A 43,675-nucleotide genomic window follows, 5' to 3' on the forward strand; every position below is an offset into this window, starting at 1 on the left:
CACTCCCGCTGAATGTTCCCTGCTCGTCGAGTCCCAACGACCCAAGCAAAGGCCAGGCTGACATGCCCTGTTCTGGAATCGGCTCTTCTCGCGAGCGCCGCCGCATACCCGATGGTGGCAGGACTGTGGCGCTGGCGATCGCGACGCTGGCCGCCGGCGCACTGGCTGTGGGGTGCAGCAGCCAGACGAAGGCTGCACCGTCGAGCAGTCAGCGCCCCACGGCGACTGCCTCCACCCCGGAGCCTTCGGCGTCTGCACCGGAAGGCAATTCCCCGGCCACGTCACCGGCCGCACCCGTTACCCGTGCGCCCAGCCCAGGGAACGCCGAGGACTGGGATGCTGTCGCGCGAGCTGCTGCCGAGCGGGCAGCCAGTGCCCCCAGTGGTGATCCCGTGCATCCGAAGGCGACTCATTCGGGGGCAGATGACAAGAACTTCCAGCAGCGCGCCGTCGTCAAGGGGGATGTGACGGTCTACGCCCCCGTTCGTAAGGGTGCGGGGCTGACTGTTCCTGTGGAGATCAAGAACAGCGGCTCCCGACGGGCGTTCTACCAGGTGGACATCCGGGTGCAGGGGCCAGGCGGTTTTGACGCGACGGTGCACGTCGACACCGACGTTGTCGGGGTCTATCCGGGTGGGTCGTGGCCGGTAGAGCCCACCGCCAGCGACCCAGGTAAGTCGGTTCCCGAGCACCCCCAGGTCACCATCGAGCGCGTCTCGCGACGGGAAATGCGCACCTGACATCTCGCATCCCGTCCGCTTCCGCTTCCGCAGGATCGACACCGAGCCACCGTCATGAGCTTGGCATTGCGGCGTGAGCGCTGACGGGATCCATGCCAAGGTCCGCCTTGTCCAGGCCAATGCGAAAGATCTGGTTAACAACACGAGCAAGCGCAAGCAGGATTAAGAGGCACTGGAAGGGACAAACTTGTTAAGAATTCCCAGACCTGCCCGCCAGGCCAGCGCCGTGGTGGCGGGCCTGGCGGCCACGGCGGTCCTGACCGGGCTCATACAAGCCCCGCCCGCAACTGCCAAACCCAACCCGGCACCCAGTCCCTCCGAGACCGTCCCCACCGGCGGCGTGAAGAACCCGGACAAGTCTCTCGGCCCCGGCTGGAAGAGCAGCCAGGACCGGGCCGTGGCCGGCGCCGCCGAAACCGACGGATACAAGATCCTCGTCGCCGACAGCAGCAAGGCGTACGACTGGACCACCGCCGCCACTCTCGCGGAACCCGGCATGCAGACCGACTTGTGGATCGGCAACCAGTGCACCATGGACGCCGATCACGTCGCAGCCGTGTACGCACCCCGCACGTTCACCAACAAGCCGGACCTGATGCAGGGCGGCGCCTTCGCCGCCATCGTCAACTTAAAAATCGGCGCGGTGACCAAGCTGCCGTTCACGGGCTCGCTCGCCTACTTCGACCCCACCTGCAACCCTGCCACCCACACCGCCGCCTTCACCGCATTCCGCGGCATGAACGACATCAAGGGCATGGAGACGCGGGTGGTCACGGTCAGCACCGCCGGACGCACGACCGGCGACGTGACAACAGGCGGCGAGGTGACGTCTGCCGTTCCCGTGCCCGACGGCACCGTCGCTGCCCGCGGCAATCGTCTCATCCACCTCGACCGCATCGGCAAGGTGAACGCCCTCACCACAGCCCGCGGCATCCCCTTCGACATCCGCCCGACCCAGGGCGCAGGTCTGGCGTTCATCGAACGCGATGGGGACAAGACAGCACACGCAAAGGTGTGGAAGGGCAACGGAGAGCCGGCCACGGTCGCCACCGGTCACCTCGGCGACCTCGCTCTCGCCCAAGGCGCTTCCCGCGTGTTCCTCACCGGACACCCGACGGGCAGGGCGAGCACAGCAGGTACCGGCATCACACGCCTCAACGCTCCCGCCACCTCCGACATCTCCTCGCAGGGGCGCCTGGCCACCACCCCCGTCCTGTCCCCGAGCGTCAAAGCCGGCCTGGACCGGATCGCCGACGCCGGCAAGGGATTCACCAAGGAGAGCGCCGCGAAGCTCAAGGCGCACGCAGGCGACAAGCCCGAGAGCCGGCCCCTGACGGTTACCTCGACAGCCACCACGACCGGCACCATCGTCACCCAGGTCGTCACCCAGCAGGCGCCGACCGCATCCGCCTCCCGCCCCTCTCCGGCCCTGGCCGCCACGGGCAAGAAGCCGCGCTCCCTCGCCGCAGCTGGTGTCTCCCACGACCCCACCGACCCGGACCGCCACTGCGCGATCTCCCGCAACGACGTCCACGCTCAGGCGCTCCAGCCCACCCCGAACCAGGTGGAATGGGCGGTCGACATGGCGGTGCGCGGTGAACTGCATGCCGGCTACCTCACCCAGGTCGGCTACCGCGACCAGGCGGATCTGGGCAGGATCGATCCGCAGGGCCTGTTCCCGGCACCGACCCTGAAGGGCGGCGGACGGGTTCCCGCGAACGTCCTCCTCGGCATTCTTGCGCAGGAATCCAACCTGTGGCAGGCCGAATCCGGCTCCATCCCGGGCCAGATGGGCAGCCCGCTCGCCGCCATGGACGGCTACTACGGCCGCAAGGCGGTCGAAGGCGACCCGAACGCCTACTGGAAGATCCACTGGGACAACTCCGACTGCGGATACGGCGTCGGGCAGGTAACCGACGGCATGCGCCTCAACGGATTCGAGAAGACAGATCCGTCCGGGAACAAGATCCCCAACCTGCCGCCGGAAAAGCAGAAGGCCGTGGCCGTCGACTACGCCACGAACGTCGCCGCAGCCGTCCAGATCCTCGCCGGCAAGTGGAACGAGGTCCACGACGACGGCCAGAAGGTCACCGTGAACAACGACGACCCCTCCAAGGTCGAGAACTGGTTCACCGCCATCTGGAACTACAACCTCGGCTTCAACGCTCCCGCCGACGCAGGCGCCAACAACGGACACTGGGGCCTTGGCTGGTACAACAACCCCGCCAACCCTGTGTACGCCAAAGGCTGGGGCCACCCCTTCATGGACACCGACGTGGACGGCCCCGACGCCAACAAGGACGCCGCACACCCCCAGGACTGGCCCTATGAGGAGAAGGTGATGGGCTGGTCCGCCTGGTCCATCGACACCGGCTTCTCCTACGCCACCTCCGGCCGTCAGGACTGGCCCGGCGACAACGGCTACGCCACCGCCGGCTTTTACCCCGCCTGGTGGACCACCACCGCTGCCCGCAGCGCCGTCTCACCGCCCCTGAGCACCTTCTGCAACAGCAACAACAACTGCGACACCGCCACCCCGCCGGACTGCCCCAACAAGAAGTGCTACCAGCAGTACTGGTGGCACCAGCCGAACGCCACATGGAAGTCGGACTGCGCCACCGCCTGCGGAAACGAGCACATCAAGTACGAGAAGCTCATCACCGAGCCCGGCCGCGGCTACCGCCTCCAGTACGGACAGCCCATCTGCGCCGGCGCCCCATCAGGCTCCCATGTGGTCGCCTCCGTCCCCGACACCACCAAAACGTGGAGTGACTGCGGACAGATCGCCTCATCAGGCAGCTTCCAGTTCACCTTCTACCCCGACAGCGCCAACAACTACGAAGCAAAGGAAGACCTCCACCAGATCGGCGGCGGCTACGGCGGCCACTTCTGGTACGCCCGCACTCGCGATAAAGACCACCTCGGTGGCGAGGGCGGCCCCATGACCATCGACGGGACCTGGACCGATCCCGAAGCCCTCGGATGGGCCCGCGTCCTGGTCCACCTCCCCGACACCGGCGCCCAGACCCGCCAGGCGAAATACACCATCCTCAACACCGATGTAAACGACAACACCGCAAAAGCCGACCCTCAACGCGTCGTCGAACAGCGCGCCGGCCGCTGGGTCAGCCTCGGCGTCTTCCACTTCACTGGAACCCCCAAGGTCAAGCTGTCCAACAACACCGCGGACGGAACCGCCGACGAAGACATCGCGTGGGGAGCCGTCGCCTTCCAGCCGCTGTCCGGCAAGCCGAAGAACATGATCGTCGCCATGGGCGACTCCTACTCCTCCGGCGAAGGCGTCTCCGAAGGGAACCGCGACTACTACCCCGAAACCAACTACCGCAACAAGAACACCGACAAGACCCGCGACGCCTGCCACCGCTCCCACTACGCCTGGTCACGTCAGGCCACGCTGCCCGGTGAATCCCAGTCGATCGGCTACCTCGACGACAACTCCGACTCCGACATGGACTACCACCTCATCGCCTGCTCCGGAGCCCGCACCTACAACGTCCTGCGCGAAGTCCAGAGCAACGGCGGTGAACTCCCGCAGATCGAACAGGGATACCTCGACAAGAACACCACCCTGGTCACCATCTCCATCGGCGGCAACGACGCCCGATTCGCCGACACCATCCAAAAGTGCCTGCTCTCCTTCGGAAGGAGCAACTGCAAGGACAAGGCGTTCGACAAGCCGGACGCCTCCGTCGGCGGCCGGGATCAGAAATTCGTCGGCCAGCCGCTGGAGACCGCCACCACCGGCATCATCAACGAAATCGTCCGACCCGACATCACCCAGACCCTCTACCAGATCCACGCCCTCGCCCCGCACGCAAAGATCGCCCTCATGGGCTACCCACCCCTGATCTCCAACAAAGGCTCCTGCCTCAACCTCGGCGTCATCGGCCTGTCCGAAGACTCCGCCGCCTGGCTCAACAGCACCGCCGACACCCTCGCCACCGCCATGCAGGGCGCAGCCGACGACGCCAAGCAGCAGGGCGTACCCGTCTGGTTCTCCAACCCCAAGAACGACTTCGTGAATCAGGCCGTATGCGGTGACCCCGAACAGGTCCACGGGATCGTGAAGACCCTCACCACATCCGACAACCCGGCCGTGGACTTCCCGCTCCTCGACAAGTACGGCCTCTCGGCCCAGTCGTTCCACCCCAAGATCGGGGGCGCGCGCCTCTACGCGAACTCCCTGGAACGCACCATGGCCGGAATGGGCCTGTAACCGCACCCACCCACGATCAGCGGGGGCACCCCACACGGGGTGCCCCCGCACCCGCAGGAGATGAGTACTGGGATGGATAGACGCCACAGACTGCATTGCCACAATGGCCGCATGACCACGAAGCAGACCAAGAACGCCGCAACCGCCTTACGCAACACAGGCAAACGTCTCTTCGGACTGCTCTCCGTCCTCCTCATCTTCGCCGTGACCGCCTGCTCCTCCCAAAACCGCGCCACCAGCCCCAAAGAGGTACGCAGACTCGCAGGAAGCACACAGGCCGAAGAATCTCGGAAAAAGGCCGAGCAGCGTCTGCGGGCCATCGCGGACGCCTACGACAAGAAGACTCCACTCACCCTCGCCCTGGTCACTGTGGGCGACATCTGCACAGGCGGAACAGCCAAAGAATGGCTTTACCAGAACGGCGCTGACCAGTACAAAATCCGCTGCGCCATGCACCTCACTGCCTACTACGGCGCCGACCCCCACCACATCGGAGACGTTCTGGACGGCATCTTCACCGCCGGCGACCACCACTCCGCCAACGGCGCCCCCAAGGACGCCATCCCGTTCAACCACGACGACTACCGCACGCGCCTCGTCACCTACTACCGGAGTCACGGCCCGAACCCGACAGGCCCGAACCTGCCTGAACTGGCCCAGGTATCCAACCCCTCACAGACCCTGTCATGGGACACCGTACGCAGCAGCCAAAGGAAGCTGGTGCAAGAGCCCGACCCGTGCATGAAGAGCGATCCGCCGGTCACGCGATGCCTGCGCGAACCGATGCAGAAGACGGTCGCCGACATACGCAAACAGTATGGAATGGTGTTTAAGCTGGAGTTACCGGTGACTTACTACTATGAGGTGTCCAAAACGGGCAAAGTGCTTCAAGGTTAGAGAACCGTTCACGCATACGTTGCCCTAGCAGTTCGGTCGCCGGCTGCCCACCTTGCCTCTCCGCCGCGCTGTCACCGGCTCCGAGTTGTGCTCACCCACACCGCCCGCCACATACGCTTGGCCTAGTCGGCGGCCTGGCGCTTGCGTCGCCTGCGGCGTACGGCGACGGAGGCGAGTGCCACGAGGGCGACGGCGGCTCCGCCCCCGATCAGCCAGGGCAGGCGGCTGTGCGGGACGGGTGGGCCGGCTACGGTCACCTGCCGGGTGGTGGTCTCCTGCCCGTGGTGGCTGACGACCGTCATCGGGTACCTGCCCGCCGGTATGTCGTCCCGTACGACCGTGTGCCCTCCAAAGAGCGTGCTCCCGTCGTCGCACTTGCAGCCGGGATCGTCCTCGCCTTCCCTGAGCGTCAACGGGCCATCGAAGAGCGGGGACTTGACCGTCAGTGACGTCTCGCCCGCAGCGGGCTGCCGATCGGTCAGGACCACGATGACGTCGCTACCCGGACGCACGGCGCCGGGGTCCCCGTCACCCGGCAAAGGGCGCTTCGCGTCACCGACGACGAACCGGCCTATCACCGCCGACCCCTCGGCGACGACTGCTATCCGAGCCGTGGCGACAGTGCGGCCGTGACTGGTCGCGGTAACGGGGTACGTGCCCGGCGCGATGTCACCGCGGATGCGGTGCCGGGTTCCCGGCGCGTCGGTCTGGACGAACTGAACGGACCCTTTTCCCAGCGGGGTAAGCGGAATAGGTTCGACGAGGGTCGGCGAAGTGACCGTCACCTCGTCCGTTCCGGCAGGCATCCCGGCGACGTTGAACGCGACCGGCCCGTTCACCTCGATCCTGACCCCGGGCCCAGCGCCGGTATACGACAGGTGAGGACCTCTGGCCGCGGCTGCTCCCGGCGCCGCCGACAGGAGGAGCGCACCGGCCGCGGCCAGGCCCGGGGCCCACCGGCGCAGGGACGGGGGAGGGAACACGGCGGGCTCCTTGCGGGGTCGGGTCTCCAACCGGCGGTGACGGCGCGGCACGCGCCTCGTGCCGGTGGCGAACACGTTGACGCATGTCATCGTCGATGACGTTCGACCGCCCGCAAGGGTTGCCCGGCACCGCTCTGGTCCAGCGGACACCACACCTGGCTGGGACCTGTCCGGTGAGTCTTCGTGGATTCAACCGACGCCGACATGTCCAGCCACGGCTGGCTGACGGAGCCTCGGGCGCGGCCCGCCCGCATCAGACACGAGTGCCCACCCGGACGATTTGCCGGGCGCCTGCGGAGTAGTAAATTCCAGAAAGGAGGCGGAGCTTCCTACGCGGCGTGCGGTAGATGTGTGTCGTTCGTGCGGGACTACGCCAGTTGCAGCTCACCCCGCATCACCGGCGTGTACGTATGGTTCNGCGGCGTGCGGTAGATGTGTGTCGTTCGTGCGGGACTACGCCAGTTGCAGCTCACCCCGCATCACCGGCGTGTACGTAAGGTTCAACTCGGTCCTCGGACACCACAAGGCAATCAGGGCCCCAGATCTTCCAGTCTGGGGTCTTTTGTCGTTTCCGGTGCTTCGCCGTGGCAGGTTCCGATCGCTCGGCGGTTCTGAGGATCCGGCCGGGAACCCCGTGCGGCCGCCGGCCCCCGTTGTGGCGCCGATCACGGCGGCCGCCCGCTCCGGCCTCCTCCGGCACGCAGGCCCCGACGTGCACTGCAAGGATTCGTCCAGCCCCTGGCAAGTCTTTCGTCCGGCGCACGGGGCACGTCACGGTGGACAGACCCGAACATGACGACTGGGGGAACATGTCTACCGTCATCGGGCCCACGGGGGCCTTGCGGAGGGACCCCGGCCAGTGGTTGACGCTGCCCGGGTGCAAGAAGATCCTGTTCATCGTTCACACCGAGGTGTACGGGAAGCGGCTGTGCGATCTGCTGCCGCTGCTGGAATCCGATCTGCGGGTGCAGGTGGCGTTCACCCTCGCCCCGCACGCGTTCAACAGCGGAGCGGACCGACTGCTGAGGTCTCTTGGGGCAACCGTGCTGCCCTGGGAAGAAGCGGTGCGCACCGAGTTCGATCTCGCGCTGGCCGCCGGCTCCCAGGGAACCGAGCAGGTGCGCGCGCCGCTGATCCGCCTGCCGCACGGCGCCGGACACACGAAGCTGTCCCGTGTGGCGGACGACCTGACGGGGAGTCCGCGGAGCGTGGGCGGCCTGGGGCGCAAGTATCTGATGTGGGACGACAAGGTCGTGCCGACGGCGTTCGGGCTGGCGCACCGGGACGAGCTGACGCAACTGGAACGTTCGTGTCCCGAAGCCCTGCCGGTCGCGGAGGTGGTGGGCGATGGCTGCTACGACCGGATCGCGGCGAGCCTGTCGCTTCGGGAGCGGTACCGCAACGCCCTTGGGCTGCGGGACGGTCAGAAGCTGGTGCTCATCACCTCGACCTGGGGGCCGGGCTCGTCCTTCAACCGGCTCGATGCGCTGCTCCCCCGGCTGGTGGCCGAGTTGCCGCGCCACCTGTACCGCACGGCGATTCTGGTGCACCCGAACGTATGGGCGGGGCACGGCGGCTGGCAGGTGCGGGCCTGGCTGGCCGCGTGCCGGCGCTTCGGCATCACGGTGCTTCCGCAGGAGGTGGACTGGCGTCCGCCGCTGATCGCATCGGACTGCGTGATCGGTGACCACGGTTCGGTCACGCTGTACGCCACGATGACCAAGGCAGCGATCCTGCTCGCCAGGTTCCCCGAGCGCGACGTCAACCCGGAATCGCCCGGAGCCTCGCTGGCGCTCGCTGCCCCCGCGCTGTCGCCGGCACATCCCCTCACGGAGCAACTCGCCTACGCGGCCGCCGAGTACCCGGCGCAGGAGTACGCGCGGATCGCCGCACGCATCTCCTCGGAACCGGGCCGTTTCAACCGGAACATGCGGCGGCTCATGTACCGGCTCCTCGGCATCGGCCAGCCCGCGTACCACCCGGTCACCGAAGTGCTCCCGCCACCGGGCCCACTCGTCGGAGCGCGGGGTGGGCGCGCGCTGAGCCGGAGGGGCAACGGCCGTCATCGCAAGGGTCACAGGGGGTGCGGGCGTGCTCGCGGTGAGGGGTGAGGCAGGCCCGGCGAGCGGTCTGTTGATCGTCGGCTGCCGCACGGCGGTGATCGTCCCGAGCCACGACTGTCTCGGGGTCGATCTGGACACCTGTGCCGACGAGACGGCCCGGCAATGCGCCGATGTGCTGTACGGCAGTGGGGGCGCCGAGCGGGCGAGGTGGCTGCTGCGCCGCTACCCGGGCTGTCTGTTCGTGCTGCTGCGTGCCGGCGGTTCGCGGTGCGTCGCGGTCGCCCGGACCGGCGTCCGCGCCGTGACGGCGGTCGGCGACGGCCGGACGGCTCACGGGTGGGATCCCGTGCTGCTCGCTTCGCTGCTCCACATGTGGGTGGTGGCGTTGCTGCCGCTGGAGATGCTGGCGTCCGCGGTGTTCGTGTGCGCGGGAAGGACGTATCGGTTCACGGCCTCGTCAACCGGGATCCGTGCCGGGGGCGGGTAATCGTGCCCGCAGTCGCCGGGCGTCGCCCTCGCTGACGGGCTCGTAGAGGGCCAGGGACTGCTGGTAGCAGTCCCCTGCCCGGGAGGCGTCTCCGCGTTCCTCGGCGGTCTGCCCGAGAAACTCCCATACCCGGGCCTGCCAGTGGACCGAACCGGTCGTGGTGAACTCGCCGAGTGCCTGGTCGAGCAGTTTCGCTGCGCGGTCGTGGTCACCGGATGCCTGGGCGTGGGCACGGCCGAGCAGGGCGAGCGCCCGCGCCGCGTCGTAGGGGTCGCGCAGGGCGAGGAGTTCCTCGCGGGCGCGGGTCAGCGGGTCGATCGCCGCTGCCGGGCGGCCCGCGGCCAGTGCCAGATCGCCGAGGGAGAGGCGGGTGAGCGCGGCTCCGCGGTGCTGTCCGATCTCCTCGCGCAGGGCGAGTGCGCGGGTGAAATGGGAGGCTGCGGGCTCCCATCGGCCGGCGAGCAGGTGCGACTGCCCCAGTCCGTGCAGCGCCTGGGCCTGCGCGCGGCGGTCACCGTCCTGTTGTGCGCCGCGGAGTGCCTGGGCGAACCACTCCGCGGCGGTGTCGTGGTGTCCGGCTCCCCGAAGTCCGACCCCGCCCGAGGTGAGCATCCGGCTCTCGCCCTCCCGGTCACCGTCCCGGCGTGCCGCGGCCAGCCCGATCTCGTGTGCCTCGATCCACAGGTCGTACGGCCGCAGCCGCAGGAACAAGGGGAACATCGCGTCGACCAGTTGCCAGGCGGTCGCGTGCCAACCCGCCTTCGCCGCGATGCGCACCATGGCCATGAGGTGCGAGCGTTCGGAGTCCAGCCAGTCCAACGCCGCGCCGTCGTCGACGAACGCGGGCGACGGCTTCGGTTCGTAGGCGTACGTACGGCGGAGTCTGCGGTGGCTCGGGGTCAGCAGCGCCTCGGCTGCCGTCGCCCTGGCCAGGTAGAGGTCGGTGATCCGGCGTACGACGGCTTGCCGGTCGCCCGGCGGGTCCTCGCGGGCGGCGGTCTCGTTCGCGTGGGCGCGGACCAGGTCGTGCAGGCGGAACCGTTCGGCGCCGTCGATGCGGTCCGGCGGCAGGTCCTCGACGAGGTTGGTCTCGATCAACTCGTCGAGGAGCAGCCCGATTTCCCCGGGCGGGAGTCCGCAGGCAACCGCGGCGACGCTCTTGTCGAACGTGCCGACCGGCGCCGGCCCCAGGCATCGATAGGCCCGCGCGGCATCGGGAGGCAGGGACCGGTAGGACTCGTCCAGTACGGTGTGCACCGCCCGTTCTCCTTCGGCGCGCAGCGCCGCCAGGGCTCCTCCGTCCTCGCCGAGGACCCCGACCATCGCCGCCAGGGACTGCTGGGGACGGGCGGCCAACCGGGCGCCGGCCAGGCACAGGGCGAGCGGCAGTCCGGCGCACAGGGTCGCCACTTCGCGAGCCTCGGCCCGTTCCCTGTCGACCCGGTGGGCGCCGATTCTTCGGGCCAGCAGTTCCACGGCGGAGGGCCCCGCCAGCAGGCCGAGCTGGTGGAAGGCGGCGCCGTCGACGCCGAGGCTGGTCAGCCGCCGCCGGCTGGTGACCACGACCAGGCTGCCGGCCGCGCCGGTGAGCAGGGGACGCACCTGGGCGGCGCTCAGCGCGTTGTCCAGCATGACAGCGACCCGGAGTCCAGCGGTGGCGGAGCGCCACAGCGCCGCTTGTTCGGCCAGCTCGGCCGGGATCCGGTCGATCCCATAGGCGCGCAGGAACTGGCCCAGCACTTCGCCCGGCCGCGCGGGGTGGTCCTGCGAGTGTCCGCGGAGGTCCACGTACAACTGCCCGTCGGGGAACGCGCCGGACGCGCTGAGGCCGCCCAGCCACCGGGATGTCAGCGCGGTCTTCCCGATTCCCGCGGAGCCGCTCACCACCACGACGAGCGGGGTGCCGGCCCGGCGCTTCTCCGTCAACAACGCGTCCAGTGCCGCGAGATCGTCCTCCCTCCCCGTGAAGTGCGGTGGTCCGGGCAGGAGTTGACGGGGGACCGGTAATCGGCCCGCTGCGGGCGGCGCGGTGAGCTGATGGAAGTGGACCCCGCCGTGCACCTCACGTGATTGCAGGGTGGGTCCGGTGAGCTGTGCGGATCCGCCGATGGTGTTCACGGCGTCGAAGGATACGGACGCTCGGGTCCGCGCAAGCCACGCTCGAAGATCCCGAGCGAGCGGCGCACGGGACCATGATTCCTCCGCCAGGCGCTGGGCGAGAGCGTGGATGCGGTCAGGGTCGCCGGGGGCCGCCCGCGCCACCGCAACCAAGCGGGACAGCGCGTCGGGGCCGTCCGGTACGGGGCCTGCGGGCGCGGGGCGCGGCCCCGACGCGCGGACCAGCTCGGCCAGTTCCTGCCATGTCCGATCCCCGGCGGCAACGGTCATCGCGGAATACAGCTCCTGAACGGTCACCGGGTCCACGTCGGCCGCCTTCCTCCCGTCCGCGCGGCGGAGCGCCGGGGCTCGCCCGCTCACTCGGTCAGGTGAGGCGTACCCGTATCGCGTTCGATTTAGGCCGGTCCGTGCACGAGGCGGAGCGCCGGGACGATTACCCGCCAACGCCTGAGGCGGCCTGGCGGCCCAGGTGACACCGTGTCATTCTTTGGTGCACAGCGAGCGGGGAGCGACCGGCGATTGGGGGGCGCTGGTGGACTTCGACATCCTCATTCTGGGCTCGGTGGAACTGCGATCGGACGGGTGCCGTGACCCGCTCGGCTCCACGAAGGAACGGCTGGTCCTCGCCGCCCTGGCGATCGACGCGGGTCAGCCGGTCACGCTCGACGCGCTCATCCACCGCTTATGGGACGACAACCCGCCGGCCAAGCCGCGCGTCAGTCTCCATGCCTACGCCGCCCGGATCCGCCGAAGGCTGCGCGGTCCGGACGGTCAGGACCACCTCGTACAGCACACGCACACCTACACGCTCGACGTGGAGCCGGAACGCGTCGACTACCACCGCTTCCAGCACCTCGCCGGCCAGGCCCGAGCGCTGACCGACAGCGGCGACGACGAGCAGGCACTGGCCCTGTTGAAGGAGGCGGACGCGACCTGGCGGGGGGAGGCACTCGCCGGGCTGACGGGCTGGTGGGTGGAGAACACGCGGGCGGCGCTCGGCGAGCAGCACCTCGCGGCGACCCTGAACCGCGTCGACATCGAGATGCGCCGGGGCCACTTCGCCGAACTCGTCGCCGAACTGACCATCCTGGTCGAGCGGCACCCGACCGACGAGACCCTCGTCGGCCATCTGATGGTGGCCAGTTACGGTTGCGGGCGTCAGGCCGATGCGCTGCGCGTCTACGAGGCCGCGCGGCGCCGGCTCCGTAACGAGCTGGGCACGGACCCGGGTGAGGGCCTGGCGCGCCTCTACCAGCTCATTCTGCGCCGGACGCCCGTGGACGGCCTCTTCACCGGAAAGCGGCCGGTGGCTGCCCGGCCGGTGCCCAACAACCTCCCCAGTCACGCCGAACTCGTCGGCCGCGAGGCCGAGATGGGGCTCCTTCACCTGCCCTCGTCCGAGGGAGGTGTGATCGCGTTACAGGCGATCAGCGGGATGGGGGGCGTCGGCAAGTCCCTGCTGGCCCTGCATGCGGCCCACCGACTCGGCAAGCGGTTCCCCGACGCCCAGCTGATGCTCGACCTGCGGGCGCACTCACCCGGCGCGGCACCGCTCACCCCCGAGGCGGCACTGAACGCGCTGCTGCGCATCCTGGGCGTGCCGGCCTCCGGCATCCCGCAGGAGTTGGAGGAGCTCAGCTCGCTGTGGCGCACCATGCTGAGCACCCGCCGCGCCCTGATCATTCTGGACGACGCCGCCGGCCCGGAACAGCTCCGCCCGCTGCTGCCGGGCAGTTCGCCCTCGTTGATCATCATCACCAGCCGCCGCCGGCTCGCCGGACTGCCCGGCATCCGCTCCATCGTCCTCGACGTGCTCCCCGTCGACGACGCAACCGAGCTGTTCGTCCGGCTGGTCGGAGCGGAGCGCGCCGGCGACCCTCACGATGTCGCGACCATCGTGCGGCTGTGCGGGCAGCTTCCGCTCGCCCTCGAACTGGCCGCCGGACGCCTGGCCTCCCGGCCGTCGTGGACGACCGCTCACCTGATCCAGCGGCTGTCGCGCGGAGAGGGCAGGCTCGGTGAGTTCCGCGACTCCTACGAAGAGATCGCCCGGACCTTCGAGATGTCCTACGTCGCGCTCACCGTCGAGCAGCAGTCGGCCTTCCGCGCGCTCAGCCTCCATCTCGGCCAGGAGTTCGGCCTGCACGCCGCCACCGCGCTCACCGGACTGCCACTGCACGCATCCGAACGCGTCCTGGAAGCACTGCTCGACTCGCACCTCCTCCAGGAACCGGCGCCTGACCGGTTCCGTTTCCACGACCTGCTCGGCGAGTACGCGCTCACGCTCGCCCGCGCCGAGGACACCTCGGACCAGCGCGACCGCTGCGTCGCCCGACTCGTCGACTTCTACCTCCACGCGGCGGACCGGGCCGACCAGCTCATCTACCCCCGTCGCCATCGCCTCGGCATCCGGCATGCCGCCGATCCGTTCCCGCTCCCTCCCTGGTCCGGCGCCCAGGAGGCCAAGAGCTGGCTGGCGGCCGAGCGCACCGCCCTGTTCACCGCCGAGCACCATGCGCGTACCCATGGCCGCCCGCGCACGGCCGCCCGGCTCGCCCACGCACTGGCGGGGTTCCTCGACAGCGAGGGCTACTGGGCCGAAGCGGAGCGCATGCACCGGCACTCCGTCGCGTACTGGCGGACATCCGGCGAATCCCGGCCGGAGGCCCGTGCGTTGATCGACCTGGGCTCCACACTGGCCCACTCCGGGCGGTATCCGGAGGCCGTCGAACGCGCGCAACAGGCCATGGCGTTGGCCCGCGGCGCGGGAGACACCACGGCGGAGGTCGAGGCGATCCATCTGCTCGGCGTGATCCACTGGCATCAGGGGCAGTTCGAAGCGGCACTCCGGATGCAGCACACGGTGTTGGAACTGCGCAGGGCTCTCGGTGACCGGTTCCAGATCGCCCGCTCGCAGAACAACCTCGGGATCACCCACTTGTTCCTCGGCCACCACGCCTCGTCCAAGGAGTGCTTCGAGGACGCCCTCATGGGGTTCCGTGAGGTGGGCGATTCCCAGGAGGAGTCGCGGGCCCTGAACAACCTGTCCGACCTCCATCTGGCCCTGGGCGACCGCGACTCGGCCCTCCGTACGCTGCAACGGTCCCTGGACATCAGCATGGCCGGCGGAAGCCGGTCGGACCAGGCGGTCATCCAACTGACCCTGGCTTCCGCCTTCGAGGTCCCGGGCGACCTGGACAAGGCGCTGGACCTCTACCGCCAAGCACTGTTCTCCTTCCGGCAACTGGGCGACCGGAGGAACGAGTGCCTGGCGCTGAACGGTATCGGGGAAGCCTTCCAGGCCGCCGGACGCAGCAACGAGGCCGTCGTCCACCACCGCGGCGCACTGGATCTCGCCAACACCATCGGAGCGGCGCACGAACAGGCCCAGGCGATGCGTTGCCTGGGCGTCGCCGAGGCCGGTCTGGGCAACCTCCGCTCGGGGCTCGCACACCTCGAAGCGGCGGTGACCCTCGCCAGCGAGGTCCACGACCCGGAAGAGAAGAGGAAGAGCCTCGATGCGCTGGCGAGGATCCGGGGACACGACGGCGGTACGTACCGCAACCAACGCCCTACGTAACCGAGTTTGATGTTGGCGGGGCAAGATGATCTAGTGCCTCCATGAAGAGAGTTCACCTCGCGATCGCCGCGATCCTCGTGGCCCTCGCCTGCATCCCGTCTGTCACGTGCGGGAGTTCCGACACCACGACGAACAACCCGAGCAGCACCGCCGCGTAGCTTGTTCGCCGCACCATGCCCTGCGTCAGCCGCCTGCCCCACCACCCCCTGCGAGGTGGCCCGCGGCTGACGCGCCGGGGTGCGCAGCCGGCCCGAGCAGGGTCCGGCCTTCCGCTGTTCCCCGGAGTTGTCGCCCGGGTCCGTCCTGCCAGGAGCTGACTGGGTAGTCGACGTAACCGCGGGCTCCGCCGCCGTAGTACGTGGTGGGGTCGCCGGTGGCCGGTTCGCGGTCCAGGGCGAAGCGGGCGACCAGGTCGGGGTTGGCGATGAAGTGGGTGCCGAAGGAGACCGCGTCGGCGGTTCCGGCCTCGATGGCGGCGTTCGCGGACTCGCGGTCGAATCCGTTGTTCGCGATCAGCGGGCCGTGGAAGCGGTGGCGGTAGCGGTCGATCGCCGCGGTGTCGGGGCGGGAGTCCGGGGCCGGACGGTCGGGTCCGCGGAGGTGCAGATAGGCCACGGGGTGGTCGTTCAGCGCGGTCACGAGGTCGTCGTGGTCGGCGAGGGTGGTGGCGTCGGGCCGGAAGAGGTCGCCCCCGTCCAGGTACGGGCCCAGGCGGACTCCCACGCTCCGGCCGTCCCAGGGTGCGGCGACCGCGTCGACGATCTCCAGCAGCAGTCGCCGGCGGCGGGTGCGGTCGCCTCCGTAGGCGTCGGTGCGGTGGTTGAGCCGGGGGTTGAGGAACTGCGCGATCAGGAACGTGCCGAGGGCCGCGATCTCGACGCCGTCGAAGCCCGCGCGGCGGGCGTGGTGTGCGGCGGCGCGATAGTCGGCGACGGTGCCGGCGATCTCGGCCGGGGTCATCGCGCGGGGCGTGACGGTCTCCTGGAATCCGGTGGGCGTGAAGGACCGCGTCCGGGGGTTGACCGGCGACGGTCCCGCGGGCTGCCGGCCGCCGAGGTGGTCGGGGTGCGAGGCGGCGCCGGTGTGCCAGAGCTGGAGCACGATCCGGCCGCCGAGGGCGTGCACGGTGTCGGTGACCCGCCGCCAGGCGGTCACCTGCTCCGCGCTGTAGATCCCGGGGACGCCGGTGAAGCCGATCGCCTGCCTGCTGACCCAGGTCGCCTCCGTGATGATCAGCCCCGCACTGGCCCGCCGGCCGTAGTAGTCCGCGTGCATCGGCGTGGGCAGCAGCCCGTCGCGGGCGGCGCGGGCGCGGGTGAGGGGAGCCATGACGACCCGGTTGGGCAGGCGCAGGCCGGCGAGGTCCAGGGGGCGGAGCAGCGGCTGGCGGTGGGTGGTGGGGAGCGGGGTGGAGGTGGCGGGGGCGGTGGTCGCGGTCATGGTGGGGGGCTCCTCGTCGGTGGCGTTGTCTGTTGTCGCTTCGTGGAGTCGACGGCGCGGAGGGCCGGAAGGTGACCGGTGCGGGCCGGGCGGCCGCGCGGATTTTCCGGTGCGGGTCGGCGGGGCGGCTGCGTAGGGTGCCCGGGTCGGCGGAAGGCGAGAGGGGCGTGGCGGTGCTGATCTTCGACGCGGATGACACGTTGTGGGAGAACAACGTGATCTTCGAGCGGGTGATCGACGAGTTCACGGGGTGGCTGGCGGGGCCGGGCCTGGACCGGCGCGGCGTGCGGGCCGTACTGGACGGGATCGAGGCGGCGAACGCCGTGACGCAGGGCTACGGGAGCAAGGTGTTCCTGCGGAGTCTCGGGGAGTGCGTGGCCCGGGTACGGGGACGGGCCGCCACGGACGGGGAGTTGGGGCGGATCGCCGAGTGGGAGGCGGCCTTCACCGGGAGCCGGATGGAGTTGATCGCGGGGGTGCCCGAGACGCTGGCGGAGCTGGCACGGCGGCACGAGTTGCTGCTGCTGACCAAGGGGGACACCGAGGAGCAGCAGCGGAAGGTGGCGGCGTCGGGGCTGGCCGGGCACTTCCGGGCGGTGCACATCGTGCCGGAGAAGAACGTGGCCACGTACGAGGAGGTGACGCGGGAACACGGGCTGGTGCCGGAGGAGACCTGGATGATCGGGAACTCACCCAAGTCGGATATCTTGCCGGCGCGTTCGGCGGGGCTCAACGCGGTGTTCATTCCGCATGTCCACACCTGGGTGCTGGAGCACGGGGAGCTGGATCCGGCGGATGCGAGGGTGCTGCGGCTGGAGAAGTTCGCCGAGTTGCTGAGGCACTTTTGAGCGGGGCGGGGGGAGTTGCCGTGACGGGTGGGACGCCGAAGGTGTCATGCGTCTTCGTGTGCCATGACGGGGGCGGCCGGGTGCTGTTGGCGCGGCGGAGCGCCGGGGCCCGGGACGAGCCGGGCACCTGGGACTGCGGCGCCGGGGCGCTGGAGTTCGGGGAGACCTTCGAGGCCGCGGTGGGCCGTGAGGTGCACGAGGAGTACGGGGTACGGCCCCTGGGGATCGAGCGGATCGGTGTACGGAACGTGCTGCGCGGGGATCCGGTCACCTCGCACTGGGTGGCGGTGGTGTTCGCGGTGGAGGTGGCGGCGGACGCGGTGCGGATCGGGGAGCCGGAGAAGTTCGACGCGGTGGGGTGGTTCGGCCCGGACGCGTTGCCGCAGCCGCTGCATTCGCAGTGCGGGGAGAGCCTGCGGCTGTTCGGTGCGATGCACGCGGACTCTCCCCCGGCGGATGCGCCCTGGAACCTGTCCGGCCCCGACCCATCAGATCGGCCCTAGAGCGGTGCGGTGTCGGTGAGGTGGCCGGAGTCGACGGTCAGCCAGCGGGTGGGCGACAGCTCGTGCAGGAAGCGGGGGTCGTGGCTGACGACGAGGAGGGCGCCCTCGTAGGAGTGGAGGGCGGTGACGAGGCGGCGGACGGAGGACATGTCGAGGTTGTTGGTCGGTTCGTCGAGGAGGAGGAGCTGGGGAGCCGGTTCGGCGAGCATCAGGGCCGCGAGTGAGGCCCGGAAGCGTTCGCCGCCGGAGAGGGTGCCGGCCTGCTGGTCGGCGCGGGCGCCCTTGAACAGGAAGCGGGCGAGGCGGGCGCGGATGCGGTTGTTGGTGGCGTCCGGGGCGTAGCGGGCGACGTTCTCGACGACGGTGAGGTCGTTGTCGAGGACCTCGTCGAGGCGCTGCGGAAGGAAGCGGTGCGGGACGTGGACCTCCGCGGTGCCTTCTGCGGGCGGGAGTTCTCCCGTCAGGGTGCGCAGCAGGGTGGTCTTGCCGGAGCCGTTGCGGCCGGTGAGGGCGATGCGCTCGGGGCCGCGGATCTCCAGGTCGGCGCGGGTCCCGTAACGAGTGTGCAGGCCGCGGAGGGTGAGGACTTCGCGGCCCGGCGGGACCGCGGTGTGCGGGAGGTCGACGCGGATCTCGTCGTCGTCACGGACCGCCTCGGCGGCCTCGTCGAGGCGTTCTCTGGCCTCCTTGAGGCGTTCGGTGTGCATGATGCGGTGCTTGCCGGCGGAGACCTGGGCCTCGCGCTTGCGCGCGTTCATGACGATCTTGGGTTCGCGCTTCTGGGCGTACATCTTGTTGCCGTAGCGGACCCGGCGGGCCAACTTGACGTGGGCGTCGGCCAGTTCGCGTTTCTGGCGGGCGACGTCGGCCTCGGCGACCCGCACCATCCGCTCGGCCGCCTCCTGTTCGGCGGCCAGGGCCTCTTCGTACGCGGTGAAGTTGCCGCCGTACCAGTGGACCTCGCCGCCCCGAAGGTCGGCGATCCGGTCGACGCGTTCGAGGAGTTCGCGGTCGTGGCTGACCACGAGGAGGACTCCGGACCAGGCGGCGACCGCGTCGTGGAGGCGGCGGCGGGCGGTGTGGTCGAGGTTGTTGGTGGGCTCGTCGAGGAGCAGCACGTCCGGGCGGGCGAGGAGCAGGGCGGCCAGCCGGAGCAGGACCGACTCGCCGCCGGAGACCTCGCCGATGGTGCGGTCGAGGCCGATCCCGGACAGGCCGAGCTGGTCGAGGGTGGCGTGGGCGCGTTCCTCCACGTCCCAGTCGTCGCCGACGGCGTCGAAGTGCTCCTCGCTCGCGTCGCCGGCCTCGATGGCGTGCAGTGCGGCGCGGACCCCGTCGATGCCGAGGGCCTGGTCGACGCGGAGGTGGGTGTCGAGCGGGGCGTGCTGCGGGAGGTAGCCGACCTCGCCGACGGCCCGGACGCTGCCCGCGGTGGGGGTCAGTTCGCCGGCGATCAGCTTCAACAGGGTGGACTTCCCCGATCCGTTGAGGCCGATCAGGCCCGTACGGCCGGGGCCGACGGCGAGCTGGAAGTCCGCGAGGACGGGGGTGCCGTCGGGCCAGGTGAAGTCGAGGCCGGTGCAGACGACGGACGTCGCGGCGGACGAGGAGGAAGCGGGGGGCTTTGGCATACGGGTCTCCTGGGAGGTGCGCGGAGGGGTGGGGAACTGCGCAGGGAGACACCGCGGGGGAACGTCAGGGAGCCGGGGTACGCCGGGCGTACGCCGAGGTCGCGGACGGGCCACGCGGGGCGGGGATCGCGGAGCGGATCACCGGTCGCGGGCGCGGCGTCTCAAGACCTCAGACGAGCAACGGCTTTCTCCTGTCGGCGGGGGCACTGACGACTTCGACGGTAGGGGGTGGGGGCGGAAAATGCAAACGCTATTTCTGTTGCGTTTGCGGGTGCCGTGCGGCGGTGGCGCCCACCGGGGTGCGGCGGGCGCCGTCGCGGCGGTCAGGCGGGGCGGAGGCGGACACGCGCCGGGCCGGTGGCCTGGAGGGTGATACCGGCGGCGACCGGGACGTCCTGGTCGACGGCGGTCAGCTCGTGGGAGCGGAGCAGGGTGGCCAGCGCCAGTACCGACTCCAGCATGGAGAAGTGCTGGCCGATGCAGGCGCGCGGGCCGCCGCCGAAGGGGAACCAGGCGTAGCGGTGCCGGCCGGCCTCGCGTTCGGGGGTGAAGCGGTCCGGGTCGAAGCGCTCCGGGTCCTCCCAGAGCGCCGGGTGGCGATGGGTGACCCAGGGGGCGACGACGACATCGGCACCGGCCGGGACGGCGAAGCCGGCGATCTCGGTGGCCGCCACCGCCCGGCGGCTGACGACCGGTGCCGCCGGGTAGAGCCGCATGGACTCCTTGAACGCCCGGGTGAGGAGCGGGAGTCGGTCCAGGTCGGCGGCGGTGGGGGTGCCCTCGCCGAGGACCCGGCGGATCTCGTCGCGGATCCGGGACTGCTCCTCCGGGTGCCGGGCGAGGAGGTGCAGGGTGAACGCCATGGAGGTGGCGGTGGTTTCGTGGCCCGCGAGGAGGAAGATCAGTACCTGTTCGCGGACTTCGGTGGCGTCGAGGGTGCCGTCCTCCTCGTTGCCGGCGGCGGCCAGCAGGGAGAGCAGGTCGTCGGTTTCCGGGGTGGCCGCGGAGCCCTTGCCGGCCGCCGTGCGGCGTTCGGCGACGATGCGGTCGCACAGGGCGTTCAGCTCGGCGGTGACCCCGCGCGCCCGGAGGTTCCTGGGGGTGGGCCAGTCCCGGGGCATCTTCAGGGGGTTGTAGGCGCGACTGACGACGTAGTCGTTGATGACCGGGAGACAGCGGTCGATGGCCTCGACGGCCGCCTCCACGTCCAGGCCGAAGAGGATCCGGGCGACGGTGCGCAGGGCCAGCCGGTTCATCTCGGGGACCAGGTCGACCGGGTCGCCGGCCGACCGCCAGCGGGCGGCGACCGCCTGGGCCTCGGTGGTGACGGCCGAGGCGTAGCCGTCGACCCGGCGCTTGGTGAACAGCGGCTGCACCAGCCGGCGTTGGCGGAGGTAGTCGTCGTCCTGGCTGGTGAGCAGGCCGTTGCCGAACGCCTGGCGGACCTCCTCGTACAGCGGGTGGTCCTTGCGGAAGTTGGCGGCCTGGGAGGCGAGGATCTGCTGGACGCCCTCGGGGGCGAAGACCGCGAGGAAGACGCTGCGGAGTCCGGGCGGGCCGGCCTCCAGGCGGACCACGTCGCCGTGCTCGCGCTGGGCTCTTAAGAAGGCGCCGAGGGAGTCGCGGCGCAGGTCGAGCAGGGAGCCGATGACGGGGAGGCCGGCGGGGCCGGGGATCTCGGTCCGGGGTCCGGGGCCGGGGCGGGAGGGGGAGTTGGTCAGGGACATGCCCGCATTCCTATCCAATTTCCGGTCGGCTTAAGTGGCGTGCCGGCGGCCGGGGAGAAAGGAGCGCGGGCGGGTGGGAACCGGCCGCGGGGCGGGCGCGGCGTCCCCGTACCATGGCCGGATGATCGACAAGCGTGCCGGACGGGCGGCCGGCGCCACCCCGGGTCAGTGCCGGGTCACCGTCTGCCGCGGCTGCTGCTGCGGGGACGGGGCGAAGCTCCCGGGGGTGGACCACGCCGGGCAGATACCGCGACTGCGGGCGGCGCTCGGCGACGCGGCGCCGGTGCGCGCCTCGGACTGCCTGGACGTCTGCGACCAGGCGAACGTGGTCGTGGTGCAGCCGTCGGCGGCGGGCCGGGCCGCGGGCGGCCGGCCGGTGTGGCTGGGGCTGGTCAACGACGACGACGCGCTGGCGGACATCGCCGCCTGGATACGGGCCGGCGGCCCGGGGATCGCGGAGCCGCCCGGGGTGCTCGACCTGTACGCGATCACCGTGTCGCGACGGGTGCGGGAGGGTCTGGACGGCCAGGGGGCCTGAGCGGTGCGCCGGGGGGCCGGTGCCGCGGGTTACCGGAGTCTTACGGAACCGGCCCCCGGCGCGCGGGGCCGCGTCCGCTGGTGTTGGCTGGAGGTATGAGGTATCTCCCGGGAAGGGCACGCTGAGCCCGTGCGCCCCGCAACCCCGCCCGCTCCCCCGCCCGGTCCCGCCCAGGGGCCCGTGCCGGGGCCGCCGCGCCGTGTCCTGGTCGTCGAGGACGACCCGACCGTCGCCGAGGTCGTCACCGGCTATCTCTCCCGCGCCGGCTACACCACGGCGCATGCCGCCGACGGGTTCACCGCCCTGGAGCGCGCCGCGGACTTCCGCCCGCATCTCGTCGTCCTGGACCTGATGCTGCCGGGCATCGACGGCCTGGAGGTCTGCCGCCGGCTGCGGCAGTCCGGCGAGGGCCCGGCGGTCCCGGTGGTGATGCTGACCGCGCGCGGCGAGGAGGCGGACCGGATCCTCGGGCTGGAGCTGGGCGCGGACGACTATGTGACCAAGCCGTTCAGCCCGCGGGAGCTGGTACTGCGGATCGGGTCGGTGCTGCGCCGGGCCGAGGCGGCGCCGCCGGCCGCCGCGCCCGCGGCCGTACTGCGTGCCGGGGACCTGACCGCCGACCCCGGTGGCCGGCGGGCCCACCGCGCGGGCCGGGAACTCTCCCTCACGGCACGCGAGTTCGATCTGCTGGTGTTCCTGATGCGGCACCCCGGGCGGGTCTTCTCCCGGGAACAGCTGCTGCAGCGCGTCTGGGGCTGGGAGTTCGGCGATCTGTCGACCGTGACGGTGCATGTGCGGCGGCTGCGGGAGAAGATCGAGGCGGATCCGGCGGCACCGCGGCTGGTGACGACGGTGTGGGGCGCCGGGTACCGCTTCGACCCCGGCGGCGGCGAGGTGATCATGGCGGGCGAGGTGGCGACGCACGATGCGGCGCCCGGGGGCGGCGAGTCGCGGGCATGACGGACTTTCTGGTCATCGTGGCGCTGGCGGCGCTCGGTGCGGCGGCGGTGGGTCTGCTGGCCGCGCCCGCGGTACGGGCGCTGCGGCGGCGGTCGGTGGCGCTGTCGCTGTTCGCGGTGGCGGCGCTAGCGGTGGCCGCGATGGCGGCCGGCACGGTGGCGGTGGCCCAGGCGATGTTCCTGTCCGGGCACGACCTGGGCGTGGTGATGGCCGTGGTGGCCGTCTCCGGGGTCGTCTCGCTGGCCGCCGCGCTGCTGTTCGGGCGGCGGATCGCGGCGGGCAGCCGGGAGCTGGCCCGGTCCGCGCGGACGGTCGGCAGCGAGGGCGGTTTCGTGGCGCCCGGCGAACCGCCGACCGCCGAACTCGCCGCGTTGTCACGGGCGTTGGAGGAGACCAGCGGCCGGCTGGCCGAGGCCCGGGAGCGCGAGCGGGCGCTGGACGCCTCGCGCCGTGAACTGATCGCCGGGATCTCGCACGATCTCCGCACCCCGCTCGCCGGGCTGCGGGCGATGGCCGAGGCGCTGGAGGACGGGGTCGCCGAGGACACCGCCCGCTACCACGCGCGGATGCGGATCGAGGTGGACCGGCTGGCCGCGATGGTCGACGACCTCTTCGAGCTGTCCCGCATTCAGGCCGGGGCGCTGGCGCTGACGTTGTCGCGGGTGTCGGTGTACGACCTGGTGGACGACGCGCTGGCGGGCGCCCGGCCGCTGGCGCGGGCGAGCGGGGTGCGGCTGGTGGACGGCGGGGTGGTGCCGCTGCCGGTGCGGGTGGACGCCCAGCAGATCACCCGTGTGCTGGGCAATCTGCTGGTCAACGCGATCCGGGCGACGCCGGAGGACGGCACGGTCGCGGTCAGCGCGTACCGCGCCGAGGGGCGGGTGGTGCTCGCGGTGGAGGACGGCTGCGGCGGGATTCCGGCGGCGGACCTCACCCGGGTGTTCGACACGGGCTGGCGCGGCGGACCGGCCCGTACCCCGCGGGCGGACGGCGGGGGCGGTGCGGGGCTGGGGCTCGCGATCGTCCGCGGGATCGCCGAGGCGCACGAGGGCCGGGCCACGGTGCGCAATACGGGAGCCGGGTGCCGGTTCGAGGTCGAGCTGCCGGAGGCCGGGCCGGCGTGTGCGGGGTGAGGTTCCCCCGGCGGACGCTGCGGACGCGACCGGGCGTGACCGGGCGTGACCGGGCGCGCCGAGGCGGCGCGGTGGCCCCGGCGCACTCGGCGGCGCCCGGCGCCCGCTCAGCGGAGTCCGGCGCCGCGGGGCGTCTGCGGTGCGCCGCGCCCGTCCGCCGGCCCGGTACGGCGGGTCGGCAGGTCGCGGGCGGTGCGGACCGGTGAGGCGAGCAGGATCAGGGCGGCCAGCGGGACCCCGGCGGTCGTGATCCACAGGGCCGTGCGGACGCCCAGTCCGGCCCCGAGCGCACCGCCGAGCAGCGCGCCGAGCGGCAGCGTCCCGTAGCTGAGGAACGCGCTGCCGGCGGTCAGCCGGCCGAGCAGCGCGGGCGGGCAGTAGCTCTGCTGGAAGCCCGCCTTGAGCACGTTGCCGGCCACGACTCCCGCACTGACCCCGAACCCGCCCACGACGTACAGCAGCACACCGGGTCCGCCGGTGGTGAGCGGGATCAGCAACGCCACGGTGGGCAGGGCGAGTTCGAAGAGGAGGGTGGCGCGGGCGGTGCCGATGCGGGCGGCTGTCCGGCGCACCGCGAAGGCGCCCGCGACCCCGCCCGTACCGGCCACGGCGAGCAGGATGCCGACGGTCCCCGGCGACAGCCCCACCTCGCGGACCAGGAAGACCGGCAGGATGGACTGATACCCCATCAGGGCAAGGTTGGAGGCGGCACCGAAGAGCGTCAGCGTACGGAACCAGACGTCGCCGGCCACCAGCCGCAGTCCCTCGCGGACCTCCGCGGCCAGCGAGCGCGGGGCGCGCCGCCCGGCGTCCGGGCGCGGTTCGCGGTGCCGGATGCCGAGCAGGCAGAGCAGGGAGAGCAGATGGGTGGCCGCGGGGGCGAACAACCCGCCGGCGACGCCCGCGAGTTGGACGAGGAGGCCGCCCGCGCTCTGTCCGGCGAGCTGCGCCGCCGACGCGCTGCCGTGCAGCTTGGCGTTGCCCTCCGGCTGGTCGGCCGGGTCGAGGAGGGTGGGCAGATAGGCGCTGTACGCGGTCTGGAAGAGCACCGCCGCGGCGCCGGTGAGCAGGGCCACCGCGATCAGCAGGCCGAGGCCGGGGCCGCCGGACCGGGCGATGAGCGGGACGACGGCGAACAGTGCCGCCGGGAGCGCGGCGGCGCACAGCATCAGGGGGCGGCGGGGCAGCCGGTCCACCCACACCCCGACCGGGAGCCCGATCAGCAGCCAGGGCAGCCAGCCGCAGGCGCTGAGCAGCGCGACCGCGAAGGTGTCGGCGCGCAGCGTGGCGACGGCGATCAGCGGCATGGTCACCCGGGTGACCGCGGCCCCGAACTTGCCGGCGGTCTCGCCGCACCACAGCAGCCGGAAGTCGCGGTGGCGGTGGAGCAGACCGGTCACCGGTCGGGCCGATCGGTGCGCTCCTCGCGGGCAGTGCGCTCCTCGCGGGGGAAGGACTGGAGCTGGACGACGACCGGGCGGTTCTCCGGGGCGGGCTGCCCGGAGGCGGCCCGGTACCGCTCCACGACGTCCGCCACCTCACTGTTCAGGGCGGCGAGTTGGTCCGGCGTCAGGCGGAGGTCGGACCACTGCGCGACCTCGCCCGCGTCCCGCCACTCCGGGGCCCAGTCCTCGGCGAGATAGCCGGCGACCCGGTGGAAGTGCTGCTGGACGATTTCATGCACGTAGACGGTGAGCGGGCCGCGGGCGTCCGGATCGTCGCGGAAATCGGTGGTGTTGAGCTGGTGGGAGACGGCGGCGGCCCGCCACCAGCGCTCGCGGCGGGTGCCGCGGCCGGCCTCCTCCTCGATGAAGTCGTGGTCGGCCAGATGGCGCAGATGCCAGCTGACCGTCCCGGTGTTCTCGCCGAGCCGGCGGGAGAGGCCGGTGGCGGTGTCCGGGCCGTCCAGCCTCAGCAGCTCCAGGATGCGCATCCGCAGCGGATGCGCCAGGGCGCGCAGACTGCGGGCGTCCATCCGGCGGGTGGGGCGCGGCGCATGCGGTGCGCGGCCGTCGCCGGCGGGGCCTCCGGTCGTTGCGGCCGCGGGGGTTTCGGCACCGGATATCGCGGCGGGCGGCACTGCGGCGTCGGGCGTCTCGGCATCGGTCATGGGCGCCAGCGTAGAGATGCAGAGACTCCTTTGCAGAGAATTCTCTGCAGTTGCTTCGGAGCTACTCGGCGGGGGAACTCCCGGAGCCGGGCGCCCGCCAGAGCGGATGCTCGCGTTCCGCCCAGCGTGCGTCGACCGCCCCCGTCCGCATCCCGCGCCGCGCCTCCGGATCGCCGTACGCCTTCCCGACGTGGCCGGAGATCGCCACGACCACGGCGAGGGCGAGCCAGTCGTGGACGAAGGTGGCCCCGGTGCGCCAGAGGAGCGGGGCGAGGTGCGGGAACCACATCAGCAGGCCGGTGGCGAGCATGACGAGCACGGCGCCCGCGATCCAGGCGGCGTAGAGCTTCTGGCCGGCGTTGAACTTGCCGGCCGGGCGGCGGCCCTTGTGGCGGCGGAGCGCGGCGCGCAGCCAGCGGCGGTCGTGCGGGCCGTAGCGGTTGAGGCGGGTGAGGTCGGCGCGCAGCGCGCGGGAGGCCAGGCCGAGCAGCAGCGGGACCGGCAACAGGATGCCGGACCACTCGTGCACGGTGACCAAGAGGGCGCGGCGGCCGACGAGTTCGGCGAGGAAGGGGAGGTAGAGACAGCCCGCGGTGAGGACGCAGACGGACATGAGGGTGGCGGTGGTGCGGTGCACCCAGCGTTCGGCGGGGGTGAAGCGGGCGATCCGGCCGGACGGGGCGCCGGCCGCGCCGCCGTCAGGTCGTCGGGGCATCGTCGCGTCCGTTCGAGCGGCCGACCCAGGCGTCGACGTCATAGCCGCGCTCCTCCCAGAAACCCGGCTCCACCCGGTCGGTGACGGTGATCTTCGACAGCCATTTCGCCGACTTGTAGAAGTACATGGGGGCGACGTAGAGGCGGACCGGGCCGCCGTGGTCGTGGCCGAGGGGCTTGTCCTGCATCCGCAGGGCCACCAGGACGTCGTCGCGGCGGGCCTGGGCGAGGGTGAGGGACTCGGTGTAGGAACCGTCGAAGCAGGTGAAGCGGACGGCCCCGGCCTGTGGGTGGACGCCGGCGGCGGCCAGCAGCGCGCCGAGGCGCACGCCCTCGAAGGGGGTGCCGGGCACCCGCCAGCCGGTGACGCACTGGACGTCGTGCACGATCCGGGTCTGCGGCAGGCGGCGCAGGTCGGCGAGGCGGTAGGTGGCGGGGCGGCTCACCAGGCCGTCGACGGTGAGGCGGTAGGTGTGCTCGTCCTTGCGCGGGACGGAGCCGGTGACCGAGTAGTAGCGGAATCCGCCGCCGACGGGCAGCAGACCGGACAGCCCGGTGGGGTCCTTCTGGGCGGCGGCGCCGACGGTGCTGTCGTAGGCGCGCTGGAGGAGCGGTGCGGCGGCGATACCGGCGGCGCCGGCCGCGAGCATGCCCAGTATGACGCGGCGGCCGACGGGGGTGCCGCGGCCGTCCGCGCCCTGCCGCCGATCTGCGTCGCCGTCCGTTTCGCGGGCCGGCTGCGGCTCGGGCTGCGGGTGCGGGTCCTGTGTCACGGCTCGATTCGAGCATCCGGCGGGCGTGGGGACCAGCCGTCGGGCCCCGGCGTCAGACTTTCGTCACCGTTGCCCGCAACGGCCGGTCACCGGGTGGTACAGACGGGTGCGCGCGAGAATGGTGGGTGACGAGGGCCACCCGGAGGCCGTTCCCGGGTGGCTATCCTCGGGCGCATCCCCCACCCCGCGCGATACGAGGTGTGCGACGTGACGGTGATTCTGCTCGCCCTTGGCGCGGCCTGCTGTCTGGGCACCGGATTTGTCTTCCAGCAGATCGCGGCGCAACACGCCCCACCGCAGGACTACCTCTCCCTGCGGCTGCTGCTCGACCTGGTGCGGATGCCGCGCTGGGTGGCCGGGATCGCGCTGATGGTGGCGGGGATGGCGCTGGGCGCGGTGGCGCTGGGCATGGGGGACATCACTCTCGTCGAGCCGCTGATGGCGACGAATCTGCTGTTCGCGATGGCGCTGGCGCGGCGGATCTCCCGACAGCGGCTGGGCCGCAGCGGATGGGCCGGGCTGTGGCTGCTGGGCGGCGGGGTGACCGCGTTCATCGTGGCCGGGCGCCCGCACGGCAGCCGGAACAGCGAGGTCGGGCAGCTGGCGCAGTGGCTGATCATGGGTGTGGTGCTGGGCACCGCGCTGCTGCTGGCGGCCGTCGCGAAACGGGAGCGGGTCCATGTGAGCCTGGAGGCCGCGCTGCTCGGGGTGGCGGCCGGGCTGCTCTACGGGTTGCAGGACGCGCTGACCCGGATCAGCGGCCAGCGGTTCGGCGCCGGCGGCTGGGGCGCGCTGCTGACGAGCTGGCAGCCGTACGCGATCGTGGTGCTGGGGGTGCTGGCGCTGGTGATGGTGCAGAGCGCCTTCGAGTCCGCGCCACTGCGCATGTCGCTGCCCGCGCTGACGGCTGCCCAGCCGCTGGCCGGGATCGCCTGCGGGGTGGGGTTCCTCGGCGACCAGCTGCAGGTGACGACCGGCGCGCTGGCCTGGGAGGCGGCCGGGATCGCGGCGGTGGTGGCGGGGATCGTGCTGATCGGGAGCCATCCGGCGATGCCGCCGGGGGCCGGGAAGGCCGCGCGCGTACAGGAGTTCCAGCCCCGCTGAGGCTCGCACCGGCCCCTCACATCCGGAGTCGCCCTCGTCTTTTATTAATGCCAGGCATTATAATGGCCGCATGCCCAGAACATCGGGTCCCGAGACCCGGGAGAAGCTGATCCGCGCCGCCGAGGAGATCTTCGCGGCGCAGGGCGTGGACGGCGCCCAGACCCGGGACATCGTCGCGCTCGCCGGCCAGAGCAACCCCTCGGCCGTGCAGTACCACTTCGGCTCCCGCGCCGGCCTGCTGGAGGCCGTGATGGCCGGGCGGCTGGCCCGTACGGAAGCGGCCCTGGCGCCGCTGCTGGCCGCCGCGGAGACCGCCGGGCCGACGCTCGGCGACCTGCTCGGGGTGCTGGTCACCGCCGAGGCCACCGAGCTGCGCACCGACCGCGGGCGGCGCTGTCTGCGGATCTCGGCACAGCTCAGCCACGAGAGCGGGGTGCGCGCCCGGGTCCCGCATCCGACGCTGGCCGGCACCGCGTACTGGCGGCTGATCGGCCGGGTCGAGGAGGCGCTCGCCGCGGCCGGGCTGCCCGAGGCACTGCGGCTGGAGCGGCTGGACCTCGCGCTCACGCTGATCGGCGCGGCGATGGCCGACCGGGCCACGCACTACCTCAAGGGCGCCGCCCCCCTGACCGGAGAGGAGCTGTTCCTCGCCGATCTCGCCGGGACGACGGAAGCCTTCCTGCGCGCCGCCGCCCCCGCAACCGCATCCGGGGAGTTCCCCCTGAGCGAGTCCGCCCCGGCGTCCGCGCCGAGCCAGGGCCTGTCCGGAGGGTCGGCTCGCATCCGTTGACCGGGTTGTCGGCGGAAGGCCCGGGGAGAGTCGGTGGGACACCGCCTCCCGCTACTCGCCGGTGGCGCCGTCGACAAGCTCTCGGACGATGTCGAGGTGACCGACGTGCCGTGCGTACTCCTGGAGCAGATGGAACAGCACCCAGATCAGCGTCGGCCGCTCCTCCTCGGGCGGGACCCGGCCCCCGAGAGTGGCCATCGGGTCCTCCAGCCGCGCGCCGGCCACGATCGCGCGGGACCGCTCGCACTGGGTGCGGAAGAACGCCGTCACTTCCTCGGCGGTCTCACCCGCCTCGACGCGCCATCTGCCGCCACGGGCTTCCATGTCGCCCCAGGGCTGTTCGACCTGCCGGCCGGCGAAGCCCCACTGGAGCCAGCGCAGCTCCACATAGGCCAGATGCTTCAGCAGCTCCAGCGGCGCCCAACCGGATGGCAGCCGGCTGCCCCGCAGCTCCTCGTCGGTCAGGCCGTCCAGCTTGCGCAGCACGGCCTCTCGGTAGAAATCGAGATAGCCCGCCAACAACTCGGCCGGGCTGGTGAGCGTGACATCGGGCTCCTTGGGGAGCTCGGCTTCAGAGGTCATGGCAGACGATGTTAGTCGGGGCCCACGGGCGGGCCGCCGGCTCACGGCAAAGCGCCCCGTCCGTCGATCGCCCGGTCGACGACGCGAGCCGAGCCACCGGTGGTGGACGGCGGCAGGACGACCGGCCCGGCTCGGGTACGTCATGGGGCGGTGAGCCGGGAGCCGGGGCGGCGTCCCGGCGGGTGGGGTCGCCGCACCTGGTGGTTGCATGGCGCCATGACAGATCAGCAACCGCTCAACGCGGACGAGATCCTCGATGTCGTCGACGAGCACGACCGGGTCGTCGGGCAGGCCCCGCGCGCCGAGAGCTACGCCCGCCGGCTGCGCACCCGGTGCGCGTTCATCCTCGTCCGGGACGCCGAGGACCGGATCTTCGTGCACCGGCGGACGCCCGCGAAGCTGGTGTTCCCGTCGCACTACGACATGTTCGTCGGCGGCGTGGTCGGCGCCGGCGAGTCGTACGACGAGGCGGCGCTCCGGGAGGCCGAGGAGGAACTGGGCGTGCGGGGTCTGGCGCGCCCCGAGCCGCTGTTCCGCTTCCTGTACGAGACGCCGGAGCACACCTGGTGGTCGGCGGTGTACCAGGTGCGCTGCACCCTTCCGGTCGCGCCCCAGGAGGCGGAGATCGACTGGTACGCGTTCCTGTCGGAGGAGGAGCTGCGCCGGCGGCTGGACGAGTGGCCGTGGACGCCGGACGGGCTGGCCGCCTACCGGGAGCTGACCGCCCGTCGGACGGCCGGGGAGCTCTGAGCGGATCGGCGGCCGGGGCCTGTCCGGTGGGTCGGGGCCGGACACCACACCCATGGACTGTCCGGTGGGTCAGCGCCTGGGGTCTGTCCGACCCTGACCCAGCGGGCAGGCTCTAGTGTTTCAGCCATGATCCTTTCCGACGGGCTGCGGGCGGCCGGCGCGAGCGTACGGCTGTGGTTCTCGCCCGCGCGGATCCGCGCGGAGGGCAGCACCCCCGACTACCGCTTCTCGCTCGCCAACGAGCGCACCTTCCTCGCCTGGCTGCGCACCGGCCTGGCCCTGGTGGGCGGTGGCTTCGCGGTGGACCAGTTCCTGCCGCGGCTGCACGGCAACCTGCGGGTGAGCTTCACCGTCGTGCTGCTGGCCGGCGGCGCGCTCTGCGCTCTGCGGGCGGTCAACCACTGGGTGCGCTGCGAGCGCGCGATGCGGCGCGGCGAGGACCTGCCGACCTCCCGGTTCCCGGCCGTCCTCGCGCTGGCGGTCGGCGGACTGGCCGTGGCGGTGGCCGTGCTGGCACTGATCGGCTGGACCGTCTAGCCCATGGGCGGCGGGCCGCGGCGGACGGCGGGCACCGGCGGGCCGGCGCCGCGGACCGCCGCGGACCGGGACCCGGGGCTCCAACCGGAGCGGACCCGGCTGGCCTGGCGGCGCACGACGCTGTCCGCCGCGGTGGTGGCGGTGCTGGCCGGGCGGCAGTTGCTGCACAGCGGGGCCTCGGGGCAGGTGGCGGTGGCGCTCACGGCGCTGGTGGGGCTGCTGTGGCTGGCGTTCACCGCGCTCGCGGACCGCCGGATGCGGGCGATGGCCACCGGCCGCCCGGCCCCGCTGCCGCCCCGGCTCGCGCTGCTGCTGGTCGGCTGCACGCTCGGGATGGCGGTGTGCGGCGCGGCGCTGCTGGTGCGGACCCGCTGAGGGCGCGCCCGGCGGTACGGTGAGCCCGGCCGCGTGAATGCGGGGGCGTCCTCGCCCCGCCGCCCGCGCCGGGCCGGGCCGGGGCAACCACCTTTCCGGGAGCGGAACATGACCGAGCAGCAGCGCCAGGCGCCGGGCGGGAGCGACCGTGGGACCGGCGAGCGGAGCGGCACCGGGCAGGTACCCGAGCCCTATCTCACCGAACTCGCCCCCGGAGTCCACGCGTTCGTCCAGCCGGACGGCGGCTGGTGCCTGAACAACGCCGGCTTCGTCACCGACGGCGGCGCCACGCTGGTCGTGGACACCGCCGCCACCGAGCGCCGGGCGCGGCTGCTGCGCCGCCGGATCGCGGAGCGCGGCGCCCCCGCGCCCCGTACGGTCGTCAACACCCACCACCACGGCGACCACACCTACGGCAACGGCGTGTTCGCGCCCGAGGCGACGGTCATCGGGCACGCGGCGTGCCGCCGGGAGGTGCTGGCCGCCGGGCACCAGCTGCACGCGGTCTGGCCGCAGGTGGCGTACGGCGACATCCGGATCACCCCGCCGGAGATCACGTACACCCACGAACTGACCCTGCACGTCGGGGAGTTCGAGGTGCGGCTGATCCATCCTGGGGTGGCGCACACGACCGGCGACACGATCGTGTGGCTGCCGCGGCAGCGCGTCGTGTTCGCCGGCGACCTGGTCTTCCACGGGGGCACCCCGTTCGTCTTCATGGGCTCGCTGACCGGGTCGCTGCGGGCGATCGAGGTGCTGCGCTCGCTGGACGCGACCACCGTCGTCCCCGGGCACGGTCCGGTGACCGGGCCGGAGGTCTACGACGGCATCGAGCGCTATCTGCGGTTCGTCGGCGAGCTGGCCCGTGCGGGGCGGGCGGCCGGGCGTACGCCGCTGGAGGTGGCGCGGGAGGCGGACCTGGGCGCGTTCGCGGAGCTGGCCGAGAGCGAGCGGCTGGTGGCGAACCTGCACCGGGCGTACGCGGAGCTGGCGGGCGCCGCGCCGGGAGCGCCGCTGGACCCGGTGACCGGGTTCGGGGAGATGGCTGCGGTGAACGGCGGCGCGCTGCCGGCCTGCCACGCGTGAGCGGCCGGTCCGGGGCGGCGGGCGGCCGGAGGCGACCGGCCGGCCGGCCCGGCGGGACGTGGCGCAATCGCAGCGGGTGACGGACGCCCCACGGGCGGGCACTGGACTCCATACCGACTAGTCGGCATGATCGTGCGGGCGACCACTGGTAGCCATGGACCGTCCCACTCCCCACGGAGGAGCACGATGAGCAACGGCACCCCTCCCCCGCCGGCCGCCGGCCGGGAGGCACCCCCCGGCCTCGACCTGGCCCGCCTGCGCGAACACCTGGACCGGGAGCGGCCGGGCCTGGCCGGCGGGCCGCTGAGCGCGCAGCTGATCGAGGGCGGCCGGTCCAACCTCACCTACCGCGTCACCGACGGCGTCGCCTCCTGGGTCGTCCGCCGGCCGCCGCTCGGGCATGTGCTGGCCACCGCGCACGACATGCGGCGCGAGCACCGGGTGATCAGCGCGCTGCACGGCACCGCGGTGCCGGTGCCGGAGACGCTGCTGCTGTGCGAGGACGCGTCGGTCATCGGGGCGCCGTTCTATGCGATGGAACTGGTCGAGGGCACCCCGTACCGGACCGCGGACCAGCTGGCGCCGCTCGGCCCGGAGCGCACCCGCGCGGTGGTGCTCTCCCTCGTCGACACGCTGGTGGCGCTGCACGCGGTGGATCCGGCGGCGGCCGGTCTCGCCGACTTCGGCCGCCCGGACGGCTTCCTGGAGCGCCAACTCCGGCGCTGGGGCAAGCAGTTGGCGGCGTCCAGGAACCGCGCGCTGCCGGGCATCGACGCGCTGCACGTGGCGCTGGGCCGGGCGCTGCCGGCCTCCCCCGCGCCCACCGTCGTCCACGGCGACTACCGCCTCGACAACGTGCTGGTCGGCGCCGACGACACCATCACCGCCGTACTGGACTGGGAGATGTCCACGCTCGGCGATCCGCTGACCGACCTCGGGCTGCTGGTGATGTACTGCACGGACCTCGGCCTGCCGAAGTCGCCGGTCAGCACCAGCAGCGGCGCCCCGGGGCACCCCGGTCCGGACGAGCTGATCGCGCGCTATGCCGCGCGCTCCGGCCGGGACACCTCCGGCATCGCCTGGTACACCGCCTTCGCCTGGTTCAAACTCGCCGTGATCCTCGAAGGCATCCACTACCGCTTCACGCTCGGCCAGACGGTCGGCGCGGGGTTCGACCGGATCGGCGAGCTGGTGCCCGTGTTCATCGACCGCGGACTGACCACCCTCAAGGAAGGCTGAGCCCATGGACTTCGCATTCGACGCCCGCACCGAGGAACTGCGCCACCGGCTCCTGGCGTTCATGGACGAGTACGTCCACCCGGCCGAGCGGACCGCCCACGAGCAGCGGGCCGCGCTCGCCTCGCCGTGGGACACCCCGGTGGTGGTCGAGGAGCTGAAGGCCGAGGCGCGGCGGCAGGGGTTGTGGAATCTCTTCCTGCCCGACGAGGAGTACGGGGCCGGGCTGACCAACCTGCAGTACGCGCCGCTGGCCGAGATCACCGGCCGCAGCCCGCAGTTGGCGCCCACCGCGCTGAACTGCGCGGCGCCGGACACCGGCAACATGGAGGTGCTGGCCCAGTTCGGCGACGCGGCGCAGAAGAAGCAGTGGCTGGAGCCGCTGCTGGCGGGCGAGATCCGGTCGGCGTTCGCGATGACCGAGCCGGAGGTGGCCTCGTCGGACGCCACCAACATCGAGACCCGTATCGAGCGGGACGGCGACGAGTACGTCATCAACGGCCGCAAGTGGTACATCTCCGGGGCGATGAACCCGCTGTGCCAGATCTTCATCGTGATGGGCAAAACGGCGACTGCCGAGGGCCCTGACGGCGCCGACATCCGCCGCCAGCAGTCGATGATCCTGGTGCCGCGGGACACCCCCGGCCTGACCGTCGAGCGCGCCATGCAGGTCTACGGCTACGAGGACCACTACCACGGCGGGCACGCGGAGGTGCTGTTCGAGGACGTCCGGGTGCCGGTGGGCAATCTGATCGGCGAAGAGGGCGGCGGCTTCGGCATCGCCCAGGCGCGGCTCGGGCCCGGCCGGATCCATCACTGCATGCGGCTGATCGGGATGGCCGAGCGGGCGATCGAGCTGATGTGCCGGCGGGCGGTGAGCCGTACCGCGTTCGGCAAGCCGCTGGCCCAGCAGGGCGTGGTCCAGGAGTGGATCGCGGACGCCCGGGTGGCGGTGGAGCAGCTGCGGCTGCTGGTGCTGAAGACCGCCTGGCTGATGGACACCGTCGGCAACAAGGGTGCGCACACCGAGATCCAGGCGATCAAGATCGCCACCCCGCGGACGGTCGTGGACATCCTCGACAAGGCGGTGCAGCTGCACGGCGCGGGCGGGGTCAGCCAGGACTTCCCGCTGGCGGAGCTGTGGGCCGGGGCCCGTACGCTGCGGCTGGCGGACGGGCCGGACGAGGTGCACCAGCGGTCGCTGGCGCGGCGCGAGATCAAGCGGTATCTGTAACGCCGTTACGAGGCAGTGCCGGTAACGGCGTTACAGGCCCGGCGCCTGTCACGCCGTTACGGGCGCAGTGCCCGCAGCAGCAGCTCCGCCAGGTGGTCGGCGACCTGCTGCGGGCTCAGCGGCCCGTCCTCGCGGTACCACGTCCCGAGGTGGTGCACCGAGCCGAAGTGGTAGTCGACGACCAGGTCGGCGGGGATGTCGGCGGCGAACACCCCGGTGCGCTGGCCCTCTTCGACCAGCGCCCGGAACCGCTCGTGGTAACGCCGCCGCTCGGCGCGCACCTGCTTGTCCTTCTCGGGGCTCAGATGGTGCATCGAGCGGAAGAAGATCTTGGTGTCGTCGAGGTTCTCGATGGTGGTGACGACGACGTCCGCGGCGGCGTCCCGCAGCCGCTGCTCCACGGGTGCGTCGGCGTCCGCGAAGTGGTCCAGCCGCTCCTGCTGGAGCCGGAGCACCCGGCCGTAGACCTCGTGCAGGAGGTCGTCCTTGGAGCCGAAGTAGTGGTAGAGGGCGCCCTTGGTGACGCCCGCCGCGTCGACGATCTCCTGCACGGAGGTGCGGTCGTAGCCGTGCTCCGCGAACAGCCTGGTGGCGGTGGCCAGCAGCCGCTGCGCCACGGGCTTCGCGGTGCCGTCGCCGTTGCTGGTGCCGTCCTTCGTGCCGGCCATCGCCCTCACCTGTCCTTCGTACGTACTCATGCGCGGTGGCGCAGCTCCCGTCGGAGGATCTTGCCACTCGTGGTCTTGGGAAGCTCGGGCAGGATCTCCACCACCCGGGGGTATTTGTACGCCGCGAGCCGCTCCTTGCAGTAGGCGGCCAGTTCGGCGGGGTCGGGGGAGGTGCCCGGACGCAGGCTGACGTACGCCTTGACGGTCTCGCCCCGGTAGGCGTCCGGCACGCCCACGACGGCCGCCTCGCGGACCGCCGGGTGGGTGTAGAGGACGTCCTCGACCTCCCGGGGCCACACCTTGAAACCGGAGGCGTTGATCATGTCCTTCTTGCGGTCGACGACGTAGAGCCAGCCGTCGCCGTCCATGAACCCGATGTCGCCGGTGCGCAGTTCGCCGTCCGGGATGCTCTCGGCGGTGGCGTCGGGGCGGCGCCAGTAGCCGGGCACGACCTGCGGGCCGCGCACCGCGATCTCGCCCGGTTCGCCGAACGGCAGGTCGCGGCCCGCCTCGTCGATGATCCGTACGACGGTGTCCGGGCCGGGCACGCCGACCGCGAGGGTGCCGGAGACCTTGTCGACCGGCGCCTCGCGTCCGGGCGGGACGCTGGCGCAGGGGGCGGTGCACTCGGTCAGGCCGTAGCCGTTGTGGAGGTACGGGCCGAAGCCGGCGCGGAACGCCTCCACCAGCGCGGGCGGCAGCGGCGCGCCTCCGGAGCTGACCGTGCGGAAGGAGCCGAAGTGCTCGCGGGTGACGGCGGGGTGGGCCATCAGCGCCATGAAGGCGGTGGAGGGGCCGACCGTATAGGCGGGGCGGTGCTCCAGGAAGGCGTCCAGCACGACGCCCGCCTCGAAGCGGTGGGCGAGAGCCAGGGTTCCGGCGTTGGCGACGCAGGCGGCGAGTTCGCAGACCATCCCGGTGATGTGGAAGAGCGGGGCGAGCGCGAAGTAGGTGGCGCCGTCGGGGAGGGCGAGTCCGGTGCGCTGGCGTTCGGCGTTGTAGCTGATGTTGCCGTGGGTGTTGGTGGCGCCCTTGGGGGTGCCGCTGGTGCCGGAGGTGTAGCAGATCAGCGCGAGGTCGCCGGCGGCCGGCTCGGGGTCGGCGGGCACCGCCCGGATCCGGCCGACCGCCCGGGCGGCGGTGAGCAGATCGTCGGCGCCCTCCTGGGGGCCGAGCCGTTCGCCGCGCAGCACCCGGGTGTCGTCCCGGGTCTGGAGCTCTTGTTCGCAGGTGGTCAGGGCGATGCGCACGGAGGGCGCCGCGGCGGCGGTGGCGCGCAGGAACACGTCCCAGGTGCGGTCCGCGCAGATGACGGCGGTGACCTCTGCGTCGGTGAGGATGTGCCGCATCTCGGCCGATTTGTACATGGGGTTGACGGGGACGACCACCCCGCCGGCCTTCCAGACACCGAGCACCGCCAGCACGAACTGCGGGGTGTTCTGGAGCATGACGGCGGCCCGGTCGCCGCGCCGCAGGCCGCGCTCGGCGAGGTGGGCGGCGATGCCGTCGGAGAGCGCGTCGGTCTCCGCGTAGGAGAGCCGGCCGTCGAAGTAGGCGAGCGCGGTGCGTTCGGGGGCGCGGCGGACCGCGGCCCGGAAGGCGTGCAGCGGCGAGGGCGGCGGCTGGACGGGGGCGCGCTGGGCGTCGGTGAGCTGTGCCAGCCACGGCTTGTCCTGGTAGGAGGTCATCGGGGTGCGGCCCTTCCTTCCTGATGGTCCGTGCTCGTCCCTGGTCGGGCGGTCGCCGGCCGGGCGGTGCGGCTGTCCGTGGATCCGGGCCGGCGGGCGTCCGTGCGTCGGATGCCCGCCGGGCCGTAAGTCCCCGCGGGGGTGGGCCCGTTGCGCCCGGCGGTCAGCCCTCGCTCCGCTCCTCCAGCTTCCGCTGGAGGTGGTTCATGGCGCCCAGCCACCGGTCCGGGTCGGCGGCCCGCGCGGTGTAGTAGTCCGCGACCTCCGGGTGCGGCAGGACCAGGAAGCGCCCCTCGTCCATGGCGGCGAAGAGGGCGTCGGCGACGACCTCGGGCTCCACGGCGGTGGGCGTCAGGACGAGGTCCCCGGCGGCCCCGGTGGCGGCCAGCATGTCGGTCCGTACGCCCTGCGGGCAGATGGCGTGCACGTCGATGCCGCGGTGGCGGTAGGTCAGCGACAGCCACTCGGCGAAGGCGTAGGCGCCGTGCTTGGTGACGCTGTACGGAGCCGCGGCGACCATGGTGAGCAGGCCCGCGGCGGACACGGTGGAGACGAACCGGCCGCCGCCGCGCGCCAGCCATTCCGGCACCAGCTCGCGGGCCGCCCGGACGTGGGCCATGACGTTGACGTCCCAGGCCAGCGCCCAGTCGTCCTCGGGGGCGTCCGGGCCGCCGCCGGTACCGACGCCGGCGTTGGCGCAGAAGATGTCGATGGCGCCGCCCAGCGCCTCGCGGGCCTGCGGCACGATACCCGAGGCATCGCCGGTGACCGCGGTCGCCCCGATCTCCTCGGCGGTCTTGCGGGCCTTGGCCTCGTCCAGGTCGTTGACCACGACGCGGGCGCCCTCGGCGGCGAACCGGCGGGCCAGTGCGGCCCCGATCCCGCCGCCCGCTCCGGTCACGACAACGGTCTTGTCCCGTACGGCTGCCACGCTGTGTCTCCTTCGCTCGCTCCGGGTCGCCCGACTCGCTGGCAGGCAGACTAACCAGTCGGTATGTCCGAGCGGAAGAGCGGGTTTCCGACACCGCACCGGTTTCGGGCACGGCACCGGCTTCCGGCCCGGCCGGGCTCGTTCCGTCCCGGGGCGCGGAGCGTTAGCGTGCGCACGACACGGATCCGGTCCGGCACCGACCACGGAGGGGTGCGCATGGCTCTGTCGAGACGCGTTCTACTGGGGCAGCTGGCGGCGACCGGAGCGGCCGCGGCGGCGGTCACCGCGGCCCCCGCCCAGGCGGCGCCGCGGCCCGGCGGCCGGCGGGTGCACACCGGCTTCGACCGGCTGGCCGCCGACGGCTACCGCCTGCTGGACGGGCAGCGGGTCGGCATCGTCACGAACCCGACCGGGGTGACCCGGGACGTCCGGCACATCGTCGACGTCATGCACGCCGACCCCCGGGTCCGGCTGACCGCCGTGTTCGGCCCCGAGCACGGCTTCCGGGGCACCGCCCAGGCGGGCGGCTCGGAGGGCCGGTACACCGATCCCGCCACCGGGCTGCCGGTCTACGACACCTACGACAAGAGCGGCCGGGAACTGGCGGACATCTTCGCCGAGTCCGGCGTGGACACCGTCGTCTTCGACATCCAGGACGTCGGCGCGCGCTTCTACACCTACATCTGGACGCTCTACGACTGCATGGTGGCGGCCGTCGCGGCGGGCCGGCGGTTCGTGGTGCTGGACCGCCCCAACCCGGTCACCGGCCGGGCCGCGACCGGCCCCCTACTGGACCGGAAGTACTCCTCGTTCGTCGGCCGGGAGCCGATCTCGCAGGCGCACGGGATGACGGTGACGGAGCTGGCGCGGCTCTTCAACGGCGAGTTCGTGCCGCGGGCCGCCGGGCGGCCGGTGGCACTGGAGACGGTCGCGATGACCGGCTGGCGGCGCACCGACTTCTTCGACGCGACCGGGCTGCCGTGGGTACCGCCCAGCCCGAACATGCCCACCGCGGACAGCGCACTGGTCTACGCGGGCACCTGCCTCTTCGAGGGCACCAATCTCTCCGAGGGCCGCGGCACCACCCGGCCCTTCGAACTCCTCGGCGCCGAGGGCATCGACCACCGGTGGGCCGCCGCCGCCACCGAACTGGGCCTGCCCGGCGTGCACTTCAGGGAGGCGTACTTCGCGCCGACCTTCTCCAAGTTCCAGGGCCGGACGGTCGGCGGGCTCCAGCTGCACGTCCACGACCGCTCCGCGTTCGATCCGGTGCGCACCGGTATCGGCCTGCTGGTGACGGCCCGGCGGGTCTGGAAGGGCTTCGCCTGGCGGGCCGACCACTTCGACCTGCTGACCGGGTCCGCCACCGTGCGCACGATGATCGACGCGGGCGCCGGGACCGACGAGATCGTCGCGGCCTGGCAGGACGGACTGGTGCGCTTTCGTGCGGTGCGGGAGCGGTATCTCCGTTACCGCTAGCGGTTCTTGGGGGCCGACGGCGCACCGCACCGCCGTCGCGCACCACTCGCCACGCCCGCCTGACCGACCGTCAGGACAGCTGCGACCAAAAGCCCGAGGGAGATGTTTCGTTCCGCGAACGAAGGGCAGATGCCGCTTACCGGACCATGATCGAAAATATGGGAGGGCAGCCATGACGACGGCAGTGGCCACCATCGGAACGCGGCACGGCCAGGGCCCGGACCACCGGCTCCTCGGCTCCGGCACCGACGGACTGCCGTACGTGGCGGACGCCTCCGCGGTGGCCCCGAAGGACGCCAAGGCGCTGTCCCGGCCGTTCTTCGAGCGGCTCGCCGCGCTGGAGGAAGGCACCCACGCGTACCAGTACGTGCGCAACACGCTCGTCGAGATGAACCTCTCCCTGGTGCGGTACTCCGCCGCGCGGTTCCGCAACCGCGGCGGCGACCCGGGCGAGATGGAGGACATCGTCCAGGTCGGCACCATCGGGCTGATCAAGGCCATCGACCGCTTCGACGTGTCCCGCGAGGTCGAGTTCACGACCTACGCGATGCCGTACATCGTCGGCGAGATCAAGCGGTTCTTCCGGGATGCCACCTGGGCCGTCCATGTGCCGCGGCGGCTCCAGGAGTTGCGGATCGAGATCGCCCAGGCCAAGGAGCGGCTCTTCGCCCGCCTGGACCGCGAGCCCACCGTCGCCGAGCTGGCCGGGCACCTCGGGCTGAGCGAGGAACAGGTGATCGACGGGCTGATCGCCGGCAACGGCTACACCGCCGGATCGCTGGACCAGCCCGCCGACCCGGCCGAGGTCGAGTCGGCCCGCCCCCTCGCCGACGCCCTCGGCGAGGAGGACCCGCGGCTCCGGCTCGCCGAGGACATCCATGCGCTGTCCCCGCTGGTGCGGCAGCTGGACCGGCGGGACCGCCGGATCCTCACCCTCCGGTTCGTCCACGAGAAGACGCAGTCCGAGATCGGCACGGAACTGGGCGTGTCGCAGATGCACGTCTCCCGGCTCCTCGCCCGGATCCTGGACCGGCTCCGGGCGGGGCTGACCGGCCAGTCCTGAGCCGCCCGGTCCCCGAGCATCCGTCAACTGCCGGGTCTCACTGGACGAGACGGCCGGATCCCGTTGTTGACCGCCCCGTACCACGGGCGTGAGAGTGCGGCTCGTGCAGAGCGAAACCACTTCACACCAGGCCACGGCGCCGTCCGCGGAGAACAGCGAGAGCCTGCGGCGGGTCGCCGTGGCCTCGTTCATCGGGACCGCCATCGAGTTCTACGACTTCTACATCTACGGCACCGCCGCGGCCCTGGTCCTCAACCAGGCGTTCTTCCCGACGCTCGCCCCGGTCAACGCCACCCTCGCGTCCTTCTCCACCTACGCCGTGGCGTTCGCCGCCCGGCCGCTCGGCTCGGTGGTCTTCGGGCACTTCGGCGACCGGGTCGGGCGGAAGTCCGTACTGGTCGCCTCACTGCTGCTGATGGGGCTGTCCACGGCGTGCGTCGGGCTGCTGCCCGGCTACGGCACGCTGGGCCTCTGGGCGCCGCTGCTGCTGATCCTGCTGCGCTTCCTCCAGGGCATCGGGCTGGGCGGCGAGTGGGGCGGGGCAGCGCTGCTGGCGGTCGAGCACGCCCCGCGCGGCCGCCGGGGGCTGTACGCCGCGTTCCCGCAACTCGGGCCCTCCGTAGGGTTCTTCGCGGCGACCGGGGTGTTCTGGCTGCTGTCGGAGGGGATGAGTGACGCGGCGTTCCGCTCGTGGGGCTGGCGGGTGCCGTTCCTGCTGTCGTTCCTGCTGGTCGGCGTGGGGCTGTTCGTCCGGCTGAAGATCAGCGAGACCCCGGTCTTCGCGAGGGTGCGGGACGCCCAGGAGGCCGCCAGGGTGCCGGCCGTCGAGGTCTTCCGGCGGCATCCGCGGGAACTGCTGCTGGGCGCCGGCGGCATGGTCGTCGCGTACGGCCTCTTCTACACCGCGACCACCTACTGCCTGTCGTACGCCACCGGCGCCCTCGGCGTCCCCCGGACCACCATGCTCGGCCTGTCCCTGGTCGCCTGCCTCTTCCTGGCGGCGGGCACCTGGCTCGCGGCCACCCGCTCGGACGGCGCCGGGCGCCGCCGGCTGATCCTCGGCGGCGCCGGGCTCGCGGCCGTCTGGGGAGCGGTGCTCTTCCCGCTGCTGGACACCCGGCAGCCGGTGCTGATCGCGCTGGGCATCGGGGGCGCGCTGTTCTGCATGGGCGTGGTCTACGGCCCGATGGGCGCGTATCTGCCGGAGCTGTTCGGTACGACGGTGCGTTACTCGGGCGCGTCGCTGGCCTACAACCTGGGCGGGGTGCTGGGCGGCGCGGTCGCCCCGCTGGTCGCCACCCGACTCCAGCCGGCGTTCGGCTCGGCGTCGGTGGGCTGGTACGTCAGCGCGATGGCGGTCGTCTCGCTGGTGTGCGTGCTGGCGCTGCCGGAGACCCGGGAGCGCGAGCTGCTGGGCTGAGCGGGTCCGTGCGGGGTCCTCGCGGGGATCCCGCACGGAGCGGCCGTGCCCAGGGGCTCACGGGCACGGCCGCCACCGGTTCAGGGCCGCAGCCACCACCGTTCGCTCTCCCAGGAGAGCGCCTCCCAGAGGCGGTTGAGGGGGTGCTCCGGCGGATACGCGTCCCGCTCGCCGCGCCGGGAGAAGACGCCGACCAGGACCTCCGTCCGGGGGCCGACCTCCCCGACGATCTCCAGCGTGCGCAGCCCGCCGGCCTCCGGGAGCCGGCCGTCCGCCGCCGCCTCCCCGATGCCGCGGGTGACCAGCATCGCGCCGCTGACCACGCCCGAGCGCAGCAGCTCGAAGCCGTAGTGGGCGGCCTCTATCTCGGCCGCCACGGTGAGCCTCTGGCGGTAGTCGCTGCCGTACCACGACGTCAGGAAGCGGCCGATCAGACCGCCCGCGGAGACCACCAGCGGCAGCCGGGGCAGGTCGCCGGCGCTGAACGAGGCACCCGGCAGCCGGTCCGGCGGCAGGTTCGTCAGCAGCGACAGGCCGCTGCGCCGCCACTCCATGACCTCGTAGGGCGCGAGGAGTTCGGCCTCCTCGCCCTCGGTGACCACGACGCTGCCGCAGACCAGGTCCAGTTCCTGGGTGCGCAGCTTGGTGAACAGGTCGCCGGTGCGGACGTGGGTGACCTTCAGGTCGACACCATCGCGTTCGTAGTCCGCGCTGACGTGCTCCACGGCGTCCAGGAGGAAGCCCAGGGTGTAGCGGGTAGTGCCGACCGAGAGCGTACGGCCGAGCCGGCGGCGGGCGTCGTGGACGCCTTCGGCCCACTCACCGAGCGTGCGCCGCGCCAGGTCGACCAGTGCCTCACCGGTGGCGGTGAACAGCGCGTCTTGTCCCCTCCCCTGCTTCAGCACCAGTTCCTCGCCGCACAGTGCGGCGAAGGTGCGGTTCATCGTGTCCAGTTGCTTCTGCACGCTGGACTGCTCGCGGCCCAGCCGGCGGGCGGCCCCCAGCGCCGTCCCCGCCTCGTGCACCACGATCAGCGTGCGCAACTGGTCCATCGTCGTATCGAGCAGTTCCGTCGGGTACTGCTCCGGACCTGGCACGGCCATGCGCCCCTACCGCCCCTACTCGCTTTCCCGTCCCCCGAATTCAGGAACGAGCAGCATAGCCGCACGGGAAAACCCCTCCAGGCGGTGACCACCGCCACGGCGGCGTGGGCGGCGTGGGCGGCGTGGCCGGCGCACACGGCAGGGGGG

General features: G+C 72.1%; 35 protein-coding genes and 1 pseudogene. 22 read left to right on the top strand and 14 right to left on the bottom strand.

The genetic code is table 11. The features are described 5' to 3' along the window. From ACO1BR_RS13935 to ACO1BR_RS13945, 3 genes and pseudogenes are all read left to right on the top strand, one after another. Positions 1-740, top strand: a pseudogene (locus ACO1BR_RS13935) (hypothetical protein); the annotation flags it as partial. Between the two features lie 187 nt (positions 741-927). After that, positions 928-4,977: an SGNH/GDSL hydrolase family protein gene (locus tag ACO1BR_RS13940; protein ID WP_426795373.1), complete on the top strand. Its 4,050-nt coding sequence runs from the start codon at positions 928-930 to the stop codon at positions 4,975-4,977. A 111-nt stretch (positions 4,978-5,088) separates the two neighbouring features. Continuing rightward, positions 5,089-5,874 (top strand): hypothetical protein, encoded by a 786-nt coding sequence (locus tag ACO1BR_RS13945; RefSeq protein WP_426795374.1) that lies wholly within the window; start codon positions 5,089-5,091, stop codon positions 5,872-5,874. 122 nt (positions 5,875-5,996) lie between these two features. On the opposite strand, the gene ACO1BR_RS13950 is transcribed toward ACO1BR_RS13945, so the two are convergent. After that, positions 5,997-6,680 carry a hypothetical protein gene (locus ACO1BR_RS13950; protein WP_426795375.1) on the bottom strand — a complete coding sequence of 228 codons (684 nt, stop codon included), beginning with the start codon at positions 6,678-6,680 and terminating at the stop codon, positions 5,997-5,999. A 1,040-nt stretch (positions 6,681-7,720) separates the two neighbouring features. On the opposite strand from ACO1BR_RS13950, the gene ACO1BR_RS13955 reads away from it, so the two are divergent. Both ACO1BR_RS13955 and ACO1BR_RS13960 read left to right on the top strand, forming a co-directional pair. Beyond that, complete coding sequence (locus ACO1BR_RS13955; RefSeq protein ID WP_426795376.1) at positions 7,721-8,968, top strand: hypothetical protein; 1,248 nt, start codon at positions 7,721-7,723, stop codon at positions 8,966-8,968. Continuing rightward, positions 8,949-9,407, top strand: coding sequence for a hypothetical protein (locus ACO1BR_RS13960; protein WP_426795377.1), 459 nt, complete (start codon positions 8,949-8,951; stop codon positions 9,405-9,407). The genes ACO1BR_RS13955 and ACO1BR_RS13960 overlap by 20 nt, the downstream gene beginning before the upstream one ends. Here ACO1BR_RS13960 and ACO1BR_RS13965 read toward each other — a convergent pair. Then, positions 9,378-11,885 carry an ATP-binding protein gene (locus ACO1BR_RS13965; RefSeq protein ID WP_426795378.1) on the bottom strand — a complete coding sequence of 836 codons (2,508 nt, stop codon included), beginning with the start codon at positions 11,883-11,885 and terminating at the stop codon, positions 9,378-9,380. The genes ACO1BR_RS13960 and ACO1BR_RS13965 overlap by 30 nt on opposite strands. A 130-nt stretch (positions 11,886-12,015) precedes the next feature. Here ACO1BR_RS13965 and ACO1BR_RS13970 point away from each other — a divergent pair, with 130 nt between their 5' ends. Next, positions 12,016-15,105, top strand: a complete 3,090-nt coding sequence (locus ACO1BR_RS13970; protein WP_426795379.1) for a tetratricopeptide repeat protein — start codon at positions 12,016-12,018, stop codon at positions 15,103-15,105. A 183-nt stretch (positions 15,106-15,288) separates the two neighbouring features. On the opposite strand, the gene ACO1BR_RS13975 is transcribed toward ACO1BR_RS13970, so the two are convergent. Next, positions 15,289-16,545 (bottom strand): alkene reductase, encoded by a 1,257-nt coding sequence (locus ACO1BR_RS13975; RefSeq protein ID WP_426795380.1) that lies wholly within the window; start codon positions 16,543-16,545, stop codon positions 15,289-15,291. Positions 16,546-16,718: 173 nt separating this feature from the next. Between ACO1BR_RS13975 and ACO1BR_RS13980 the strand changes: the two genes are divergently transcribed. Both ACO1BR_RS13980 and ACO1BR_RS13985 read left to right on the top strand, forming a co-directional pair. Then, the gene (locus ACO1BR_RS13980) at positions 16,719-17,393 is read left to right on the top strand and encodes an HAD family hydrolase (protein ID WP_426795493.1); all 675 of its coding nucleotides are present in this window, start codon (positions 16,719-16,721) and stop codon (positions 17,391-17,393) included. Positions 17,394-17,413: 20 nt separating this feature from the next. Next, the gene (locus ACO1BR_RS13985) at positions 17,414-17,896 is read left to right on the top strand and encodes an NUDIX hydrolase (protein ID WP_426795381.1); all 483 of its coding nucleotides are present in this window, start codon (positions 17,414-17,416) and stop codon (positions 17,894-17,896) included. Here the strand turns inward: ACO1BR_RS13985 and ACO1BR_RS13990 are convergent. Together ACO1BR_RS13990 and ACO1BR_RS13995 are read right to left on the bottom strand one after the other, a co-directional pair. Then, positions 17,893-19,527 (bottom strand): ABC-F family ATP-binding cassette domain-containing protein, encoded by a 1,635-nt coding sequence (locus ACO1BR_RS13990; protein WP_426795382.1) that lies wholly within the window; start codon positions 19,525-19,527, stop codon positions 17,893-17,895. The two genes, ACO1BR_RS13985 and ACO1BR_RS13990, sit on opposite strands and share 4 nt — an antisense overlap. A gap of 323 nt (positions 19,528-19,850) precedes the next feature. Beyond that, the gene (locus ACO1BR_RS13995) at positions 19,851-21,254 is read right to left on the bottom strand and encodes a cytochrome P450 (protein WP_426795383.1); all 1,404 of its coding nucleotides are present in this window, start codon (positions 21,252-21,254) and stop codon (positions 19,851-19,853) included. Between the two features lie 121 nt (positions 21,255-21,375). Here ACO1BR_RS13995 and ACO1BR_RS14000 point away from each other — a divergent pair, with 121 nt between their 5' ends. From ACO1BR_RS14000 to ACO1BR_RS14010, 3 genes are all read left to right on the top strand, one after another. Beyond that, positions 21,376-21,792, top strand: a complete 417-nt coding sequence (locus tag ACO1BR_RS14000) for a (2Fe-2S) ferredoxin domain-containing protein (RefSeq protein ID WP_426795384.1) — start codon at positions 21,376-21,378, stop codon at positions 21,790-21,792. A gap of 129 nt (positions 21,793-21,921) precedes the next feature. Next, on the top strand, positions 21,922-22,752 hold the full coding sequence (locus ACO1BR_RS14005; protein WP_426795385.1) for a response regulator transcription factor: 831 nt from the start codon (positions 21,922-21,924) through the stop codon (positions 22,750-22,752). Continuing rightward, on the top strand, positions 22,749-23,885 hold the full coding sequence (locus tag ACO1BR_RS14010; RefSeq protein ID WP_426795386.1) for a sensor histidine kinase: 1,137 nt from the start codon (positions 22,749-22,751) through the stop codon (positions 23,883-23,885). Before ACO1BR_RS14005 ends, ACO1BR_RS14010 begins: the two co-directional genes overlap by 4 nt. Before the next feature lie 107 nt (positions 23,886-23,992). Here the strand turns inward: ACO1BR_RS14010 and ACO1BR_RS14015 are convergent, their stop codons facing one another. The 4 genes from ACO1BR_RS14015 to ACO1BR_RS14030 all read right to left on the bottom strand — a co-directional run bounded on the left by ACO1BR_RS14015 (position 23,993) and on the right by ACO1BR_RS14030 (position 27,368). Continuing rightward, positions 23,993-25,285, bottom strand: a complete 1,293-nt coding sequence (locus ACO1BR_RS14015) for an MFS transporter (protein ID WP_426795387.1) — start codon at positions 25,283-25,285, stop codon at positions 23,993-23,995. Beyond that, positions 25,282-25,860 carry a helix-turn-helix domain-containing protein gene (locus ACO1BR_RS14020; RefSeq protein WP_426795494.1) on the bottom strand — a complete coding sequence of 193 codons (579 nt, stop codon included), beginning with the start codon at positions 25,858-25,860 and terminating at the stop codon, positions 25,282-25,284. Before ACO1BR_RS14020 ends, ACO1BR_RS14015 begins: the two co-directional genes overlap by 4 nt. 196 nt (positions 25,861-26,056) lie before the next feature. Continuing rightward, a complete protein-coding gene (locus ACO1BR_RS14025) occupies positions 26,057-26,710 on the bottom strand; it encodes a cytochrome b/b6 domain-containing protein (RefSeq protein ID WP_426795388.1) in 654 nt (217 codons plus the stop codon). Continuing rightward, positions 26,694-27,368 carry a molybdopterin-dependent oxidoreductase gene (locus ACO1BR_RS14030; RefSeq protein ID WP_426795495.1) on the bottom strand — a complete coding sequence of 225 codons (675 nt, stop codon included), beginning with the start codon at positions 27,366-27,368 and terminating at the stop codon, positions 26,694-26,696. Before ACO1BR_RS14030 ends, ACO1BR_RS14025 begins: the two co-directional genes overlap by 17 nt. 321 nt (positions 27,369-27,689) lie before the next feature. On the opposite strand from ACO1BR_RS14030, the gene ACO1BR_RS14035 reads away from it, so the two are divergent. Next, entirely contained in the window at positions 27,690-28,586 is an 897-nt protein-coding gene (locus tag ACO1BR_RS14035) for a DMT family transporter (protein ID WP_426795389.1), read from the top strand. A gap of 70 nt (positions 28,587-28,656) precedes the next feature. Then, a complete protein-coding gene (locus ACO1BR_RS14040; RefSeq protein ID WP_426795390.1) occupies positions 28,657-29,376 on the top strand; it encodes a TetR family transcriptional regulator in 720 nt (239 codons plus the stop codon). Positions 29,377-29,427: 51 nt separating this feature from the next. Here ACO1BR_RS14040 and ACO1BR_RS14045 read toward each other — a convergent pair whose 3' ends face one another. Further along, positions 29,428-29,958, bottom strand: a complete 531-nt coding sequence (locus ACO1BR_RS14045; protein WP_426795391.1) for a DinB family protein — start codon at positions 29,956-29,958, stop codon at positions 29,428-29,430. A gap of 216 nt (positions 29,959-30,174) precedes the next feature. Between ACO1BR_RS14045 and ACO1BR_RS14050 the strand changes: the two genes are divergently transcribed. From ACO1BR_RS14050 to ACO1BR_RS14075, 6 genes are all read left to right on the top strand, one after another. Beyond that, positions 30,175-30,708 carry an NUDIX domain-containing protein gene (locus tag ACO1BR_RS14050; RefSeq protein WP_426795392.1) on the top strand — a complete coding sequence of 178 codons (534 nt, stop codon included), beginning with the start codon at positions 30,175-30,177 and terminating at the stop codon, positions 30,706-30,708. Between the two features lie 126 nt (positions 30,709-30,834). Beyond that, on the top strand, positions 30,835-31,245 hold the full coding sequence (locus ACO1BR_RS14055; protein WP_426795393.1) for a YidH family protein: 411 nt from the start codon (positions 30,835-30,837) through the stop codon (positions 31,243-31,245). A 3-nt stretch (positions 31,246-31,248) separates the two neighbouring features. After that, positions 31,249-31,620, top strand: coding sequence for a DUF202 domain-containing protein (locus tag ACO1BR_RS14060; RefSeq protein WP_426795394.1), 372 nt, complete (start codon positions 31,249-31,251; stop codon positions 31,618-31,620). A 108-nt stretch (positions 31,621-31,728) separates the two neighbouring features. After that, complete coding sequence (locus ACO1BR_RS14065) at positions 31,729-32,706, top strand: MBL fold metallo-hydrolase (protein WP_426795395.1); 978 nt, start codon at positions 31,729-31,731, stop codon at positions 32,704-32,706. 186 nt (positions 32,707-32,892) lie between these two features. Next, positions 32,893-33,945, top strand: a complete 1,053-nt coding sequence (locus ACO1BR_RS14070) for a phosphotransferase family protein (protein WP_426795396.1) — start codon at positions 32,893-32,895, stop codon at positions 33,943-33,945. Positions 33,946-33,949: 4 nt separating this feature from the next. Continuing rightward, complete coding sequence (locus ACO1BR_RS14075) at positions 33,950-35,176, top strand: acyl-CoA dehydrogenase family protein (protein WP_426795397.1); 1,227 nt, start codon at positions 33,950-33,952, stop codon at positions 35,174-35,176. Between the two features lie 56 nt (positions 35,177-35,232). Here the strand turns inward: ACO1BR_RS14075 and ACO1BR_RS14080 are convergent, their stop codons facing one another. From ACO1BR_RS14080 to ACO1BR_RS14090, 3 genes are all read right to left on the bottom strand, one after another. After that, positions 35,233-35,844: a TetR/AcrR family transcriptional regulator gene (locus tag ACO1BR_RS14080; protein WP_426795398.1), complete on the bottom strand. Its 612-nt coding sequence runs from the start codon at positions 35,842-35,844 to the stop codon at positions 35,233-35,235. Positions 35,845-35,870: 26 nt separating this feature from the next. After that, positions 35,871-37,532 carry a class I adenylate-forming enzyme family protein gene (locus tag ACO1BR_RS14085; RefSeq protein WP_426795399.1) on the bottom strand — a complete coding sequence of 554 codons (1,662 nt, stop codon included), beginning with the start codon at positions 37,530-37,532 and terminating at the stop codon, positions 35,871-35,873. Between the two features lie 163 nt (positions 37,533-37,695). Further along, positions 37,696-38,463: an SDR family oxidoreductase gene (locus tag ACO1BR_RS14090; RefSeq protein WP_426795400.1), complete on the bottom strand. Its 768-nt coding sequence runs from the start codon at positions 38,461-38,463 to the stop codon at positions 37,696-37,698. A gap of 216 nt (positions 38,464-38,679) precedes the next feature. On the opposite strand from ACO1BR_RS14090, the gene ACO1BR_RS14095 reads away from it, so the two are divergent. The 3 genes from ACO1BR_RS14095 to ACO1BR_RS14105 all read left to right on the top strand — a co-directional run bounded on the left by ACO1BR_RS14095 (position 38,680) and on the right by ACO1BR_RS14105 (position 42,425). Continuing rightward, on the top strand, positions 38,680-39,942 hold the full coding sequence (locus ACO1BR_RS14095; RefSeq protein ID WP_426795401.1) for an exo-beta-N-acetylmuramidase NamZ family protein: 1,263 nt from the start codon (positions 38,680-38,682) through the stop codon (positions 39,940-39,942). A gap of 172 nt (positions 39,943-40,114) precedes the next feature. Then, positions 40,115-41,005 carry a SigB/SigF/SigG family RNA polymerase sigma factor gene (locus tag ACO1BR_RS14100; RefSeq protein WP_426795402.1) on the top strand — a complete coding sequence of 297 codons (891 nt, stop codon included), beginning with the start codon at positions 40,115-40,117 and terminating at the stop codon, positions 41,003-41,005. Positions 41,006-41,108: 103 nt separating this feature from the next. Further along, positions 41,109-42,425 (top strand): MFS transporter, encoded by a 1,317-nt coding sequence (locus tag ACO1BR_RS14105; RefSeq protein ID WP_426795403.1) that lies wholly within the window; start codon positions 41,109-41,111, stop codon positions 42,423-42,425. Between the two features lie 80 nt (positions 42,426-42,505). Here ACO1BR_RS14105 and ACO1BR_RS14110 read toward each other — a convergent pair whose 3' ends face one another. Then, positions 42,506-43,528 carry a LysR family transcriptional regulator gene (locus ACO1BR_RS14110; RefSeq protein WP_426795404.1) on the bottom strand — a complete coding sequence of 341 codons (1,023 nt, stop codon included), beginning with the start codon at positions 43,526-43,528 and terminating at the stop codon, positions 42,506-42,508. Positions 43,529-43,675 lie beyond the last annotated feature (147 nt).

Source organism: Streptomyces sp. YGL11-2 (assembly GCF_050054615.1).
Classification (GTDB): domain Bacteria; phylum Actinomycetota; class Actinomycetes; order Streptomycetales; family Streptomycetaceae; genus Streptomyces.

What these genes read in the sequence shown, in the direction of transcription:
- ACO1BR_RS13945 (WP_426795374.1), top strand. Translation starts at nt 5,089, where the DNA reads ATGACCACGAAGCAGACCAAGAACGCCGCAACCGCCTTACGCAACACA.
- ACO1BR_RS13950 (WP_426795375.1), bottom strand. Translation starts at nt 6,680, where the DNA reads ATGCCTGCCGGAACGGACGAGGTGACGGTCACTTCGCCGACCCTCGTC.
- ACO1BR_RS13975 (WP_426795380.1), bottom strand. Translation starts at nt 16,545, where the DNA reads ATGACCGCGACCACCGCCCCCGCCACCTCCACCCCGCTCCCCACCACC.
- ACO1BR_RS13990 (WP_426795382.1), bottom strand. Translation starts at nt 19,527, where the DNA reads ATGCCAAAGCCCCCCGCTTCCTCCTCGTCCGCCGCGACGTCCGTCGTC.
- ACO1BR_RS13995 (WP_426795383.1), bottom strand. Translation starts at nt 21,254, where the DNA reads ATGTCCCTGACCAACTCCCCCTCCCGCCCCGGCCCCGGACCCCGGACC.
- ACO1BR_RS14000 (WP_426795384.1), top strand. Translation starts at nt 21,376, where the DNA reads ATGATCGACAAGCGTGCCGGACGGGCGGCCGGCGCCACCCCGGGTCAG.
- ACO1BR_RS14010 (WP_426795386.1), top strand. Translation starts at nt 22,749, where the DNA reads ATGACGGACTTTCTGGTCATCGTGGCGCTGGCGGCGCTCGGTGCGGCG.
- ACO1BR_RS14020 (WP_426795494.1), bottom strand. Translation starts at nt 25,860, where the DNA reads ATGGACGCCCGCAGTCTGCGCGCCCTGGCGCATCCGCTGCGGATGCGC.
- ACO1BR_RS14025 (WP_426795388.1), bottom strand. Translation starts at nt 26,710, where the DNA reads ATGCCCCGACGACCTGACGGCGGCGCGGCCGGCGCCCCGTCCGGCCGG.
- ACO1BR_RS14040 (WP_426795390.1), top strand. Translation starts at nt 28,657, where the DNA reads ATGCCCAGAACATCGGGTCCCGAGACCCGGGAGAAGCTGATCCGCGCC.
- ACO1BR_RS14045 (WP_426795391.1), bottom strand. Translation starts at nt 29,958, where the DNA reads ATGACCTCTGAAGCCGAGCTCCCCAAGGAGCCCGATGTCACGCTCACC.
- ACO1BR_RS14050 (WP_426795392.1), top strand. Translation starts at nt 30,175, where the DNA reads ATGACAGATCAGCAACCGCTCAACGCGGACGAGATCCTCGATGTCGTC.
- ACO1BR_RS14055 (WP_426795393.1), top strand. Translation starts at nt 30,835, where the DNA reads ATGATCCTTTCCGACGGGCTGCGGGCGGCCGGCGCGAGCGTACGGCTG.
- ACO1BR_RS14060 (WP_426795394.1), top strand. Translation starts at nt 31,249, where the DNA reads ATGGGCGGCGGGCCGCGGCGGACGGCGGGCACCGGCGGGCCGGCGCCG.
- ACO1BR_RS14065 (WP_426795395.1), top strand. Translation starts at nt 31,729, where the DNA reads ATGACCGAGCAGCAGCGCCAGGCGCCGGGCGGGAGCGACCGTGGGACC.
- ACO1BR_RS14070 (WP_426795396.1), top strand. Translation starts at nt 32,893, where the DNA reads ATGAGCAACGGCACCCCTCCCCCGCCGGCCGCCGGCCGGGAGGCACCC.
- ACO1BR_RS14075 (WP_426795397.1), top strand. Translation starts at nt 33,950, where the DNA reads ATGGACTTCGCATTCGACGCCCGCACCGAGGAACTGCGCCACCGGCTC.
- ACO1BR_RS14080 (WP_426795398.1), bottom strand. Translation starts at nt 35,844, where the DNA reads ATGGCCGGCACGAAGGACGGCACCAGCAACGGCGACGGCACCGCGAAG.
- ACO1BR_RS14085 (WP_426795399.1), bottom strand. Translation starts at nt 37,532, where the DNA reads ATGACCTCCTACCAGGACAAGCCGTGGCTGGCACAGCTCACCGACGCC.
- ACO1BR_RS14095 (WP_426795401.1), top strand. Translation starts at nt 38,680, where the DNA reads ATGGCTCTGTCGAGACGCGTTCTACTGGGGCAGCTGGCGGCGACCGGA.
- ACO1BR_RS14100 (WP_426795402.1), top strand. Translation starts at nt 40,115, where the DNA reads ATGACGACGGCAGTGGCCACCATCGGAACGCGGCACGGCCAGGGCCCG.
- ACO1BR_RS14110 (WP_426795404.1), bottom strand. Translation starts at nt 43,528, where the DNA reads ATGGCCGTGCCAGGTCCGGAGCAGTACCCGACGGAACTGCTCGATACG.